General features: G+C 75.2%; 58 protein-coding genes and 1 pseudogene (1 of these 59 cut by a window edge). 28 read left to right on the top strand and 31 right to left on the bottom strand.

Going from position 1 to position 55,663, the window contains the following annotated elements; genetic code table 11:
- Together PGN05_RS06275 and PGN05_RS06270 are read right to left on the bottom strand one after the other, a co-directional pair.
- Nucleotides 1-466 carry the 5' portion of a M56 family metallopeptidase gene (locus tag PGN05_RS06275; protein WP_419751673.1) on the bottom strand. 461 nt of this gene lie to the left of the window's left edge, so only the first 466 of its 927 coding nucleotides appear in the window; its start codon is at nt 464-466; its stop codon lies beyond the left edge, outside the window.
- 1 nt (nt 467) lies between these two features.
- Nucleotides 468-836, bottom strand: coding sequence for a BlaI/MecI/CopY family transcriptional regulator (locus PGN05_RS06270; RefSeq protein ID WP_419751672.1), 369 nt, complete (start codon nt 834-836; stop codon nt 468-470).
- A 106-nt stretch (nt 837-942) separates the two neighbouring features.
- Here PGN05_RS06270 and PGN05_RS06265 point away from each other — a divergent pair, with 106 nt between their 5' ends.
- Genes PGN05_RS06265 through PGN05_RS06250 form a run of 4 tightly spaced genes read left to right on the top strand, consistent with a single transcriptional unit; the run spans nt 943 to nt 7,535 of the window.
- Complete coding sequence (locus tag PGN05_RS06265; RefSeq protein WP_419751671.1) at nt 943-2,484, top strand: cytochrome ubiquinol oxidase subunit I; 1,542 nt, start codon at nt 943-945, stop codon at nt 2,482-2,484.
- A 13-nt stretch (nt 2,485-2,497) separates the two neighbouring features.
- Entirely contained in the window at nt 2,498-3,505 is a 1,008-nt protein-coding gene (cydB, locus tag PGN05_RS06260) for a cytochrome d ubiquinol oxidase subunit II (RefSeq protein ID WP_419751670.1), read from the top strand.
- Nucleotides 3,502-6,978: a thiol reductant ABC exporter subunit CydC gene (cydC, locus tag PGN05_RS06255; RefSeq protein WP_419751669.1), complete on the top strand. Its 3,477-nt coding sequence runs from the start codon at nt 3,502-3,504 to the stop codon at nt 6,976-6,978. The genes cydB and cydC overlap by 4 nt, the downstream gene beginning before the upstream one ends.
- Nucleotides 6,975-7,535 carry a dihydrofolate reductase family protein gene (locus PGN05_RS06250; RefSeq protein ID WP_419751668.1) on the top strand — a complete coding sequence of 187 codons (561 nt, stop codon included), beginning with the start codon at nt 6,975-6,977 and terminating at the stop codon, nt 7,533-7,535. The genes cydC and PGN05_RS06250 overlap by 4 nt, the downstream gene beginning before the upstream one ends.
- Before the next feature lie 32 nt (nt 7,536-7,567).
- Here PGN05_RS06250 and PGN05_RS06245 read toward each other — a convergent pair whose 3' ends face one another.
- A complete protein-coding gene (locus PGN05_RS06245; RefSeq protein WP_419751667.1) occupies nt 7,568-7,840 on the bottom strand; it encodes a hypothetical protein in 273 nt (90 codons plus the stop codon).
- 65 nt (nt 7,841-7,905) lie between these two features.
- Nucleotides 7,906-8,559 carry a hypothetical protein gene (locus PGN05_RS06240; protein WP_419751666.1) on the bottom strand — a complete coding sequence of 218 codons (654 nt, stop codon included), beginning with the start codon at nt 8,557-8,559 and terminating at the stop codon, nt 7,906-7,908.
- Between the two features lie 18 nt (nt 8,560-8,577).
- Here PGN05_RS06240 and PGN05_RS06235 point away from each other — a divergent pair, with 18 nt between their 5' ends.
- Nucleotides 8,578-8,817, top strand: coding sequence for a hypothetical protein (locus PGN05_RS06235; RefSeq protein WP_419751665.1), 240 nt, complete (start codon nt 8,578-8,580; stop codon nt 8,815-8,817).
- Nucleotides 8,818-8,977: 160 nt separating this feature from the next.
- Here PGN05_RS06235 and eutC read toward each other — a convergent pair whose 3' ends face one another.
- Genes eutC through eat form a run of 3 tightly spaced genes read right to left on the bottom strand, consistent with a single transcriptional unit; the run spans nt 8,978 to nt 12,602 of the window.
- Nucleotides 8,978-9,733, bottom strand: a complete 756-nt coding sequence (gene eutC / locus PGN05_RS06230) for an ethanolamine ammonia-lyase subunit EutC (protein ID WP_419751664.1) — start codon at nt 9,731-9,733, stop codon at nt 8,978-8,980.
- Complete coding sequence (locus PGN05_RS06225) at nt 9,730-11,142, bottom strand: ethanolamine ammonia-lyase subunit EutB (RefSeq protein ID WP_419751663.1); 1,413 nt, start codon at nt 11,140-11,142, stop codon at nt 9,730-9,732. Before PGN05_RS06225 ends, eutC begins: the two co-directional genes overlap by 4 nt.
- Complete coding sequence (gene eat, locus PGN05_RS06220) at nt 11,139-12,602, bottom strand: ethanolamine permease (protein ID WP_419751662.1); 1,464 nt, start codon at nt 12,600-12,602, stop codon at nt 11,139-11,141. The genes PGN05_RS06225 and eat overlap by 4 nt, the downstream gene beginning before the upstream one ends.
- Nucleotides 12,603-12,799: 197 nt before the next feature.
- Here eat and PGN05_RS06215 point away from each other — a divergent pair, with 197 nt between their 5' ends.
- Nucleotides 12,800-13,528, top strand: coding sequence for a GAF and ANTAR domain-containing protein (locus PGN05_RS06215; protein ID WP_419751661.1), 729 nt, complete (start codon nt 12,800-12,802; stop codon nt 13,526-13,528).
- Between the two features lie 4 nt (nt 13,529-13,532).
- Here the strand turns inward: PGN05_RS06215 and PGN05_RS06210 are convergent, their stop codons facing one another.
- Nucleotides 13,533-14,432 (bottom strand): SDR family NAD(P)-dependent oxidoreductase, encoded by a 900-nt coding sequence (locus PGN05_RS06210; RefSeq protein ID WP_419751660.1) that lies wholly within the window; start codon nt 14,430-14,432, stop codon nt 13,533-13,535.
- Nucleotides 14,433-14,522: 90 nt separating this feature from the next.
- Complete coding sequence (locus tag PGN05_RS06205) at nt 14,523-14,924, bottom strand: hypothetical protein (RefSeq protein WP_419751659.1); 402 nt, start codon at nt 14,922-14,924, stop codon at nt 14,523-14,525.
- 99 nt (nt 14,925-15,023) lie between these two features.
- On the opposite strand from PGN05_RS06205, the gene PGN05_RS06200 reads away from it, so the two are divergent.
- From PGN05_RS06200 to PGN05_RS06190, 3 genes are all read left to right on the top strand, one after another.
- Nucleotides 15,024-15,644, top strand: a complete 621-nt coding sequence (locus tag PGN05_RS06200; RefSeq protein WP_419751658.1) for a hypothetical protein — start codon at nt 15,024-15,026, stop codon at nt 15,642-15,644.
- A gap of 47 nt (nt 15,645-15,691) precedes the next feature.
- Complete coding sequence (locus tag PGN05_RS06195; RefSeq protein ID WP_419751657.1) at nt 15,692-15,961, top strand: DUF2277 domain-containing protein; 270 nt, start codon at nt 15,692-15,694, stop codon at nt 15,959-15,961.
- A gap of 80 nt (nt 15,962-16,041) precedes the next feature.
- Nucleotides 16,042-16,578 carry a hypothetical protein gene (locus PGN05_RS06190; protein ID WP_419751656.1) on the top strand — a complete coding sequence of 179 codons (537 nt, stop codon included), beginning with the start codon at nt 16,042-16,044 and terminating at the stop codon, nt 16,576-16,578.
- 45 nt (nt 16,579-16,623) lie between these two features.
- Here the strand turns inward: PGN05_RS06190 and PGN05_RS06185 are convergent, their stop codons facing one another.
- On the bottom strand, nt 16,624-16,854 hold the full coding sequence (locus PGN05_RS06185) for a hypothetical protein (protein WP_419751655.1): 231 nt from the start codon (nt 16,852-16,854) through the stop codon (nt 16,624-16,626).
- Between the two features lie 81 nt (nt 16,855-16,935).
- On the opposite strand from PGN05_RS06185, the gene PGN05_RS06180 reads away from it, so the two are divergent.
- The 4 genes from PGN05_RS06180 (at nt 16,936) to PGN05_RS06165 (ending at nt 20,935) form a co-directional block, all read left to right on the top strand.
- Entirely contained in the window at nt 16,936-17,454 is a 519-nt protein-coding gene (locus PGN05_RS06180; protein WP_419751654.1) for a DUF6328 family protein, read from the top strand.
- 54 nt (nt 17,455-17,508) lie between these two features.
- Nucleotides 17,509-18,948, top strand: a complete 1,440-nt coding sequence (locus PGN05_RS06175; protein ID WP_419751653.1) for a hypothetical protein — start codon at nt 17,509-17,511, stop codon at nt 18,946-18,948.
- A 95-nt stretch (nt 18,949-19,043) separates the two neighbouring features.
- Entirely contained in the window at nt 19,044-20,090 is a 1,047-nt protein-coding gene (locus tag PGN05_RS06170; RefSeq protein ID WP_419751652.1) for an ATP-binding cassette domain-containing protein, read from the top strand.
- Nucleotides 20,087-20,935 (top strand): ABC transporter permease, encoded by an 849-nt coding sequence (locus PGN05_RS06165; RefSeq protein ID WP_419751651.1) that lies wholly within the window; start codon nt 20,087-20,089, stop codon nt 20,933-20,935. Before PGN05_RS06170 ends, PGN05_RS06165 begins: the two co-directional genes overlap by 4 nt.
- A 4-nt stretch (nt 20,936-20,939) precedes the next feature.
- Here the strand turns inward: PGN05_RS06165 and PGN05_RS06160 are convergent, their stop codons facing one another.
- From PGN05_RS06160 to PGN05_RS06135, 6 genes are all read right to left on the bottom strand, one after another.
- The gene (locus PGN05_RS06160; RefSeq protein WP_419751650.1) at nt 20,940-21,617 is read right to left on the bottom strand and encodes a glycosyltransferase; all 678 of its coding nucleotides are present in this window, start codon (nt 21,615-21,617) and stop codon (nt 20,940-20,942) included.
- Nucleotides 21,614-22,468 carry an NAD-dependent epimerase/dehydratase family protein gene (locus PGN05_RS06155; protein WP_419751649.1) on the bottom strand — a complete coding sequence of 285 codons (855 nt, stop codon included), beginning with the start codon at nt 22,466-22,468 and terminating at the stop codon, nt 21,614-21,616. Before PGN05_RS06155 ends, PGN05_RS06160 begins: the two co-directional genes overlap by 4 nt.
- Nucleotides 22,465-23,250, bottom strand: coding sequence for an aldolase (locus PGN05_RS06150; protein WP_419751648.1), 786 nt, complete (start codon nt 23,248-23,250; stop codon nt 22,465-22,467). Before PGN05_RS06150 ends, PGN05_RS06155 begins: the two co-directional genes overlap by 4 nt.
- A gap of 44 nt (nt 23,251-23,294) precedes the next feature.
- Nucleotides 23,295-24,353 carry an ABC transporter ATP-binding protein gene (locus PGN05_RS06145; protein ID WP_419751647.1) on the bottom strand — a complete coding sequence of 353 codons (1,059 nt, stop codon included), beginning with the start codon at nt 24,351-24,353 and terminating at the stop codon, nt 23,295-23,297.
- Nucleotides 24,350-25,828, bottom strand: coding sequence for an ABC transporter permease (locus PGN05_RS06140; protein ID WP_419751646.1), 1,479 nt, complete (start codon nt 25,826-25,828; stop codon nt 24,350-24,352). Before PGN05_RS06140 ends, PGN05_RS06145 begins: the two co-directional genes overlap by 4 nt.
- A gap of 119 nt (nt 25,829-25,947) precedes the next feature.
- On the bottom strand, nt 25,948-26,970 hold the full coding sequence (locus tag PGN05_RS06135) for an iron ABC transporter substrate-binding protein (RefSeq protein ID WP_419751645.1): 1,023 nt from the start codon (nt 26,968-26,970) through the stop codon (nt 25,948-25,950).
- Between the two features lie 84 nt (nt 26,971-27,054).
- Here PGN05_RS06135 and PGN05_RS06130 point away from each other — a divergent pair, with 84 nt between their 5' ends.
- A complete protein-coding gene (locus PGN05_RS06130) occupies nt 27,055-27,501 on the top strand; it encodes a GNAT family N-acetyltransferase (RefSeq protein ID WP_419751644.1) in 447 nt (148 codons plus the stop codon).
- Nucleotides 27,502-27,523: 22 nt separating this feature from the next.
- On the opposite strand, the gene PGN05_RS06125 is transcribed toward PGN05_RS06130, so the two are convergent.
- Nucleotides 27,524-28,465 carry a bacteriorhodopsin gene (locus PGN05_RS06125; protein ID WP_419751643.1) on the bottom strand — a complete coding sequence of 314 codons (942 nt, stop codon included), beginning with the start codon at nt 28,463-28,465 and terminating at the stop codon, nt 27,524-27,526.
- A 99-nt stretch (nt 28,466-28,564) separates the two neighbouring features.
- On the opposite strand from PGN05_RS06125, the gene PGN05_RS06120 reads away from it, so the two are divergent.
- Nucleotides 28,565-28,780 (top strand): hypothetical protein, encoded by a 216-nt coding sequence (locus tag PGN05_RS06120; RefSeq protein WP_419751642.1) that lies wholly within the window; start codon nt 28,565-28,567, stop codon nt 28,778-28,780.
- 460 nt (nt 28,781-29,240) lie between these two features.
- Here the strand turns inward: PGN05_RS06120 and PGN05_RS06115 are convergent, their stop codons facing one another.
- Together PGN05_RS06115 and PGN05_RS06110 are read right to left on the bottom strand one after the other, a co-directional pair.
- Nucleotides 29,241-29,837 (bottom strand): dihydrofolate reductase family protein, encoded by a 597-nt coding sequence (locus tag PGN05_RS06115; RefSeq protein ID WP_419751641.1) that lies wholly within the window; start codon nt 29,835-29,837, stop codon nt 29,241-29,243.
- Nucleotides 29,838-30,074: 237 nt separating this feature from the next.
- Nucleotides 30,075-30,440, bottom strand: coding sequence for a YciI family protein (locus PGN05_RS06110; RefSeq protein ID WP_419751640.1), 366 nt, complete (start codon nt 30,438-30,440; stop codon nt 30,075-30,077).
- 136 nt (nt 30,441-30,576) lie between these two features.
- Here PGN05_RS06110 and PGN05_RS06105 point away from each other — a divergent pair, with 136 nt between their 5' ends.
- Nucleotides 30,577-30,768 (top strand): hypothetical protein, encoded by a 192-nt coding sequence (locus tag PGN05_RS06105; RefSeq protein WP_419751639.1) that lies wholly within the window; start codon nt 30,577-30,579, stop codon nt 30,766-30,768.
- A gap of 71 nt (nt 30,769-30,839) precedes the next feature.
- On the opposite strand, the gene PGN05_RS06100 is transcribed toward PGN05_RS06105, so the two are convergent.
- Nucleotides 30,840-32,378, bottom strand: coding sequence for an alkaline phosphatase PhoX (locus PGN05_RS06100; RefSeq protein WP_419751638.1), 1,539 nt, complete (start codon nt 32,376-32,378; stop codon nt 30,840-30,842).
- A 192-nt stretch (nt 32,379-32,570) separates the two neighbouring features.
- Between PGN05_RS06100 and PGN05_RS06095 the strand changes: the two genes are divergently transcribed.
- Together PGN05_RS06095 and PGN05_RS06090 are read left to right on the top strand one after the other, a co-directional pair.
- A complete protein-coding gene (locus tag PGN05_RS06095; RefSeq protein ID WP_419751637.1) occupies nt 32,571-32,969 on the top strand; it encodes a hypothetical protein in 399 nt (132 codons plus the stop codon).
- A 58-nt stretch (nt 32,970-33,027) separates the two neighbouring features.
- A complete protein-coding gene (locus PGN05_RS06090; RefSeq protein WP_419751636.1) occupies nt 33,028-33,396 on the top strand; it encodes a hypothetical protein in 369 nt (122 codons plus the stop codon).
- Nucleotides 33,397-33,473: 77 nt separating this feature from the next.
- Here the strand turns inward: PGN05_RS06090 and PGN05_RS06085 are convergent, their stop codons facing one another.
- The 3 genes from PGN05_RS06085 to PGN05_RS06075 form a co-directional block, all read right to left on the bottom strand.
- Nucleotides 33,474-34,163, bottom strand: coding sequence for a maleylpyruvate isomerase family mycothiol-dependent enzyme (locus PGN05_RS06085; RefSeq protein WP_419751635.1), 690 nt, complete (start codon nt 34,161-34,163; stop codon nt 33,474-33,476).
- On the bottom strand, nt 34,160-34,987 hold the full coding sequence (locus PGN05_RS06080; RefSeq protein WP_419751634.1) for a fumarylacetoacetate hydrolase family protein: 828 nt from the start codon (nt 34,985-34,987) through the stop codon (nt 34,160-34,162). The genes PGN05_RS06085 and PGN05_RS06080 overlap by 4 nt, the downstream gene beginning before the upstream one ends.
- A gap of 113 nt (nt 34,988-35,100) precedes the next feature.
- Nucleotides 35,101-36,108, bottom strand: a complete 1,008-nt coding sequence (locus PGN05_RS06075) for a zinc-dependent alcohol dehydrogenase (protein WP_419751633.1) — start codon at nt 36,106-36,108, stop codon at nt 35,101-35,103.
- Between the two features lie 59 nt (nt 36,109-36,167).
- On the opposite strand from PGN05_RS06075, the gene PGN05_RS06070 reads away from it, so the two are divergent.
- Nucleotides 36,168-36,980, top strand: a complete 813-nt coding sequence (locus tag PGN05_RS06070; RefSeq protein WP_419751632.1) for an IclR family transcriptional regulator — start codon at nt 36,168-36,170, stop codon at nt 36,978-36,980.
- Nucleotides 36,981-37,000: 20 nt separating this feature from the next.
- Here the strand turns inward: PGN05_RS06070 and PGN05_RS06065 are convergent, their stop codons facing one another.
- From PGN05_RS06065 to PGN05_RS06040, 6 genes are read right to left on the bottom strand one after another with little or no spacing between them, the layout of a single operon-like run.
- Nucleotides 37,001-38,479: an NAD-dependent succinate-semialdehyde dehydrogenase gene (locus PGN05_RS06065; protein WP_419751631.1), complete on the bottom strand. Its 1,479-nt coding sequence runs from the start codon at nt 38,477-38,479 to the stop codon at nt 37,001-37,003.
- The gene (locus PGN05_RS06060) at nt 38,476-39,150 is read right to left on the bottom strand and encodes an RraA family protein (RefSeq protein WP_419751630.1); all 675 of its coding nucleotides are present in this window, start codon (nt 39,148-39,150) and stop codon (nt 38,476-38,478) included. The genes PGN05_RS06065 and PGN05_RS06060 overlap by 4 nt, the downstream gene beginning before the upstream one ends.
- Nucleotides 39,147-39,845, bottom strand: coding sequence for an RraA family protein (locus PGN05_RS06055; RefSeq protein WP_419751629.1), 699 nt, complete (start codon nt 39,843-39,845; stop codon nt 39,147-39,149). Before PGN05_RS06055 ends, PGN05_RS06060 begins: the two co-directional genes overlap by 4 nt.
- 29 nt (nt 39,846-39,874) lie before the next feature.
- On the bottom strand, nt 39,875-41,761 hold the full coding sequence (locus PGN05_RS06050) for an FAD-dependent monooxygenase (protein WP_419751628.1): 1,887 nt from the start codon (nt 41,759-41,761) through the stop codon (nt 39,875-39,877).
- On the bottom strand, nt 41,758-42,792 hold the full coding sequence (locus tag PGN05_RS06045; RefSeq protein ID WP_419751627.1) for a hypothetical protein: 1,035 nt from the start codon (nt 42,790-42,792) through the stop codon (nt 41,758-41,760). Before PGN05_RS06045 ends, PGN05_RS06050 begins: the two co-directional genes overlap by 4 nt.
- Before the next feature lie 31 nt (nt 42,793-42,823).
- A complete protein-coding gene (locus PGN05_RS06040; RefSeq protein ID WP_419751626.1) occupies nt 42,824-43,822 on the bottom strand; it encodes an amidohydrolase family protein in 999 nt (332 codons plus the stop codon).
- Nucleotides 43,823-44,143: 321 nt separating this feature from the next.
- On the opposite strand from PGN05_RS06040, the gene PGN05_RS06035 reads away from it, so the two are divergent.
- From PGN05_RS06035 to PGN05_RS06000, 8 genes are all read left to right on the top strand, one after another.
- On the top strand, nt 44,144-45,376 hold the full coding sequence (locus PGN05_RS06035) for a cytochrome P450 (RefSeq protein ID WP_419751625.1): 1,233 nt from the start codon (nt 44,144-44,146) through the stop codon (nt 45,374-45,376).
- On the top strand, nt 45,373-45,573 hold the full coding sequence (locus PGN05_RS06030; RefSeq protein WP_419751624.1) for a ferredoxin: 201 nt from the start codon (nt 45,373-45,375) through the stop codon (nt 45,571-45,573). The genes PGN05_RS06035 and PGN05_RS06030 overlap by 4 nt, the downstream gene beginning before the upstream one ends.
- 373 nt (nt 45,574-45,946) lie before the next feature.
- The gene (locus PGN05_RS06025; protein ID WP_419751623.1) at nt 45,947-47,740 is read left to right on the top strand and encodes an ABC transporter permease; all 1,794 of its coding nucleotides are present in this window, start codon (nt 45,947-45,949) and stop codon (nt 47,738-47,740) included.
- Between the two features lie 2 nt (nt 47,741-47,742).
- Nucleotides 47,743-48,855 (top strand): ABC transporter ATP-binding protein, encoded by a 1,113-nt coding sequence (locus PGN05_RS06020; protein ID WP_419751622.1) that lies wholly within the window; start codon nt 47,743-47,745, stop codon nt 48,853-48,855.
- Between the two features lie 13 nt (nt 48,856-48,868).
- Nucleotides 48,869-49,981, top strand: a complete 1,113-nt coding sequence (locus PGN05_RS06015; protein WP_419751621.1) for an ABC transporter substrate-binding protein — start codon at nt 48,869-48,871, stop codon at nt 49,979-49,981.
- 113 nt (nt 49,982-50,094) lie between these two features.
- Nucleotides 50,095-51,417, top strand: coding sequence for a Rieske 2Fe-2S domain-containing protein (locus tag PGN05_RS06010; RefSeq protein ID WP_419751620.1), 1,323 nt, complete (start codon nt 50,095-50,097; stop codon nt 51,415-51,417).
- A gap of 80 nt (nt 51,418-51,497) precedes the next feature.
- Entirely contained in the window at nt 51,498-51,845 is a 348-nt protein-coding gene (locus tag PGN05_RS06005; protein ID WP_419751619.1) for a hypothetical protein, read from the top strand.
- 58 nt (nt 51,846-51,903) lie between these two features.
- Nucleotides 51,904-53,529 carry a thiamine pyrophosphate-binding protein gene (locus PGN05_RS06000; RefSeq protein ID WP_419751618.1) on the top strand — a complete coding sequence of 542 codons (1,626 nt, stop codon included), beginning with the start codon at nt 51,904-51,906 and terminating at the stop codon, nt 53,527-53,529.
- A 4-nt stretch (nt 53,530-53,533) separates the two neighbouring features.
- Here PGN05_RS06000 and PGN05_RS05995 read toward each other — a convergent pair whose 3' ends face one another.
- Nucleotides 53,534-54,778 carry an MFS transporter gene (locus PGN05_RS05995; RefSeq protein WP_419751617.1) on the bottom strand — a complete coding sequence of 415 codons (1,245 nt, stop codon included), beginning with the start codon at nt 54,776-54,778 and terminating at the stop codon, nt 53,534-53,536.
- Nucleotides 54,775-55,266, bottom strand: coding sequence for a MarR family winged helix-turn-helix transcriptional regulator (locus PGN05_RS05990; protein ID WP_419751616.1), 492 nt, complete (start codon nt 55,264-55,266; stop codon nt 54,775-54,777). The genes PGN05_RS05995 and PGN05_RS05990 overlap by 4 nt, the downstream gene beginning before the upstream one ends.
- Before the next feature lie 192 nt (nt 55,267-55,458).
- Here PGN05_RS05990 and PGN05_RS05985 point away from each other — a divergent pair.
- A pseudogene (locus tag PGN05_RS05985) lies at nt 55,459-55,663 on the top strand (2-oxoglutarate ferredoxin oxidoreductase subunit alpha); the annotation flags it as partial.

Below are 55,663 nucleotides of genomic sequence, written 5' to 3'. Positions count from 1 at the left end.
GCGGCCGCGCGCCGGGGATGCAGAAGGCAACCGGGGCCGGGTGGTCGAGCAGCCGGGCGTCGGGCACCTGCGCGGGCTGCACGACGAGCTCGAGCAGCTCGCGGTGCCGGCGGCGGGTGCGCGCGGTGCGGACCCAGGACAGCAGCAGGACGCCGACCAGCTCGGAGGCGAGCACCGCGGCGAGGGTGAGCGTGATCCAGTGGTCGCCGCGCACCGGATCGTCCGCCGGGGCGCCGGCCAGCACCGCCCCCGCCGCCTCGGGCAGCGAGTGAGCCCACGGCGCCAGCCCGTGCGACAGCAGGGCGCCGATGATCGACAGGCCGCCGGCCAGGCCGATCGCCTGCCAGCAGACCAGCGCGACGAGCGGGTCGCGTCCCGGCCAGCCGGCCCGGGCCAGCAACGCCGGGACCGGCCAGGCGAGCAGCGCGGCGAGGACGGCGAGGGCGACCGCGGTGGCGGGCAGCAAGTCAGCGCGTCGCGTCGTCCGGCCCGGCCGCCCCGGCCAGCAGCTCGCGCAGCAGCCGAGCCTCGTCGGGGTCGACGCTGCCGACGAAGCGGGCCAGCACCGCCTGCCGGTCCCCGGCCGAGCCGAGGACCTCGTGCATCAGCTCCGCGGCGTGGTCCTCGCGGGTGGCCCGCGGGCGGAAACGCCGCGGCCGTGCGTCGTCGTGGACGACGAAGCCCTTCTGCTCCAGCCGGGTCAGCACGGTGTGCACGGTGGTCAGCGCGAGGCCCCGGTCGGCCAGGCCGTCGCGCAGCTCGGCCGCCGAGACCGCGCCGTCGGCGGACCACAGCCGCTCCATGACGGCCCGCTCCAGCTCACCCAACGACGCCACGGTCTCTCCCTGTCCTGCGACTCACACCCGCGTCTTCTACGTGTCGTAGAAGGACGTGTTCTACTTGTCGTAGAACATCGTACGTCGCCCAGTGAGGAGAGCGGCCGTGGACGTCCTGGACGTGGCGCGCTGGCAGTTCGGGATCACGACCGTCTACCACTTCCTGATGGTCCCGCTGACCATCGGCCTGGGGATCCTGGTCGCGGTCATGCACACCATGTGGGTGCGGACCGACAAGCCCGAGTGGCTGCGGATGACCCGCTTCTGGGGCCGGATCTACCTCATCAACTTCGTGCTGGGCGTGGCCACGGGCCTGGTCCAGGAGTTCCAGTTCGGCCTGGCCTGGAGCGAGTACAGCCGGTTCGTCGGCGACGTGTTCGGCTCCCTGCTGGCGCTCGAGGCCCTGCTGGCCTTCTTCCTCGAGTCGACCTTCCTGGGCCTGTGGATCTTCGGCTGGGGCCGGATCCCGAAGAAGCTGCACCTGGCCGCGCTGTGGGCCGCGGTGATCGGCTCGGTCGTGAGCGCGTACTTCATCATCGCGGCCAACTCGTGGATGCAGCACCCGGTCGGCGTGGAGGTGGACGACGCCACCGGCCGGCCGGTCCAGGTGGACTTCCTCGCCGTCCTCACCAACAACACCGCGCTGGCCGCGTTCAGCCACGCGATCGTCGCCGCGCTCGTGGTCGCCGGCGCGCTCCTGGTCGGCGTCGGGCTGTGGCACCTGCGCCGGCGGAAGCTGGCCGACGCACCGACCGCGGACGTCGACCACCGCGTGTGGCGGCGGTCGGTGCGGCTCGGTGGCTGGGTGTCGCTGGCCGCGTTCGTCCTCGTCGCCCTCACCGGCGACTGGCAGGGCAAGCTCATGTACCAGCAGCAGCCGCTGAAGATGAGCTCGGCGGAGGCGCTGTGCGAGACCGAGGCGCCGGCGTCCTTCTCGATCTTCGCCTGGGGCAAGCTCGGCTCCAACGAGTGCGACGACGTGCACTCGATCACCGTGCCCTACCTGCTCTCCTACCTCGCCCACGGCGACTTCTCGACCGCCGTCCCCGGTGTCAACGAGCTGCAGGAGGAGTACGCCGCGGTCTACGGCGAGACCTATCCCGACGACCCGTCGCGCTTCGGCGCCCTGGCCGGCGAGGAGGTCGACTACACGCCGCTGCTCGGGGTCACCTACTGGAGCTTCCGGCTCATGATCGGCATGGGCGGGGTGTCGGCCGCGGTCGCCGCCTACGCGCTGTGGGCGACGCGCGGGGGCCGGGTACCCACCTGGCGGATCGGCGTCTACGGATCGCTGCTCGCCGTCGCCGCGCCGTTCGTCGCCAACGCCACCGGCTGGATCTTCACCGAGATGGGCCGCCAGCCCTTCGTCGTCCACCCGAACCCCGACGTCCCGGTCGACGAGCAGGTGTGGTTCTTCACCGCCCAGGCGGTCTCCCCCGGCATCAGCGCCGCCGAGGTCTGGACGTCGCTGTCCGTGCTGACCCTCGTCTACGGCGCGCTGGCCGTCGTCGAGCTGTGGCTGGTCACCCGCTTCGTCCGCCGCGGCGTGACCACCGGGGACGGTGCACCGACCCCCGGCGCACCACCCGAGGGCACCCCGGACGACGACGCGCGCCGGGACGACGACGTCCTCTCCTTCGCCTACTGAGCTGGAGCACACCATGGACCTGCAGACGCTCTGGTTCGCCGCCGTCGCGGTGCTCTGGACCGGCTTCCTGCTGCTGGAGGGCTTCGACTTCGGCGTCGCCGCGCTGCTGCCGGTGCTCGGCCGCGGCCCGGCCGACCGCCACCTCATGCTCCGCACGATCGGGCCCCTGTGGGACGGCAACGAGGTCTGGCTGATCACCGCCGTGGGCGCGGTGTTCGCCGCCTTCCCCGGCTGGTACGCGACCTGGCTACCCGCCCTCTACCTGCCGTTCGTGCTCGTGCTCCTCGGCCTCATCGTCCGGGCGGTCGCCTTCGAGTGGCGGCACTCGCACTCCACGGCGGCCTGGGACGCGACGTGGACCCGCGTCATCACCGCCGGCTCGCTGATCGCCGCGGCCGGGATCGGCGCGGCCCTGGCCGCGACGACCCTGGGCCTGCCGATCGACGCCGACGGCCACCGGGTCGGCGGCCCCCTCGCCGGGCTGGGCTGGCCCGCCCTGCTGGGCGCGGTCGCGGTCGTGGCCTTCTCCCTGGTGCACGGCGCGGTGTTCCTGGCCCTGAAGACCGACGGGCCGGTGCGCCTGGCCGCCCGCGCGTTCGCGCTCCGCTGGGCGCCGGTGGCGGCGCTGCCCCTGCTGGCCTGGGCCGGCGCCGTGCACCTGCGGTCCGGGACGCCGGTCACCGCGGCGCTGTGGTTGGTCGCGGCGCTGGCCGTGGTCGTCGCGTGGGCCCGGCTGCGGGTCGGGCGGGAGGGCCAGGCGTTCGCCGCGTGGGGCGCGATGCTGGTGGCCGCGGCCGCCACCGTCTTCGGCGCGGCCTACCCGGTCGTCGTCCCCTCGACCCTGGACCCGGCGTTCGACGTGACGGTGGCCGACGCCTCGGTCAGCGACTACACGCTCACCGTCATGACGTGGGCCGCCGGGATCGGGCTGCCCGTCGTCCTCGGCTACCAGGCGTGGACCTACTGGGTGTTCCGCAGGCGGCTCACCGCCGAGCCGGCGCACGCCGAGGCCGCCGCGTGACCCCGAACGGCGGTTCTCGCGGAAACCGACGGGACGACGGTTTTCGCGAGAAGCGACGGGAGCGGGGGCCGCTGGCGGCGCTGGCCGGCGTTCCGGGGCTGACCGGCGCGCTGGTCCGCCAGGTCGCCGCCGCGCTCGCCGGCACCGCGGGACTGGTGCTCCTCGCCGCGGGCCTGGCGCACGCCGTCGCCCGGTCGGCGGGCCAGGCCGAGGGGGCGGTGGCCGGCCCGCTGCTGCTGGCCGTGGCCGGCGTCGCGCTGCGGGCGGCCGCCGGCTCGGTCGGCGACCTGCTGGCCGACCGCGACGCCCGCCGCGCCGAGGAGGAGCTGCGCACCCGGCTGACCGCCCGGCTGGCCGCCTCGCCGGCCGCCGTGGAGGCGGCCGGCGGACCGGGGCCCGCGGCGGTGCTGGCCACCACCCGGCTCGCCGACCTCGGCCCCGCCCTCGCGACCCACCTCCCGGCGCTGGCCCAGACCCTGGTCGTGCCGCCGGTGCTGCTGCTCGCGCTGGCGTGGACCGACCTGCTCTCGGCGGCCCTGGTCGCCGTCACCCTCCCGCTGGTGCCGCTGTTCATGGTCCTGGTCGGGCTGACCACGCGGGACGGCACCGCGGCCGCCGCCCGCGCGCTGGACCGCATCGCCGGCCACGTGGCCGAGCTGGTGCGCGGGCTGCCGGTGCTGGTCGGCCTGGGCCGGGCGGCGGAGCAGGCCGCCGCGCTCGCCGAGCTGGGCGAGACCGCGCGCCGGCGCACGCTGGCGACGCTGCGACTCGCCTTCCTCTCCTCCCTGGTGCTCGAGCTGCTGGCGACCCTGTCGGTCGCGCTGGTCGCGGTGACGGTCGGCCTGCGGCTGGTGCACGGCGACCTGGCGCTCGCGCTCGGGCTGACCGCGCTGCTGCTCGCGCCGGAGGCGTTCGCCCCGCTGCGCGCCCTCGGCGCCGCGCACCACGCGAGCGAGGACGCCGCGCTGGCCGCCGCGGAGGCCCGCGCGGTGCTGGCGGCACCGAGCGGCGCTCCGCTCGCCGTCCCCGGCCCGGACGACGACCCGCGCGGAGCCGACGTCGCCGTCCGCGGCCTGACCGTGCGGTTCCCGGGCCGCGCCGTGCCCGCGCTGCCGCCGCTGGATCTGGACCTGCGCCCCGGCGAGCTGGTCGTCCTGCGAGGCGCCAGCGGCTCGGGCAAGTCCACCCTGCTGGCCGCGCTCACCGGCCTCCTCCCGCCCGCGGCCGACGTCGGGGGAACGGTCACCGGCGTCGCGGTCGGCGGGGTCGCGTCCGTGCCGCAGCACCCGCGGACCACCGGCGCGACGGTCGCCGACGAGCTGCGGCGGCACGCCGACTCGGCGCCCGGCGTGGACGCGGTCGTCGGCGAGGCGTTCGTCGTCGAGGCGCTGGCACGGGTCGGCGCCGCGGACCTCGCCGGGCGCGCCTGCCCGACCCTCTCCCCCGGTGAGCTGCAGCGGGTGGCCCTGGCCCGCGCCCTGGTGCGGATGCGCCGCGGTGCCCGCCTGCTCCTGCTCGACGAGCCCACCGCGCACCTGGACGGCGACGCCGCGGCGCGCGTCGCCGCGGTGCTGGCCGACCTGCGCGGCACGGTGACGGTCCTGCTGGTCACTCACGACCCCGCGCTGGCCGCCCTCGCCGACCGCACCGTCGTCCTCGCCGGGAGCGCGGCGGCCCCCCGCTCGGCGCCGAGATCGGCGATCTCGGCGCCATCGGCGCCCCATGGCGGCGAGATCGCCGATCTCGGCGGGCCGGGCCCCGATCCCGGACAGCCGGGCCCCGGTCCCGGCGCCGCGGCCACCCCCGCGCACCGCTGGCCCCGCCGGGCGCTGGTCCGCGCCCTCGCGGCCGGCACCGCGTCGGCCGGGGCCGGTGTCGCGCTGACCGCGGTCTCCGGCTGGCTGATCGTGCGCGCCGCGGAGATGCCACCGGTGCTCACCCTGCTGGTGGCGATCGTCGGCGTGCGCGCGTTCGGGCTCGGTCGGGCCGGTCTGCGCTGGGCAGAGCGGATGGCCGCGCACGACGCCGCGCTGCGGATGGCGGCCGACCTGCGGGTGCGCGTGTGGCAGGCGCTGGCCCGGCAGGGCATCGCGGCCGACCGGACGCCGGGGTCCGCGCTCGCCCGCGTCGTCGGCGACGTCGGCCTGGTGCAGGACCTCTCGGTGCGGGTGGTCCCGCCGGCGTTCGCGGGCATCGCGGTTCCCGCGGCCACGGTCGGCGCCCTGGCGCTGGTCTCCCCCGCCGCCGCCGCAGCGGCCGGGGTCGTGCTGCTCGTCACCGTCGCGCTCGTCCTCGCCGCGCACCGCCGGGTGGACGCCGGCGCCGCGCGGTCCGAGGCGGCGCTGCGGATCTCCGCCCTGCGGGACACCGCGACCGCCCTGGAGGGCGCGGCCGACCTGCGGGCGCACGGGCTGGCGGCGCGGACCGCGGCCGACCTCGCCGCCCTCGCGCACCGCCGGTCGGCGGCCGCGGGAACCGGCACCCGCGCCCGCGCGCTGGGCACCGGCCTCGTCGTGCTGGGCACGGGAGTGGCCGCGGTGGCCGCGGCGGCGACCGGGACGGCCACCGGCACCACCGGCCCGGCGATCGCCGTCCTGGCCCTGGCGCCGCTGGCCCTGGCCGAGCCGCTGTCCGGGCTGGTCGGGGCGCTGCAGCGGCGCGGCGCGCTCGCCGACGCCCGCGCCCGCCTCGACGCCGTCCTCACCGCGCCCGGGCCCGCCGACCCCGCCGCGCCGGAGCCGGCCCCGGCCCGGGTCCGGGGGCTGGCCACGGCGGACCTCACCGCCGGCTGGCCCGGCGGCCCGGACGTGCTGCGGGGGATCACCGCGCAGGCGCGGGCCGACGGCGGCTGGCTGGTCGTGCGCGGGCCGTCGGGGTCGGGCAAGTCGACGTTCCTCGCCGTGCTCATGGCCGCGCTGCGGCCCCGCGCGGGCTCCTACACGCTGGGCGACGTCCCGACCGGCTCCCTCAGCGGCGACGGCGTGCGGGCAGGGATGGCCTGGCTACCGCAGGAGGCGCACGTGTTCGCCTCCTCGATCCGCGCCAACCTCGCGGTCGCCGCTCCGCGCGGCGAGCTGGCCGGCGCCCGGGGCGAGGCCCGGATGCGGGCCGCGCTCGACGCCGCGGGCCTGGGCCCGCTGCTCGCCGCCCTCCCCGACGGGCTGGACACCCCGGTCGGCGCGGGCGGGACGGCGCTGTCGGGCGGGGAGCGGCGCCGGCTGGCCGCGGCCCGGGCGCTGCTCGCCGACCGCGACGTCGTGCTGCTGGACGAGCCGACCGCGCACCTCGACCCGCCCACCGCCGCCGCGCTCGTGCGGGACCTCCGCGCGACGCTGGCCGGCCGGGTGGTCGTGTGCGTGACCCACGACGACGCCGTGGCGCGGCCCGGCGATCCCGTCGTCCGCCTGGGAACCGGGTCCGTCGCACCGGCCGCGCGGGACTTGTCGGTACCGGCGGGCAGGCTGCCCGCATGACTGCGTCCTTCACCGGTTCGGTCTTCCTCGGCATGAGCGTCGACGGGTTCATCGCCCGCCTCGACGGCGACCTCTCCTGGCTCACCGGCGGCGCCGAGTCCGGCGGCCCGCCCGACGACGGCGCCGGCGGCGACTTCGGCTTCTCCGCGTTCGTCTCGGGCATCGACGCGCTGGTCATGGGCCGCGCCACCTACGAGGTCATCGCGCCGATGGACGAGTGGCCCTACCAGGGCAAGCCGGTGCACGTGGTCAGCACGACACTGGAGCCCAGCGCGGACGCCCGCATCACCGTGCACCGCTCGTTCGACGACGTCGTCGCGGCGCTCACCGCCGCCGGGTACCGCCGGGTGTACGTGGACGGCGGCCGCACGGTGCACACGTTCCTCACCGCCGGGCTGATCGGTGACCTCACGCTGTCCCGCGTGCCGGTGCTCATCGGCGAGGGGCACACGCCGTTCGGTGCGCTGCCGGCCGACGTCGCGCTCGAGCACGAACGCACCGAGGTCTTTCCCGGCGGCATGGTGCAGACCACCTACCGGGTGCGCCCGCCGGCCTGACGGCCGGCACCACCCGGCGGGGAGGTCCCCGGTCAGGCCGCGGCGTGCTCCGGGCGGGCGCGCACGATCTCGTAGCCGGGGAACTCCGGGAGGACCGGGTCGACGACGAGCGGGACCCCGGCCGGGGAGCCGAGGCGCCCGCAGCCGGCCACTGCACTGCGCTCGTCCGGCGGCATCTGCGCGAGCATCCGCTCGTACAGCTCCGGGCGGATGCGGATCTCCCGCGGCGGCGCGGCCCCGGGGGCGAAGGCGATGGCGACGACGTCTCCGGCGATGTCCGGCCGGACCCAGTGGACGCTGCTCATGGCGGCCTCTCTGCACGGGTTCCTCCCGCGCACTGGTTCAACGCCGGGCGGACCCGGTCTGTGCCCTACCCGCCGGAGGGGTGGCTCGCACCTGCGTCCGGCACTCCGACCGGGATCTCCGGGCCGAGCCGGGCGCCCTGCAGCAGCCGCAGGTCGTCGCCGGACCAGAAGCTGCCGGGGTCGTAGGAGTTGCGCGGCCGGCCGCCGTCGAGCAGGCCCATCGCCGTGTAGGTCGCGGCCACCAGCTCGGCGCAGTACACCGTCTCCGCCGACGTCCCGCGCCGCAGCCGGCCGTTGAGCCACCCCGCGGCCAGCCCGCGGGTGGTGGGGAACGGCCGACCGTCGAGCCGGGCGACGGCGCGCAGGACGGCGTCCTCCATCTCGGGGGTCACCCCGCCGTCGTCGGCCGGGCCGACCAGCTGGCGCAGCCAGGCCCGCTGGCCGTACCGGTGTGCCCAGGTGCGGACGGCGTCGGCGAGGTCGTGCAGCTGGACGCCGCGCTGGTGCTGACCGGTCCAGACGTCGGGCAGCGACCGGCCGAGCTCGGCGTGCCAGAGCAGCGGCGGGAGGTCCTCCAGCACGACCGCCATGCCGACGTGGTTGACCGGCGCGTTGGTCAGCGCGCGGATCGCCCGGTCGGCCACCGAGGCGCCGCGGAAGACCCACACGTCGCCGGTGCGGGTCAGCTCGACCGCCTCGTCCAGGCTCAGCTCGGGCACGGCGCTACGTTACGGATCATGCGCGCCTGGAAGCTGCTCGGACTGGCCGGCCTCGCCGGCGTCGCGGCGACCGGCGCCGTGCTCGCCCGCAACGAGCGGCAGCGCCGGGCACACACCCCCGAGGAGATCCGGGCCCGGCTGCGCGAGCGGCACGCGGCGCTGGCCGACGTGCCGGAACCGGCGCCCGTGCCCGTGCCCGTCGAGGAGCTCGCGGGCGGACGGCGGCACGCGCTGGCCCGGCTGCTCCGCCGACGCTGACCTCCAGCTCACGGAGGGCGACCGCCACACCGGAACCCGTCCGGCCGCCTTCCCGGCGCGCTCCGGCCGGTCGACACTGCACGACGCCCGCCGGTGTCGCCGGGCGCTGTCTGGGTCATCCGCTCGGCGACGCCGACGCGGTCGCCTGCCCTCGGTGGGGCTACCCGGCACCGGCGGGCAGCGCCGGCCCCTCGTCCTTGAGCGCCACGCCCGAGGCGCCCAGCTGCCGGGCGGCCGACAGCAGCGCGGCGACCGTGTCGGCGGCCTGCGCGTAGGACAGCCCGTGCGGCGGGCGGACGTTGGACACGCAGTTGCGCTCGGAGTCCGCTCGCCCGGGCCGCGGGTCCCAGGTGAGGTAGACGCCCAGGGAGTCGGCCGACGACAGCCCCGGCCGCTCCCCGACGAGGACGACGACGGCCCGCGCGCCGAGGGCGGCCCCCACCGCGTCGCCGAGCGCCACCCGCGCTTGCGAGGCCAGCACGAGCGGGGCGACGCGCCAGCCGGGCAGCCGCTCGAGCAGCGCCGTGGCCAGGCCGGCGGCGTGCTCGTGCACCGCGCGCGGCGAGAGCCCGTCGGCGATCACCAGGGCCAGATCGGCGTCGGTCCGCGGCAGCGTCGTGCCCTCCGCCAGCTGCCGGCCCAGGTCGGGGCGCTGCAGGTAGGTGGCGCGGTCGGGCGCCGCCGAGTGCACCTCGAGGACCTCGGCGCCGGGCAGGGACGCCCGCACCACCGCCGGGTCCAGGGGCTGGTGCACCGCGTCCCGCGCCGCGGCGTGGGCGGCGCGGAACTCCAGCTCGCGGGCGGTGGGCAGCGCGTCCCCGGCCCGACCCAGCGCCACCCGCGCGCGGGTGGCCGCCCGCAGCACCGACCACGGGTCGTCGCCCGGCGGCAGCGGCTGGTCCAGCGCCGAGGTCATGCCGACGCCGCCGCGAGCAGGGCCCGGGCCGCGGGCGCGTCGGCGGACAGCTCCCGCACCCGGCCGGCGTCGTCGAGCAGGTCCATCCGCGCCAGCCACTCCTCGAACTCGGGCGCGGGACGCAGGTCGAGCACCGAGCGGGTGGAGAGCACGTCGGAGAACGACAGCGACTGGTAGTGCAGCATCACGTCGTCCGACCCCGGGACGGCGATGAGGAACGTGCAGCCGGCCGCCCCGAGCAGCAGCATCAGCGCGTCCATGTCGTCGCCGTCCACCTCGGCGTGGTTCGTGTAGCAGACGTCGACACCCATGGGCAGGCCCAGCAGCTTGCCGCAGAAGTGGTCCTCCAGTCCGGCGCGCAGCACCTGCTTGCCGTCGTACAGGTACTCCGGGCCGATGAAGCCGACGACGGTGTTGACCAGCAGCGGCTCGAAGTGCCGGGCCACGGCGTAGGCGCGGGTCTCCAGCGTCTGCTGGTCGACCGGCCGCCCGCCGATCCCCCGGTGCGCGTCGGCCGAGAGGGCCGCCCCCTGCCCGGTCTCGAAGTACGTCACGTTCGACCCGACGGTGCCGCGGCCCAGCTCCAGCGCGCCGGCGCGCGCCTCGGCGAGCAGGTCGAGGGTCACCCCGAAGCCGCGGTTGGCCGCCTGGGTGCCGGCCACCGACTGGAACACCAGGTCGACCGGCGCGCCCTGCTCCAGCGCCCGCAGCGTGGTGGTGACGTGGGCCAGCACGCAGGACTGGGTGGGGATCGCGTACCGGGTGATCACCGCGTCGACCAGTTCGAGCAGCGCGACGGTGCGCGCCGGGGAGTCGGTGGCCGGGTTGATCCCGATGACGGCGTCCCCGCAGCCCTGCAGCAGCCCGTCGACGATGGAGGCGGTCACGCCGAGCGGGTCGTCGGTCGGGTGGTTGGGCTGCAGCCGCGAGGCCAGCCGGCCCGGCAGGCCCAGGGTGCTGCGCAGCCCGGTGACCACCCGCGTCCGCCGCCCGACCGCGACCAGGTCGGCGTTGCGCATCAGCTTGGACACCGCCGCGACCATCTCCGGGGTCAGCCCGCGGGCCAGGCCGCTGATCGCCGCCTCGTCGCCCGCGGCCGTCCAGGCGAGCAGCCGGTCGCGGAACTCCCCCACCGTCAGCGACGCGACCGGGGCGAAGGCGGCGCGGTCGTGCGTGTCCAGGACCAGCCGGGTGACGTCGTCCTCGTCGTAGCCGACCACCTGCTCCTCGAGGAAGGTGGCCAGCGGGACGTCGGCGAGCACCGTCTGCGCCGCGACCCTCTCGGCGGCCGACTCCGCGGCGCAGCCGGCCAGCACGTCACCCGACCGGGCCGGGGTGGCCTTGGCCAGCAGCTCCACCAGGGTCGGGAACTCGTAGGCGTGCCCGGCGACGGTGCCGCGACGTCTCATCGGACGTCCTCCGCTGCCTCGGCCAGCAGCTCGAACTCCTCCTCCGGCGCCGAGGCGACCAGGTGGTGGCGGCTGTAGAGCGCGAAGTACGCGAGGAACACGGCGTAGGCGCCGAGGGTCCAGAGCGCGGCGGTGACGTCGACGAGGAAGGTGGCGACGACGGCGGCGGCCGCCAGCACGAGCGCGACGCCGGTGGTGACCACGCCGCCCGGCGTCCGGTAGGGCCGGGCCAGGCCCGGCTCGCGGCGGCGCAGCACGATGTGGCTGACCATCATCAGCACGTAGGACACCGTCGCCCCGAAGACGGCCATGTTGAGCAGCATCGCGCCCTGGCCGGTCAGCGACAGCGCGAAGCCGATCGCGCCGGGCACCAGCAGCGCCAGCATCGGCGCCTTCCGGCCGTTCGTCACCGACAGCGCCCGGGGCAGGTAGCCCGCCCGCGAGAGGGCGAAGGTCTGCCGCGAGTAGGCGTAGATGATCGAGAAGAAGCTGGCCACGAGCCCGAACAGGCCGGCGTAGTTGACCACCCGGGTGATGCCGTCCGGCGCCGCGGAACCGGCGAGCGCGTCGACCGGCGGGTTGCCCGACCCGGCGATCGCCGAGGACCCGGCCGCCCCGGGGGTGAACACCAGCATGAGGACGGCGAGCACGACGAGGACGCCCATCGCGGCGACGATCCCCCGCGGCATCGAGCGGGCCGGGTCGCGGGCCTCCTCGGCTGCCAGCGGCACGCTCTCGACGGCGAGGAAGAACCAGATGGCGAACGGGAACGCCGCCCAGATCCCGAGGATCCCGTACGGGAGGAAGGACGAGGCCCCGGCCGCGTCGGTCGGCGCGATGTCGAGCAGGTTCCCGGCGTCGAACTGCGGAACGGCGCCGACGAGGAAGACGGCCAGGCCGACCAGCGCGACGACCGTGACGACGAACATGGCCTTGAGCGCCTCGCCGACGCCCATCAGGTGGATGCCGATGAACAGCGCGTAGGCGGCCAGGTAGACCCACCAGCCGTCGGTGATCCCGAACAGCCCGAGGGACTCGACGTAGGCGCCGATGAAGGTGGCGATGGCGGCCGGGGCGATCGCGTACTCGATGAGCACCGCGACGCCCGTGGCGTACCCGCCCCACGGCCCCAGCGCGCGGCGGGCGAAGGTGTACCCGCCGCCGGCGGTCGGCAGCGCCGAGCCCAGCTCGGCCAGGCCGAAGACCATGGCGGTGTACATGACGGCCATGAGGACGACGGCGATGAGCAGCCCGCCGAACCCGCCCTCGGCCAGCCCGAAGTTCCAGCCGGCGTAGTCGCCGGAGATGACGGCCGACACCCCGAGCCCGGCGAGGAGCAGCCAGCCGGCGCTGCCGCTGCGCAGCTGCCGCTTGGAGAGGTACCCCTCGTCGACGCGCTCGGCCTCGACCCCGGCACGGTGGTGGGCGGGGGTGGGGCGGGTGCCCGGCTCAGCGGTCACGGCAGACCTCCCGGTCGGCCCCCGGATCACGGGTGGGGTCAGCGTTCTCGCCGCTCCCGGCCAGGTCAACCCGGAGGAGGCGAACGGAACGCCGTGGTGACACCCGCGACACGACCCGGCTCGAGCCGGTCGGGTGCGGGATACTCGGTGGCGCACGGCCGGGTGGCGTGCGCTGGACTCGGGAGGACGCAGGACCGGTGGGCACGCTCGACAGGGAACCGCCGCGCGCGGACGCCGACCTCGTCGCCACCCTGGCGGCCGGCGGCGACCTCAACCACTTCCTCGGCGACCTGGTGCGACTGGCCGCCCGGCACACGCCGAGCGCGCAGGCGTGCGGCCTCACCCTCGCCCGCTCCTCGGGCGCGGTGACGGTGAGCGCCACCGGGCCGCTCGCGCAGCGGGCCGACGAGCACCAGTACGAGGTGGACGACGGCCCCTGCCTCGAGGCGCTGCGGGCGGGCGTCGTCGTCCGCGTCGAGGACATGGCCGCCGAGCAGCGGTGGGGCCGGTTCCCCGAGCTGGCCGTGGGCCTCGGCGTCCGCTCCTCGCTCTCGCTGCCCCTGGTCGTCGAGGACCGCCCGCAGGGGGCGCTCAACCTCTACTCCACCGAGCCGCGCGCCTTCGCCGCCGACGACGAGACGACCGCCGCACGCTGGGCCGAGCACGCCTCGGGTGCCCTCGCGGTGGCGCTGCGCATCGCCGACGGCGACGACCGCGCCGACCAGCTGCTCGGCGGCCTGGACACCCGCACCACGATCGGCCAGGCGGTCGGGCTGCTCATGTCTCAGGAGCGGTGCACCGCCGAGCAGGCCTTCGACCTGCTCAGGCTCGCCTCGCAGCGGCGCAACGTGAAGCTGCGCGACGTGGCGGCCACGCTGGTCGCCGCCTTCGAGGCCGGCCTCCCGGAGCGGCCCGCCCGCTGGTGAGGGGTCAGAGCCCGCGCCAGCGACCGTCCCGGGCGTTGCCACTGGGCCGCGAGCCGAAGACGTTGCCCTCCGACGGCGACGCGCCGTCCCCGGCCAGCGCGAACCACCGGAACAGCGGCCCGACGAGCGCGTCGTAGACCGCCGGCAGCAGCCGGAAGCCGGCGATGACCACCGGGTTGGCCACGCCGGACTGCACCAGCCGCCGCGGCCGGTCCAGCCGCGCCACGACCGACCGGGCCACCCGGTCGGCGGAGTACACCGGCGGTGGCGGACGACCGGTGCTGCCGGCCCACGTGGCGGCCTGGTAGTAGATCGGCGTGTTGACCCCGCCCGGCGCGACCGCGGAGACGTCCACGCCGGGGGCGTCGCGCACCTCCTGCTGCAGGGTGCGCACCAGCCCGAGCTGGCCCCACTTGGCCGCCGCGTAGGTGCCCATGAGCGGCGCGGTGACCGAGGCCAGCAGCGAGCTGACGACCACCAGGTGGCCCCGGCCCTGCCGGCGGAACACCGGCAGGGCGGCGCGCGCGACGTTGGCGGTGCCGTGCAGGCTGGTGTCGACGACGGCCTCGAACGCCTCGCGCGGAACGTCCTCGATCCGCCCGTAGGCCATCGTCTGCGCCGAGTGCGCGACCGCGTCCAGCCGGCCGAACTGTGCGACGGCGGTGTCCACCACCCGCTGCACCGCGTCGGCGTCGGTCACGTCGGCCGGGCAGACCACGACCTCCGCGGCGCCGCGCTCCCGCGCCTCGGCGGCGACCTCCTCCAGGGACTCGCGGCCGCGCGCGACCAGCACCAGCTGGGCGCCCCGGCCGGCGAGCGCGTGCACGGTGGCCCGGCCGATCCCGCTGGAGGCGCCGGTGACCAGCACGGTCAGGGGGCGGGACGGCGTGGCGGACGGCGGCATGCGGCTCCTCGGACTGGGACCGAGGGCGGGCACGGCGTTCCGACCGCCTCGGCTCGGCGACGTCCGCGGTCTACCCCCGCGGCCGCGCCGTCACGCGCTCTCCTCGGGGAGGACGCCGAACAGCCAGCCGGGACCGGCCACCGCCGTCCCGGCCGGCAGCCGCGCGCGCAGCCCGCGGTCGGCGGTGACGACGAGCACCGGCGCCCCCTCCGCGGCCAGTCGCGCGGCGCGGTCGGCGAGGGCGTCGTCCCCGCTGCCGGCCGCGCGCACCACCGTGACGCCGTCGGGCCCGCGGACGTCCCGCGCCGCGCCCTCGACCACCACCACGAGCTCGACGCACCGCAGCGTCCCGCCGCCGGGTGCCGCCACCACCGACCCGGCCAGCGGAGCCAGCCGGCACAGCAGCCGGGTGGTCGCACCGGCCCGGTCCCGCCACCAGCCGTCCGGGCGGGACCCGAGCACGTTCGCGGTGTCGACGAGCACGACGGTCATCGCGCGCCTCCTCCGGTTCCGTTCGCCCGACCGGGGGACGGGCCGTTTGCGCTGGTCACCGTCGGGCACCCGGGGCGACCCACCCCCGAGGAGGTTCCCATGGCCAGCAGCGACCGCACCGCCCACGACCACGACGGGACGCGCGAGGGCGCCTCGGCGACCCGCGGCGCCGCCCTGGACGCGGTGGCCGCCCAGCGGTCGGACTTCGGCGGCATCAAGTGGGGCGCGGCGTTCTTCGGCTGGCTGTCGGCCAACGGGCTGGCCGTCCTCTTGGTCGCGCTGCTGTCCGCGGCCGGCGTCGCCCTCGGCCTGACCCAGGGCCTGTCCGACGCGGACGACGTCGCCGCGCAGGCGTCCACCATCGGGCTCTCCGGCGCCGTCGCCCTGCTGGTCGTGCTGTTCCTCGCCTACCTCGCCGGCGGGTACGTGGCCGGGCGGATGGCGCGGTTCAACGGCGTCCGTCAGGGGCTGGCGGTCTGGCTGGTGGGGCTGGTCGTCGTCGTCGCGCTGTCGGTCGCCGGCTACCTGCTGGGCCGGCAGTACAACGTGCTCGAGGCCCTCGACCTGCCCCGGATCCCCGTCGACGAGGGCACCGCCACCACCGCGGGCCTCGTCACGCTGCTGGCGATGGTCCTGATGACGCTGGTCGGCGCGCTCCTCGGCGGCCGGCTCGGCACCCGCTACCACCGCCGCATCGACCGCGCCGGCTTCGGGCGCTGACCCCGCGGGGGCTGCCCGACGTCGGTGTCCGCTCCTACGCTGCCGCCATGTGCCGCAACATCCGGCCCCTGGCCAACTTCGAGCCCCCGGTGACCGACGACGAGATCGAGGCCGCCGCGCTGCAGTACGTGCGGAAGATCAGCGGGGTCACGCGCCCGTCGCGGGCCAACGCGGAGGCCTTCGACCGGGCCGTCGCCGAGGTCGCGGAGGCCTCGTCCCGGCTGCTGGCCGCGCTGGTCAGCTCCGCGCCGCCCAAGGACCGCGAGGTGGAGGCGGCCAAGGCGCGGCAGCGTGCCGCGGCCCGCTACGCGAGCTGAGTTGGGCACAACCGGGTTCGCCTCCCGGGGCCACGGGTAGTCCCGCGGGGTCCACGTCCCCTCCTCCCGGGAGTTCCCCCATGGCCCGCAACACCCTGTCCCGCTCCCTGCACGACGTCGGCCTCGCCGCCTGGTTCGGCGGCACGCTGGCGAACGCCGTCGCCCTGAACCCCGCGGCCGGCGAGGCCGGCGGCCGCGACACCGGTCGGGTCGCCAACGCCGGCTGGGACCGGTGGACGCCGGTCAACGCCGCGGCGATCGGTGCCCACGTGGTCGGCAGCGTCGGCCAACTGCTCGGCAACCGTGGTCGGGTGGCCCGCCAGCAGGGCGTGGCCGGGATGAGCGTGCTGAAGACGGCGCTCACCGTCGCCGCCCTCGGCGTGACGGCCTACAGCAGGTCGCTGGGCATCGTCGTGTCCGGCGCGGGCGCTGTGCCGGCGCGGTCGGGCACCAAGCCGGCCAAGCGGACCAAGGCCGAGGTGGCCGCCGCCCAGGAGCAGCTCGACCGGCTGCAGTGGGTCATCCCCGCCCTCACCGGTGCGCTCGTGGCCGTCAGCTCCTACGCCGGCGAGCAGCAGCGGCCGGGCGAGGTCGCCCGCGGCATCGCGCAGCACTGATCGCCCGCCGCCCGCCGACCGCCGACTGCGTCGACCGGGTCGCGGTCAGCGGTCGTGGCGGCTGACGTCGGCCGGGTCCGGCGTCCGGAACGGCGGGTCCGCGGGCAGGTCCGTCTCGTCGGCCGCGCCCTCGTCGGTCTCCGGTGACCGGTCGGGTTCCTCGCCCCCGATCCCGAACCCCTCGGCCGGCGGGGGCGCGCCCGCCCCGGGGTCAGCGGCGGGGATCCCGTCGTCAGCGCGACCGAGGTTGGGCTCCATCGGGGTCCACATCGACATGCGCGGCGCATACCCGGGCCCGATTGGTGGCACTACTCCGCTCCGGGTGAACGATGGGTGAACGGCGAGGGTGGTGGGGGCATGACCTATGTCCAGGCGTCGCGCCGCCAGGGCGGCTCGGATGGTGAGAGCCGCAAGGAGCGGATCGACCGGGAGCTCATCGAGCTGCTCAACGAGCTGCGGGTGGCGCTGCCGGGGGTGCAGTTCCTGTTCGCCTTCCTGCTGGTGGTGCCGTTCCAGCAGCGCGGCGCGGACCTGACCGAGTTCCAGCGGGACGTCTACTTCGTGACGCTGCTGGCCGCGGCCGTCGCCACCGGGCTGCTCATCGCGCCGGCCGCCCAGCACCGCGTGCTGTTCCGGCAGCACGACAAGGAGAACCTGCTGCGGCGCAGCCACCGGTCGGCGTTCGCCGGGCTGCTGGTGCTGGCCCTCGCCATCTGCTCGGCCGTGCTGCTCGTGACCGACGTGGTCTTCGACCTGACCCAGGCGTGGATCACCACCGCGGCCGTGGCCGCGCTGCTGGCCTGGTGGTGGATCGCCGTTCCGCTCTGGCAGCGCGGGCACAAGCGCCAGGACGACCCGGAGAACGACCGAGACTGACAGTCGACTGCGCCGCGCGGACGCGGGGGGCAAGGGTCGCCTAACCTGCTCGGCGTGAGTGCGACGGCGGCCCGGGTACCGACGCCGACGTCCGCACCCCCGCCGACGCGAGCGCGCTGGCTCCCGATCGAGCTGCTGCCCGCTGTCGTCGTCGCCGTCCTGGGCACCGTGCTGCTGCTCCCCGGGCACGGGCTCTGGTTCGACGAGCTGTTCACCGCCGAGGTCGGCCGGCAGCCGCTGCGGGAGATCCTGGCCGCGATCGTCGAGGGCCGTGGGACGACGAGTTACCTGGTCGACGTCCCGCCGTCGTACAACGCGCCCTACTACGTCGTCGTGCACGCCTGGGTGTCGCTGCCCGGACTCGGCGGGGACACCTCGCTGCGGGAGCTGTCGCTGCTGGCCACGGCCGGCGGGCTCACGCTGGTCACCCGGGCGGTCACCCGGCTGGCCGGCCGCCCCACCGGGGTGCTGGCCGGGGTGCTGCTGGCGGCGAACCCGCTGCTGCTGGAGCAGGCGGTGGAGGCCCGGCCGTACGGGCTGGCCGTGCTCGCCACCGGCGGGGCGCTGCTCGGCCTGGTCCGCTGGCTGGAGGAGGCGCCGCGCGGGCTGGTGCTGTTCGGTCTGGCCGGTGCCGGCATGGGCCTGGCGCACTGGTACGCCGTCACGGTCCTGGCCGCGTTCGTCGTCGCGGCCCTGCTCCTGCGCGGCCGCCGGGCGCTCCCCGTCGTCCTCACCGGCGCGGCCGCCGTGCTCCCTCCCGCCGCGCTGATCGGCGTCAACTTGCTCAACGGCACGGGCGCCCGCAACGCCGAGCACCTCCGCGACACCGGCGGCACGCTGGCCGAGCTGGCCGTGGAGGCGTGGGCCGGCGGGCGCACCCCGCTGCTCTACCTGACCGTCGGCCTGGCGGTGCTCGGCGCGCTGCGCGGCGTCGGGGTGCGGGTCGTCGGCGGCTGCTGGCTGCTCGTCCCCCTGGTCCTGCTGCTGGTGGCCGAGCTGGTGCGCCCGGTGTTCCTCCCCCGGTACCTGCTGGCCGGCCTGCTCGGCCTTGGGGTCCTCGCGGCGGCCGGCGCGCTCGCCCTGCCCCGCGGCGCCCGCAGCCCCGTCGCCGCGCTGCTGGTCGCCTGCTCGCTGCTGGCCGCCGCCCCACTGGCCGACCGTGAGCCCCGCGAGCGCGCCGACGAGGCGGTCGCGCTCCTCGCCGCGCGGCACACGGCCGGCGAGCCGGTGGTGGCGGCCGACCAGCGCTCGGCCACGGGCCTGGACCACTACGTCCGGACGGCGGCGCCGCAGCTGCGCGCCGACGTCGTCCTCCCGCCGGACGACGCGCCCGCGACCGCCGACCGGGTGTGGCTGGTCCGCCGCATCGTCGACGGCGAGCCGGTGCCCACCGACGACGACGGGATCCTCGCCGATGCCGGCCTGCGGATCGTCGACGAGCACGCCTTCCCCGCGACCAAGACCGACCTCGTCGTGCAGCTCTGGGCCCGCTGACCGGCCCACCGATGACTTCGCGGGCGCCCCCGCGTCCTCCTGTCAGACCCCCGCGGCATCGTGGGGGCGCCGACCGAGAAGGCGAGGTGGGGTCCGTGGCGGCGTACGTCGGAGACGCGGTGCCGGCCCAGCGGCAGGGCCCGGACGACGGGAGTCGCGGCGAGCTGGCCATCGAGACCGAAGGGCTGGTCAAGCACTTCGGCACCACCCGCGCGGTCGACGGCGTCGACCTGCGCATCCCCCGCGGCGGCGTGCACGGCTTCCTCGGTCCCAACGGCGCCGGGAAGACGACGACGATCCGCGTGCTGGCCACCCTCCTGCGGCCCGACGCCGGCACCGCGCGGGTGTTCGGCCACGACGTCGTCACCGAGGCCGACGCGGTGCGCGCGCGGGTCAGCCTCACCGGCCAGTTCGCCAGCCTGGACGAGGACCTGAGCGGGGCGGAGAACCTGCAGCTGCTGGCCCGCCTCCTCGGCTACTCCCGGCCCGCGGCGCGGCAGCGCACCGAGCAGCTGCTCGCCGCCTTCGGCCTCGGCGAGGCCGCCGGCAAGCAGGTCAAGCACTACTCGGGCGGCATGCGGCGGCGCATCGACATCGCGGCCAGCATCGTCGTGCGCCCCGACCTGATCTTCCTCGACGAGCCCACCACGGGCCTCGACCCGCGCAGCCGCAACCAGGTGTGGGACGTCGTGCGGGCCCTGGTCCGCGGCGGCACCACCGTCCTGCTGACCACCCAGTACCTCGACGAGGCCGACCAGCTGGCCGACCGCATCTCGGTCATCGACTCCGGCCGGGTGATCGCCGAGGGGACGCCGGGTGAGCTCAAGGCGTCGGTGGGCACCGGCACCCTGCACGTGCGGGTCCGCGATCCGCAGTTCCGCGGGGCGGCCCGGGCGCTGCTCGAGCGGGTGCTGGCCGTGCCGGTCCGCGAGGAGAGCGACCCGGCCGCCCTGACCGCCCGGGTGGACGACGCCAGCCCGGTGGCCCGTGCGCTCACCGCCCTGGAGGACGCCGAGGTCGGCCTGGCCCAGTTCGCGCTGGGCCAGCCGAGCCTCGACGAGGTGTTCCTCGCGCTCACCGGCCACCCGGCCGAGTCCACCGGGCCCCGCCCCACCGACCCCGACGAGGAGAGCCAGACGTGACCACGACCGAGAGCCGGCACGTCCTGCTGGACGCACCCGACAGCGCGGCGGTGCACGAGGCGCTGATCGCCGGCGAGCGGCCGCGCCCGCAGGGCCCCTGGGCGGCGTCGGCGACCTTCGGCTGGCGCACCCTGCTCAAGATCAAGCACGTGCCCGAGCAGCTGTTCGACGTCACCGCCTTCCCGGTGATGATGACGCTGATCTTCACGTTCCTCTTCGGCGGCGCCCTGGCCGGCACCGTCGACGCCTACATCCAGTTCTTCCTGCCGGGCATCCTCGTGCAGAGCATCCTCATGATCACGATGTACACCGGCGTCGCCCTCAACACCGACATCGAGAAGGGCGTCTTCGACCGCATCCGCTCGCTGCCGGTGTGGCGGCCCAGCGCGCTGGTCGGGGCGCTGCTCGGCGACGTCGTCCGGTTCACCCTCGCCTCGGCCGTGGTGGTCACCCTCGGGGTCGTGCTGGGCTTCCGGCCGCGGGCCGGGCTGCCCGGGGTGCTGGCCGCGATCGGGCTGCTGCTCGTCTTCGCCTTCGCGCTCGGCTGGATCTGGACGTTCCTGGCGCTCGAGCTGCGCACCCCCAACGCGGTGATGGGCTGGAGCATGCTGGTGATCACGCCGCTCACCTTCGGCAGCAACATCTTCGTCGACCCCTCGACGATGCCGGGCTGGCTGCAGTCCTTCGTCGACGTCAACCCGATCAGCCACCTGGTCACCGGCGTGCGCGGGCTGATGCACGGCGAGGCGGCGGCCGTCGACGTCCTGCTCGTCCTCGGCTGGGCGGCCGCGCTGGTCGCCGTCCTCGGCCCGCTGACGATGCGCCGCTACGGCAACCGCAGCTGAGCTCTCAGCGGCGGTGCCGCAGGGCCCAGCCGAGGGAGCGGGCCGACTGGCGCAGCCGGGCCCGCGCCGTCCAGGCCGAGCGGCCCTCGGACCGGCGGTCGCGGGCGACCGGCACGCTGGTCACCGGGCGGCGGGCCAGGCCCACGGCGAGCACGACGCTGGGCGCCTGCGCGGCCAGGACGGCGGCCCGCACCCGCGGCCCCATGGCGAGGAAGGCGCCCGCGTCCGGCGGCAGCCCGGTCAGCCGGGCGGCGAGCACCCGGTGCGCGGTTCCGGTGAGCCGGCGCAGGCGCGACTCGTAGGCGCCGCGGCGGCCGGCGAACACCGCCTCCACGTCGTCCTCCGCCAGCCGGTCGAGCAGCCGCGGCACCGCCTCGGGCGGGTCCTGGAGGTCGGCGTCCAGGCACACCCAGACGTCGGCGTCCGGCTCGGCGGCCAGCCCGTGGACCAGCGCGGCGTGCTGGCCGCCGTTGACCGTCAGCCCGGTGACCGCGATCCGCGGATCGGCCGCGCTGAGGTCCACGGCGACCCGCGCGCTGTCGTCGGGCGAGGCGTCGATGACCAGCCGCAGCCGCCAGTCCCGGCCCTCTAGCGCGGCGGCCAGACGCTGCGCGAGCGGCACCAGCGTGGCGGCGCTGCGGTAGACCGGGACGACGACCGCCACCCGCGGGCCGGCGCTCATGCGCCGGCGGCCCAGGTGCGGGCCAGGCCCTCGGCGAGGTCGACGGTGGGCGCCCAGCCGAGCAGCCGCGCGGCCAGCGCGGGGTCGCTGACCCAGTCGGCGGTGTCCCAGTCCCGGCCGGGGTGCGCGCCGGGCGCGGTGGCGATCGGGCGCCCGGTGACCCGCTCGGCGGTGGCGATCAGCTCCTCGGTCGCCGTCTGCACGCCGGTGCCGATGTTGAGCACCTGCCCGGCCGGCAGGTCCGCGGCCAGTGCGGCGCGGACGCAGGCGTCCACGACGTCGCCCACCCACACCCAGTCGCGCCGGCTGACGGAGCCGGGCAGCGCGACGACGGCGCCGGTGCGGGCCGCGTCGAGCACGACCGGCACCAGCCGGGTGGGGTGGTCGCCCGGTCCGTAGACCTGGAAGGCCCGCAGCACCGCCGCCCGCACGCCGCGCTCGGCGGCGGCCGCCTGCAGCAGGAGCGAGCCCGCGGCCTTGGTCGCCCCGAAGAAGCCGCGCGGGTGCAGCGGCGCCTCCTCGGTCAGCGGACGCGGGTCGGCCGCGTACTCGGTCGAGGATCCCAGTCGGACGACGGCGCGGCAGCGGTCGGGCAGCGCATCGACCAGCCACGGGCTCGTGTTGACCGCGACCGTGGCCGCCCGGTCCGCGGGGGTCGCCTTCGCCCGCCCGGCGGCGAGGGAGAAGACCACGTCCGGATCGGCGGCGCGCACCGCCGCCGTCGCCGCGACGGGGTCGGCGAGGTCGACGTCGGCCCGGGTGAGCGCGACGACGTCCCAGCCGTCGGACCGCAGCCGCGCGACCAGGTGCCGGCCGACGAAACCCCCGGCGCCGGTGACCGCGGCCCTCACGCCGGTTGCGCCTCCGGAACGCCGCCGACCGCCGAGACGAACGCCGCACGCCGGGCCTCGACGTCGTCCCGGCCGGCCAGGCGCAGCCCGTCGAGCGTCGCCAGCAGCCGGGGGACCTCGACGAACGGGTCGCGGCCGGCCATGTCGGCGGTGAACGAGCGGCGCAGGAAGGTGAAGTCCGCGCCCAGCCGCACCAGCTCGGCGGCCAGCAGCTCGGCGGCCACGGGGAAGCCACCCTCGGGCAGGGTCAGGCCGCCGACGCCGAACGGCTGGGACACCACCGCGCGGACGGCGTCGACCGTGCCGTCGACCAGCGGGGTGAACAGCTGCGTCGCGCCGCGGTCGATGCGCAGGTCGTTGAGCCCCACGTACACCCGGGACAGCGGCCGGCGGGCCAGCTGCGCGGTCTGCTGCACCGCGTCCTCGGTCTCCACGAGGATGCCCAGCCCGCAGCGGCCGGCGACCAGGTCGAGCGTGCGGTCGACCTCCTCGCCGCTGCGCACCATCGGCAGCAGCACCTCGTCGGCGCCCCGGGCCACCGCGTCGTCGACCTCCGCGGCCGTCCAGGGCCCGAAGCCGTTGACCCGGCACAGCAGCCGGCCCGGGGTGGCCGCCCGCATGCGCGAGAGGTCCTCGGGGGTGTCGGTGTTGATCTGGGTGCCCTCGCCGCGCTGCCGGCGGTGCTTCCCCCTCCGCTCCCAGTCGACGACGATCCCGGCCGCTCCGGCGGCCACCACGTCGGCGCCCCAGGCGGGGTCGACCGTGAAGAGGAAGAGATCCACGGCGGTGAGCTTAGGCACACCTAAGCCGTCGTGGGGTGGTCAGGTCACGCGAGGGCCGGCTCGTCGGCCGCGCCGGCCGGGAACGGCAGGGCCGCGCCGTTGACCCGGACCGACACGTCCTGCCCGGCGGCCGGGAGGTCCCAGCCCTCCAGACGGGCGCTGAACTCCTCGCCGGACGGCAGCTCCAGGCGAACCCGGGCGTCGTGGCCGAAGAAGTCCACGGCCCGCACGCGGGCGGTGGGGCCGTCGCCGCCGGGGAGGCCGAGCCGCAGCTGCTCCGGGCGCAGCAGCACCCGTGCCGGGCCGTCGGGGCAGGGCCGCTCGAGCGGCAGGACGCCGAGCACCGAGTGGGCCGCCCCGCCCCGCACGTCGGCGTCCAGGACGACCGACTCCCCGACGAACATCGCGACGTCGAGGTCGCGGGGACTGCGGTACAGGGTGCGGGGGTCGGCCAGCTGCACCAGCCGGCCACCGCGCAGGACGGCGACCTGGTCGGCCATCGACAGCGCCTCGGCCTGGTCGTGGGTGACCAGCACCGCCGTCGCCCCGGTCGCGGCCAGCGCCTCGGCCACCGCCTGCCGGGTCTCCTCGCGCAGTGAGGCGTCGAGGGAGGAGAACGGCTCGTCCAGCAGCACGAGCGAGGGCTCCGGCGCCAGCGCGCGGGCGAGGGCCACCCGCTGCTGCTGCCCGCCGGACAGCTGGTGCGGCGAGCGCTGGGCGAGCGCCGGGTCCAGGCCGACCAGCGCCAACAGCCCGCCGACCCGGGTCGTGTCGCGGCGCAGCCGCCGCGGCAGGCCGAAGGCCACGTTGCCGGCGACGGTCAGGTGCGGGAACAGCCCGCCCTCCTGCGGCACGAACCCGATGGAGCGGCGGCGGGCGGGCACCGAGCGACCCGGCCCGGCCACCAGCCGGCCGCCGACCTCGATCGCGCCGGAGTCGGGGTCGTCGAAGCCGGCGATCAGCCTCAGCAGCGTCGTCTTCCCGCAGCCTGATGGCCCGAGCAGCGCGGTGAAGCCCGCCTCGGGGACGTGCAGGTCCACCCCGGTGAGGACCGGGGTGGCGCCGTAGGACTTCGTCACGGCGGTGACGGTCAGCGAACTCATGGGGTCAGACCTCTGCGGGCGTCGCGGGAGAGCAGCACGGTAGCCGGTGCCGAGAGCAGCACCATGACGACGGCGTAGGGCGCGGCCGCCCCGTACTCGAGGGCGCTGCTGGCCGACCAGAACGCGGTCGCCAGCGTCGTCGTCCCGGTGGGGGCCAGCAGCAGCGTGGCGGTCAGCTCGGTGACGACGGCGAGGAAGACCAGCGCGGCGCCGGCGCCGATGCCGGGGGCGAGCAGCGGCAGGGTGACCCGGCGCAGCCGGTCGGCGGCGGTGGCGCCCAGCGAGGCGGCGACGTCGTCGTAGAGCCGGGGCGACTGCTCGACCGCGGCGCGCACGGTGACGATCGCCCGGGGCAGGAAGAGGATCGCGTACGCGGCCAGCAGCACCGGCACGGTCTGGTAGATCCACGGCGTCACGTTGATGGCGATGGTGACCAGGGCCAGCGCGATGACGATCGCCGGCACCGAGCTGCCCAGGTAGGTGCTGCGCTCCAGCAGCGTGGCCACCCGCCCACGGGCGCGGACGGCGAGCCAGCCGGTGGGCAGCGCCATCGCGGTGGTGACGACGGCGGCGACCGCGGCCAGGCCGAGCGTCGTCCCGGTGGTGGTGGCCAGCGCGGCGGCGTCCAGGCCGGTGGACGAGCCGCGGACCAGCCAGGTCGCCAGGCTGCCGAGCGGCACCGCCAGCGACAGGCCGACGAGCGCGGCGAGCGCCAGCAGGGCCGGGACACCGAGCGCGCCGAGCCGCAGCGGCCGGCCGGGACGGGCCACCCCGGCGCCGGTGCGGGCGTAGCCGCGCCGGCCCCGAAGCCGCACCTCGGCGAGGAGCAGCAGCAGGCACAGCAGGACGAGGACGCCGGCCAGCATCGTGGCGCCCGGCCCGTTGAACGTCGCCCGGTACTGGTCGTAGATGGCGGTGGTGAAGGTGGCGTAGCGCAGCATCTGCAGGGCGCCGAACTCGGCGAGCACGTGCAGCGCGATGAGCAGGCCGCCGCCGAGCAGGGCCACCCGCAGCTGCGGCACCTGCACCCGCAAGAACACCGCCCAGCTGGACAGGCCCAGCCCGCGGGCGGTCTCCTCCAGGGCCGGGTCCAACCCGCGGAAGGCGGCCACCACCGGCAGGTAGACGAACGGGAAGTAGGACAGCGTCACGACCAGCAGCGCGCCGCCGTAGCCGTCGACGCCGGGCAGCAGCGAGATCCAGGCGAAGCTGTTGACGAAGGCGGGAACGGCCAGCGGGGCGACGAGCAGCACGTGCCAGACCCGCCGTCCGGGCAGGGCGGTGCGCTCCACCAGCCAGGCCGCCCCCACGCCGAGGACGGCGCACAGCAGCACCGTGCCGCCGACCAGGCGAGCGGTGTTCCAGAGCAGCTCCCCCACCCGCGGCCGCAGGACGAGCTCCCGGATCCCGCTCCAGCCGACGTCGAGGGTGTAGCCGGCGATGTAGCCCAGCGGCAGCAGCGCGAGGGCGGCCACCGCGGCCGCCAGCAGGAGGGTGACCGGGGTGCGGCGCAGCCCGGTGCGCGCGCGGGACCGCCCCGGGACGGGCGGCCGGACCGCCGTCCCGGGCTCGGCGGAGCCGGACGCGGGCGCGCTCAGAGCAGCCCCACCTCCTGCATGAGCTCGGTGACGCGCTGCTGGTCGAGGGAGCCGGGGTCGACGTCCGGCGCCTGCAGGTCGGCCAGCGGCGGCAGGACGTCGGCGGAGGCCACCCCCGTGCCGACGGCGTACTCGAGCGCGGTGCTCTCGGCCAGCCGCTCCTGGGCCGCGGGGCTGGTCAGGTAGGCGACCAGCTGCTGGGCCTCCTCCGGCTGGTCGCTGGAGGCCAGCACCCCGGCGCCGGAGACGCTGACGAACGCGCCCGGGTCCTGGTTGCGGAACAGGTGCAGGCGGGCGTCGTCGCCCTTCAGCGCGTTCTCGGCCTGGTCGCGGTACCAGTAGTAGTGGTACATGATCCCGGCGTCGATCTCGCCCTCGTCGGCGGCGACCATCACCGCGGTGTTGCTCTGGTAGACCCCGGCGTTGCGCTCCAGCCCCTCCAGCCAGGCCCGGGTCTCCTCCTCCCCGCGCAGCGCGAGGACGGCGCTGACGATCGCCTGGAAATCCGGCCCGCCGGCGGCGATGCCGACGCGCCCCTCCCACTCCGGCCGGGCGAGGTCGAGGATCGACGCGGGCAGCTCCGCCTCGGGCAGCACCTCGGGGTTGTAGACCAGCACGGTCGAGCGGGCGGCGAAGCCGGTCCAGTTGCCCGACCCCGGCCGGAACTGCTCGTCCACCTGGTCGAGCGTGGACTGCTCCAGCGGGGCCAGCAGGCCCTCCCGGTCGAGGATGTCGATCGACGGGCTGTTCTCGGTGAGGAAGACGTCGGCCGGGGAGGCGTCGCCCTCCTGCACGATCTGGTTGGCCAGCTCGGCGTCGTTGGCGTCCCGGAACTCCAGCTCGATGCCGGTCTCGTCGGTGAACCCCTCGAGCATGGTGCGGACCAGGCTCTCGTGCTGCGCGCTGTAGACGGTCAGCGCCTCCGCGCCGGACGCCTCGCCGGAACCGCACCCGGCCAGCAGGCCGGCGACGGTCAGGGCGGAGAGAGCCGTGGCGGACGTCCGCCCGAGCCTGGTCACACGCACTCCTGAAGATAGGCAAGCCATACCTGACGAGCAGGTGTACCACGGACCGGTGGCGGGGCGTCGGCTACAACTGCTGGCATGCCCTCCCCTCCGCCCCGCCTGCGCACGGCCCGCTTCGCCGAGCTCACCCCGTTCGAGGTCTACGGCCTGTGCCGGCTGCGGGTCGACGTCTTCGTGGTCGAGCAGCAGTGCCCCTATCCCGAGCTGGACGGCCGGGACGTCGAGCCGGGCACCGTGCACCTGTGGCTCGAGGACGACGGGGAGGTCGCGGCCACCATCCGGGTGCTCGACGACGGCGCGACGCGGGCCATCGGCCGGGTGGCCACCGGGGCCGGGCACCGCGGTCGCGGGCTGGCCGCGCGGCTGATGGAGGCCGGCATCGGGCTGTGCGAGGGGTTCCCGATCACCCTCGGCGCGCAGGCCCACCTGGAGGGCTGGTACGAGCGCTTCGGCTTCCGCCGCAGCGGCCCGGGCTACGTCGAGGACGGCATCCCGCACGTGCCGATGCGCCGTCCGGCCTCCTGAGCGGACAGCCCTTCCCGGCGGCTCAGCCGCCGTCGGGAACGGCGCGGGACCGCTCCCCGCGCCGGGGGAACTCGCGCAGCCGGTCCAGGACCGCGGGGGCGACCCGGCCGAGCTCGGGCAGCACGCCGTCGCTCTTGTGCACGTGGCTGGACCACACCGGCTCGGGGTGGGTGTCGCGGCCCGCGGCGACGTCCTCGGCGGTCCGCAGCTTGGCGACCTTGTGCACGAGGACGCCGAAGCCGATCTTGGCGACGACGTCCGCGGCCGAGTAGCCGACCTGCATGGCGGTGAACCAGGCCGGCGTCACGTCGACGAACACCGGCACGGAGTAGACCAGCGGGTAGATGCCGAAGCTGCCGAGCAGCACGATCGTGGCGTTGCGGAGGCTGGCCGCCGCCTCGGCGCCCATCGTGGGCAGCGATCGCCGGACCGCGCCGATGAGGGCCACGTACAGGTAGGCGAAGAAGGCGGTGCTGACCAGCCCCCACACCACGAGGGCGACGGTGTCGCGGCCCTGGTCGACGACCTGGGCGCCGACGTAGCCGGTGACGATCATGAGGAAGGCGGCCGCCATCGTGCTGAAGCGCAGCCGGCGGGCGGCGGCACCGGCGATCGAGCACACCGCGAGCAGTTCGACGGTCAGCAGCGGGACCGTGACCGACCAGTCGATGAACCGGGTGCTCTCCGTCGTCCGCGCCTCCTCGTTGGGCAGGTAGACGCCGTCCTGGAGGCGGAACCCGGAGTCCCAGTCGAGGTACAGCAGCAGGTAGGCCGCCGTGGCCACCGCGGCCAGGCAGACGGCGGCGTGGGACGAGGGCCGGTAGCGCGCGGAGACCTCGTCCTTGCTGATCCACGAGAAGAGGAGGTAGGCCAGCAGCGCGAACCCGGCGCCCAGGATGGCCAGCTGCCCCACGTCGTAGAGGCCGGGCGACAGGGACTGCAGCTCGGGCACGGACGAGTTCACGGCGGCTCCAGGGAGGGCGGGAGGGTCTCCCCCGGCTACCCCCGGCGACGGAAGCCCCAACCGTTGTCCCGCCCGGCCTCGCGGGTGCAGGCTCGGGCCGTGACGATCCGGTGGCTCACCGACGACGACCGAGCGGAGCGGGCGCGGATCGCGCGCGAGCAGCTCGAACGGGATGAGCTGTTGCTGACGTTCGCCCGCTGGCTGAGTGATCGCGCGGGGCACGACGGGCCGGTCACCGTGCCGGAGCTGCGTCCGGAGACCGAGGCCCACCTGATCCGGCTGCTGCGGGACGGAACGGCTCCGCCGACCGCTTGATCACCATTCCGGCGGCGACCGGCCGGAGGGGCGTGATGTCCCTGAACGAGCACCACGTGACCGTCCTGACCTCCTCCGAGCCCGTCGCCGACACAGATCCCGAACAGTGGGCGCCCAGGCGCACCGGTCCGGTCAGGCGGCTCGCGAAGCGGCTGCTCCTGGAGAGCCCGGTAGCGCTGGAGCGGCCTCCGGGGACGCCGGCTGACCTCGAGCCCGCCCTGAGGAACCGGCGCCGGCGAGATCAGCACGCGTCAGCGGCCCCTCGGTCGCTCGCTGGGTCGACCATGAGCGCGAGTTGATCACGTGTCGGTGTCGCCCCGCGGTGGGCCGCTCAGGAACACCGGCCGACTCGCCGTGGACGAGGCCCACGGGCGCCGCTTGACCAGCTCACCGCGCGCCGGGATCCGGGGCCTCCGACTGGCGAGGCAAACCAGGCGACGCTGAGCGCGGTCGAGCGGACTCACCGACGGACGGCGTAGCGGAGCAGGACGTTCTCGGATCCTTCGAGGCGACGGGCGTCGAGCAGGACCAGGTCGGTGGGCCGGTCGAACGTCGGTGTGCCGCCGGGGAGCGCCCGGGGCCCCACCATGAGGTGGATCTCGTCGACCACCCCCTGCGCGAGCAGCCCGTTCCACATCGTCCGGCTCGCGAAGACCAGGATGTCGCCGGCCCCGCGCTCCTTCTCGGCGGTGACCCGGGTGGCCGCGGCGGCGCGCGGCACGACGGTGGTCACGCCGTGCCACGGGTTGTCGGCCGGAACGACGAGCCCGTCGCTGACGACGATCTTCGGCAGCGGGTCGTAGAGCCGGCTGAGCTCCCGGTTGTCGTCGCTGAGGGCACGGTTCGCCGGGTCGTGCGGGGCGTCGGCGATGTGCGGCCAGTAGGAGCTGAAGCCCTCGAACGAGCGCCGGCCGAGCAGCACGGTGCCGGCGGCGCGGATCCGCTCGAGGTTGTAGGCGTCGAACGCGGCGTCCATGTTCAGGGCCATGACGTCGCCGCCCGGACCCTCGAACGAGCCGTCGACGGACACGATGTTGCTGACGACCACGGTGCGCACGGGATCCTCCTCCGGTCGGGGCACCGGGTGGGCCCTCCACGACAGAGTCGAAGCTGGTCCGGCTTTCTCGACACCAGCTCACCGCACGTGGGCCCGCGAGAGGGTCACAGCCTCACGTCGTCGTGCGAGGGCTGCCCGCACGGCCCGGGACAGCGGCTGCCGTACCGGTGGACCGCGCACTCCGTGCGTCGGGCCCTGCCGCGACCGGCCGGCCGCTCGTCGCCGGTCCCGACGCCGTCAGGCCGGGACCTCCTGGAAGGCGCGGACCTCGATCCGGCCCCCGAGCGCCTTGGATGCCTTCGCGGCCCAGGCGACGGCAGCCTCCCGGTCCGCCGCCTCGACCACCCACATGCCCCCGAGGTACTCCGGCGCCTGCGTGAACGGCCCGTCGGCGAGGGCGAGGTCGTCGCCGGTGTGGTCGACGGTGACCGCCGTCGACGGCGGGTGCAGTCCACCCGCGAAGACGAGAGCGCCGGACTCCGCCAGCTCCTTGAGGAAGGCACCGGCCACTGCCAGCGTGGCCTCCAGCTCGGCGGGATCCATCGACGCCATCGTCGGCTCCTCGGCCGAGTCGTGCGGCAAGGACAGCAGGTACTGCGTCACGGTCGTCCTCCGAGGTCGTCGCGGCGGCCCGGCTGGCCGCGCTCACGAGGAACGGACCCCATCCGCCGCCGGATCTCATCGGTCGAGGCCGGCGCCGAGCTTGCTCGAGTGAGTGTGCAAACGGATCATGGCCGGCGTGACGAGCCCGCAGGCATCGGTCGATGGGCCTGGGGTCGTGCTGGGCGTGGTGGGCACCGGAGGTGCCGTCACCGCGCTCGTCCAGGACGAGTGGCTCTGGGCGGCCGTCATCTTCCTGGGGTCGATCGCGGCCGAGCTGATCCTGGTGCTGGCACGACGACGGCGAGGACGACGCGCTCGGGCCCGGTGACCACGCGCGTCCCCGAGTGGGTGTCGGGGGCGGGCGCCGGGCTCGCGCCCGGGCACCCGCCCCCCGCCGGCTCAGCGGTGGTGCTTGAACGGACCGGTGATCGCGAAGACGTAGCCCGGGGTGGCCGGGTCGGCGCCCTCGTCGGGGCCCGCGCTGCCCTCACCCTCGCTGGCGGACGGGTTGCTGCCGTCGCCCTGGATGTTGGCGAACAGGATCCGCCGGTCCGGCGAGAAGTTCGGGCCGGTGAACTCCGACTGCGCGGCGGTCTCGTTGCGGGCGAAGAAGAACGCCTCCCCGCGGTCGGTGGCCCCGACCAGGTGCTGGGCGCCCTCGCCGTCCTCGGCGATCATCACGCCGCCGAACGGGGAGACGGTGATGTTGTCGGGGCCGTCCGGGTCGCTGTCCTGGTCGTCGCGCGTGTAGGCGAAGCGCAGCGTCAGCTCGATGGTCATCCGCTTGGCGTCGAGGAACCACACCTGGCCGTCGTGCGCGACGGCACTCTCCTCGTCGGCGTCGTCCGCGGCGGTCCGGGCGAAGGAGGCGGTGAAGTACGCCCCGCCGTCGGCCCACCACATGCCCTCGAGCTTCTGGCTGCGGGTGACCTGACCCTCGCCGAACTGCGCGCGGGTGGAGGTCTCCCGCGCGTCCCGGTCGGGCACCTCCACCCACTCCACGGCGTACGTGGTGCCGATCTCCTCGGCGACGGAGAGGTCGGGGACGTACCGGCCGCGGTCGAACGCCTTCATCGCCTCGAGCGTGCCGGCGTCGTCCGCGAGGTCGCGCAGCCGGTCCTTGCCCGGCCGGAAGTCCTTGGGCGGGGTCCAGCGGTAGAGGAGGCCGTAGGGGTCGCTGGCGTCCTCGGTCAGGTAGAAGTGGCCGCGGCGCGGGTCGACGACCACCGCCTCGTGCGGGTACCGGCCCAGCGCCTTGATCGGCTTCGGATCCCGGTTGAGGTCCTTGTCGTAGGGGTCGACCTCGAAGACGTAGCCGTGGTCGAGGGTCAGCGCGCCGTAGGTGCCCTCGTCGCCCGCGCGGTCCTCGGTCTCCTCGCAGGTCAGCCAGGTGTCCCAGGGAGTGGCACCACCGGCGCAGTTGTTGACGGTGCCGGCCAGGCTGACGTACTCGGTGACCCGGTTGCCGTCCCGGTCCACCACGACGTTCGTCGTCCCGCCGCCGGCACCCTTGTCGTAGACGAGGCCGTCGATCAGCGGGACGGGGTTCTCCTCGTCGCTGCCGACCTCGTGGTTGGTGACGAGGACGGCGCCACCACGGCGCAGCGGGAAGCTGGCGCTGCCGTCCGGGTCGGCGGGGGTCGGCGAACCGTCCTCCATGATCGTCACGCCGGTCTCAGCGATGATCGTGTAGGAGAAGCCCGCCGGGAGCGCGAGGATGCCCGCGGGGTCCGGCACCAGCGGGCCGTACCCGAGCTGGCCGTCCCCGCCGCCGCGGCCGTTGCCAGGACCGCCGCCGTCCGCGGCGGCGGTCCCGGCGCCGAAGAGGGTGTCGACGCTGCCGACGAGGGCGATGCCCAGGCCGCCGACGGCGCCGCGCTCGAGGAAGCGGCGGCGGGAGACGCCGGAGGTCTCGGGGAGCTGGGGGGTGGTGGTCACGCGCGGTCCTTCACTGTTGGTGGCCGTAGGACGGGGCCCACGCTCAGCAGCGGACATGACCTGGCGGTCAACGGGCAGCCAACAGCGGCCGTCCGCCCACCGCACCGCCGGGGAACGCCACGGCGAGTCGCCCGACACGCCCGCTGGGTCCCGGGCCGATCACGGAACGTGATGAGAAGAGAATGTCGCACCGTGGAATCCGCGCACCTGCTCCGGACGACGGCCGACCGGCTGGAGGCCCTCGCCGGTCGCACCACGGGCGGCGACTGGCGGACCCGCGGGCTGCTGGCGTCCCGGCCCGAGGTGGTCGCGCACCTGCCCGACGGGCGGACCCAGCACGTCGCCGAGGCACGGGCCGGCACCGGTGCGTGGATCGCCGCGCTGTCCCCGGCGCTCGCCGGTCCCCTCGCGGCCTGGCTGCGCGCGGCTGCGGACGCCGATCCGGTGGACCCGGCTGCGATCGCGGTCGCCGAGGCCCTGCTCGACCGGCTGCCGGCGGGACGAGCGCACGCGGAGAGGCCCGGACCCCCCGTGAACCCGGGCCTCTCCGCAGCTGCCGACCACTGTACGAGACGGGATCGTTCTGTATGACGCCGGACCCCTACCCACTCGACACCGGATCGAACGGGCGCGCGCCGGAGCGCCGACGGTGAGCACCGCCCGGCGCGGATACGCGCACGCCGCGCTGCTGGCCCTCCCCCGGGACGCCGACGACCGGGCGCCCGGCGGCGCGGTGACGCTCGCGCTGTGCGGCAGCTGGGACCACGAGCCGCCCTGTCCCCTGGCGGCCCACCGGACGGCCGCCGTCCGGACCGGGGACCGGCTGGCCGTGCGGGTCGTGTTCGCCGCGGTCCCCGACGACGAGGCGCGGGTGCGGGAGGTGGTGCACGGCGCGCTGGCCGGCGGGCACTGCACCGGGCCGAACGGCGTCGACACCGCCTGGCGACTGCTGGACGACGGCCCGTCAGAGCTGCGGCCGGACGAGCGGGCGCTCGCCGACCGCCTGGGCGGGGGCTGAGCCGCCGGCCAGGTCCGGGGCCGAGCCGCCGGTCCGGCCGGGGGCTGAGCCGCGGGCCCGGCCGGGGCCCGGGGTGCTCACAGCCAGGCCGGCACCTCAGGGATCCCGCCGTCGGCCTCGAGGCCCTCCCCGCGCGTGCGCCCGGTCAGCCAGCCGGTCACCGCCGGGAGCGGGCCGGAGACCGCGACCGCGCCGGTCCCCCACTCGCGATCGCCGGCGAACACCACCACGTCGGGCACCTGGTCGCGGCGGTCCCACATGCGGAAGACGTCGTCGACCATCGCCGCCTGGACCTCCTCGGCGACGTCGGCGAACCCGACACCCGCGTCCAGGTCGACGGCGTGCACGTAGACCTCGCGGCAGCGCATCCAGGTCACCTCGGACGCGGGCACCTCCCGCCCCTGCGCCGTCCGCACCGTCGCCGACCAGGCCTCGTCGGGCAGCCCGTGCACCGCGTCGGCCAGCCGGCCGGTGGCGGCCAGCACCTCGGCCCGGAGCTCCGCGGCCGGCAGCGCCGCGGCCTCCGCGATGCCCCGGTCGCGGGCATCGGTGGAGGGGTACATCGGGGTCTCCACCCCGGTCCGCGCCCACGCGAGCAGGTTGCACAGCGCGTCGGCGTTGCGGGCGACGTGCCCCAGCACCGTCCGGCGGTCCCAGCCCGGCAGCAGCGACGGGGCGTCGAACTCCTCGTCGGTGAGCCGGCCGAGCGCCGTCCCGAACAGCCGCTCGCCGTCGGCCCACCAGTCCAGCGTCTCCGGCTTCGTCATGCCCGCTTCTCCTCGACACAGACGTTGCGGCACTCGCCCAGGCCGCTGATGGACGTGGTGAGCACCGAACCCGGCGCCAGGTAGCGCGGGGGCTTCCGCGCGTGGCCGACCCCTCCCGGCGTGCCGGTCGCGATGACGTCACCGGGCTGGAGGGTCAGGATCGTCGACAGGTACGCCACCGCGGCCACCGGCCCGAACACGAGGTCGGCGGTGTTGGCCGACTGCACCGTCTCGCCGTCCACGGTGCAGGTCAGGTCCAGCCCCTCGCCGGCCTCGTCGGGCGTGACCAGCTCCGGCCCGAACGGGGTGGTCGCCTCGAAGGTCTTGCCCTGCAGCCACTGCAGCGTGCGGTTCTGCCAGTCCCGCGCGGTGACGTCGTTGAGCACCGAGTACCCGGCGATCGCCTCGGCCGCGGTCGCCTCGTCCGCGTGCCGCACCGGCCGGCCGATGACGACGGCCAGCTCGGCCTCCCAGTCCACCGCCTGGGACGCGGCCGGCAGCACGACGTCGTCGTGGGCGCCGACCAGCGCCTCGGCGAACTTGGCGAACACGGTCGGGTACTGCGGGCGCTCGCGGCCCATCTCCGCGATGTGCGCCGCGTAGTTCACGCCGACGCAGATGATCTTGCCCGGGCGGGGCACCACGGGGGCGAGGTCGAGACCCGCGCGGTCGTGCGCCGGCCCGTCGGCGGCCTCGGCCACGCTCCGCCAGTCCGGCTCGGTGAGGAGCTCGCCGACGTCGGCGTGGCCGGTCTCGACGGCGCGGTCGCCGTCCAGCCGGACGGCGCGGGTGCCGTCGGTCGTGCGGATGGTGGCCAGGCGCATCGGAACTCCACTCGGGTGCGGAACGGGGACGGTCGGCCCCGACGCTAGGGGGCGGACGCGGGTGGCACGACAGGGGCCGGTCGGGTTCTGCTCGCCAGAACTGACCGGCGAGGTCAGGCGCGGCCGGTCAGGAACAGCCGCAGCTCCGGCCGCCCGGCCGTGACCAGTTCGTCGAAGGCGGCCGCCCCCTCGGCCAGCGGGCGGGGTGGCGGGCCGGCCGGCAGCCCCGCGCGCCCGTCGGCCAGCCAGGAGGCGGCCAGCCGGAAGTCGTCGGAGGTCTCGGCCATGGCACCGCGCAGGGTCACCTCCCGGCGGATGACGTCGCGGAAGGCCAGCGGGGTGTCGTCGGAGTGCAGCCCCACGAGCACGACCGTGCCGCCGCGCCGGGTGCAGCCGACCGCGAGCCGGCGCGTCGCCTCGGTCCCGACCGCCTCGAACACCACGTCCACCGGCTGCTCGCGGAACGCCTCCGTCGCCTCCTCCGGCGTGGCGAGCACCCGGTCGGCGCCGGCGGCAGCGGCGGCGGCCCGGCGGGCGGCGTCGGGCTCCAGGACGGCGACCGACCCGATGCCCAGCAACCGCGCGGCCTGCAGCACGAAGTACCCGATCGCCCCGGCCCCGATGACCAGCGCCGTGCCGACCGGCCCGTCCCGCAGCGCCAGGCGGACGTCGTGCACCGCCTGGGCCAGCGGCTCGGTGGTGGCCGCGACGGCGAGCGGAACGGACTCCGGGAAGGCGACCAGCCGGTCCGCGGGCACCGCGACCCGCTCGGCGTAGGCGCCGGGTCGATGGACGCCGATGATCTGCCCGGCCGGGCACAGGTTGTCCGCACCGGACCGGCAGAACCGGCACCTGCCGCAGACGGTCGAGGGGTTGACCGCGACCGGCCGGCCCAGCCACCGCTGGTCGGGCCCGACCGCGGCCACGACCCGGCCCGCGAACTCGTGGCCACGGACGTCGCCGGGCCGGGCGGTGTCCATCTCGCCCGTGTAGGCGGTGACGTCCGAGCCGCAGATGCCGACCGCCGCGACCTCGACCACCACCGAACCCGCGGCCGGCCGGGGGTCGTCGACGTCCTCCACGGCGAGGTCGAACGGACCGCGGTGCACCAACGCCTTCACTGACGAGATCCTCCCGAAACTGTTCCCTCTGCGGGCATGCCGTGAGTTAGAGTTCCGGCATGGTGAACGCGACGCCCGCGCCGGAGGCTGCAGCCGTCGCGGATCCCACCGCTGGGCCGGGCCTGACCTCGGTGGACAACGCGCTCTGGCTGCTCCAGCTCATCGGCGAGCGCCAGGCCCTCCGGGTCGCGGAGGCCGCCGACCTGCTCGGCGTCGCCCGGTCCACCGCGCACCGCCTGCTCAGCGCCCTGCGGCGGCGGGACTTCGTCATGCAGGACCGGCCCAACGGCGCCTACCGCCCGGGCCCGGCCCTCAACGCGATCGGCCTGGCCGCCATCAGCCGCATCGACATCCGCCGGGTGGCCCGGCCCGTGCTGGAGGAGCTGCGCGAGCAGACCCACGAGACCGCGAGCCTCGCGGTGCTCGAGGGCGCCACCGTCCGGTTCGTCGACTGCGTGGAGAGCCTCCGGTCGGTCCGGGTGGGCAACCGCACCGGCATCGTCCGGCCCGCGCACGCTGCCGCCGTCGGCAAGGCGATCCTGGCCGAGCTGCCCCTCTCCGAGATCGAGCGCCGGTATCCGCAGGAGGAGCTGCCCCGCCACACGCCGGCCGCGCTGGGCGACCGGTCGGCCCTGCTGGCCGAGCTGCAGGAGATCCGAGGCCAGGGGTACGCCCTGAACTGGGAGGAGAGCGCCGACGGTGTCTCCGCCGTCGCGGTGGCCCTGCACGACACCACCGGGACGCCGGTGGCGTCGATCGGCATCGCGGCGCCGAGCAGCCGCATGGGGAACCTGCAGGGCGTGCGGCAGCTGGCCCCCGCCGTCATCGAGGCGGCCCAGCGGGTGCAGGAGCGGCTGCGCACCACGCCCTGAGCCCGCCGGGCGCCCCGGGGTCACGCCTCGCTCACCAGCTTGGCGAACAGGTAGTCCTCGATCCCCTCGCTGCCGCCCTCGGACCCGTACCCGCTCTCCTTGACCCCGCCGAACGGGGTCTCCGGCGCGGTCAGCATGCAGTGGTTGACCGCCAACATCCCCGCCTCGATCGACTCCGAGACGGCGTAGGCGGTGTCGCGCGAGGAGGTGAAGGCGTACGACGCCAGCCCGTAGGGCAGCTCGTTGGCCCGGCGCAGCCCCTCGTCCAGGTCGGTGAACGGCACGGTGAGCGCCACCGGCCCGAACGGCTCCTCGCTCATGGCCCGCGCGGACCGGTCGACGCCGGCCAGCAGCGTCGGCTGCCAGAAGTAGCCCTCCCCGTCGCCGGGCGCGCCACCGGTGACCACCTCGGCGCCGCGGTCGACCGCGTCGCTGACCAGCGCCTCGATCGCCGGCAGCCGCCGGTCGTGGGCCAGCGGGCCGAGGGTGGTCTCGGGGTCGAGCCCGGAGCCCATCCGCAGCCGCTCGATGCGCGCGGCCAGCCGGGCGGTGAAGTCCTCGAAGACGCGCTCCTGCACGAAGAAGCGGGTGGGCGCGATGCAGATCTGCCCGGCGTTGCGGAACTTCGCCGCGGCGGCCAGCGTGGCCGCCCGGTCCAGGTCGGCGTCGTCGAAGACGAGCACCGGCGCGTGCCCGCCCAGCTCCAGCGTCACCCGCTTGACCCCCTCGGCGGCCAGCGCGGCGATCTGCCGCCCGACGGCCGTGGAGCCGGTGAAGGTGACCTTGCGGATGGCCGGGGACCGGATCAGGTGGGTGGAGACCGTGGCGGGGTCGCCGAACACCACGGACAGGACGCCGGGTGGCAGGCCGGCGTCCACCAGCGCGCGGGCCAGCGCCAGCCCGGTCGCGGGCGTCTCCTCCGCCGGCTTGATGACCATCGTGCAGCCGGTGGCCAGCGCGGCGCCGATCTTGCGCGCCGGGATGGTGATGGGGAAGTTCCACGGCGTGAAGGCGGCCACCGGCCCGACCGGCTGGCGCAGCACCAGGTTGCGCAGGCCGGGGCGGCGCGACGGGACGATCCGGCCGTAGACCCGCCGGCCCTCCTCGGCGAACCAGTCCAGGATGTCCGCGGCGCCGTGGACCTCCTGGGTCGCCTCGGCCACCGGCTTGCCCTGCTCCAGCGTCGTCACCCGGCCGATCTGATCGGCCCGCTCGCGCAGCAGTTCCGCCGCCCGGCGCAGGATCCCGTACCGGTCGTGGGCCGGGGTGTCCCGCCACCGCGGGAACGCCTGGGCGGCAGCGGTCGCCGCCTCGTCGAGGTCGGCGGCCGTGGCGACCGGCAGCTCCGCGAGGACCGCACCGGTCGCCGGGTCGACGACGGGCCGGACGTCGCGGTCGCCGCGGCCGGTCCAGCGGCCGGCCACCAGCAGGGACAGCTCCGGGTAGCCCGCGTCCGCGCCGCCGCGCACCCGCGGGACGGCGCCGACGTCGGTGGTCACGCCCCGGCCTCGTGGCGCTGCAGCAGGTGGTAGCCGTGCCGGCCGCGGGCCTCGGCGAGGCTGGTGCCCGAGAGGACGTCGGCCACGATGGCCTCCTCCCGCGCGGCGATCCCCGCACAGACCTCCAGCACCTGCTCCTCGGCGTCCCGCGGCACGGCGACCACGCCGTCGGCGTCGCCGAGCAGCAGGTCGCCGGCCGCGACGTGCACGCCGCCGACGGAGACCGGCCGGCCGACGTCGGACACCTCGACCCGGTCCTTGCCGGTGCGCATGAACCGCCCGCGGCTGTAGATCGGGTACCCGGCGCCGAGAGCCCGGGAGACGTCCCGGCACACCCCGTCGATGACCGTGCCGCCGACGCCCCGGTGGTGCGCCATCGCGGTGAGGATGTCGCCCCAGACCGTGCAGTCGGTGCGGCCGGCGTTGTCGAGGACGACGACCTCACCGGGGGCGACGTCGTCGAGGTAGTCGCCGACGGTGCCGGGCGGCGAGCCCGCGGTCACGTAGCGGACCGGAAAGGCCCGGCCGCACAGCCGCGCCCCGTCGAACAGCGGCGCGATGCCGAGCATCGAGCCGGGCCGGCCCAGCCGGTCGAGGGCGTCGGAGACCGTCGCAGCCGAGTAGGCGGCCAGCGGGTGCGCCGGCGCGGTGCTGCTGTCTGCCGCACTCATGCGGATGCCTCCTCGGCGGTGGGGAACCTGCTGTCGTGCATGACCTCGGTGACCGGCTGACCGCTGCGCACCGCCTCGGCCATGCCCTCCTCGCGGGCGGCGATCCGCTCGGCCAGCGCGACCACCCGGCCGACCTCCTGGGCGGGCACGAACACCACGCCGTTGCGGTCGGCGAGGACGACGTCGCCCGGGTGCACCGTGACGCCGGCGAACGGCACCGGCTCCTCCATCGCCAGCTGCACGATCCGCCCGCGGGCACTCACCGGGACCACGGCCCGCCCGAACACGGGGAACCCGTGCTCCTCGCTCTCGGCGATGTCGCGGCAGGCGCCGTCGATCACCACCCCGCCGATCCCGCGCCGGGTGGCCGACAGGGTGAGGATGCCGCCGAAGCAGGAGACGTCGAGGCGCCCGCCGTTGGCGATGACCAGGACGTCGCCCTCCCCCGCCGCCTCGATCGCCGCGGCGGCGATGTGCTGCGCGGGCCGGCCGGACTCGCGGGGTCCGGCGGTGACCGTGCGGGCCCGCCCGACGACGGGCACGCGGACGTCCCACAGCGGCCGGACGCCGGTCGTCGCGCCGTCCAGACCGAGGGTGTCCAGCGCGTCGGAGACCGCGCAGGTGTCCAGCCGGCGCAGCCGCGCCAGGGTCTCGTCGGCAGGGTCCGGCGCGGTCGCGGCCTGCGGGTGCTCCATGGGGTGCCTGCTCTCTCGGGGTTCCGGGGTCATCGGCGCAGCCGCGCGGCGGCCTGCCGGATGCGTTCGAGGTGGGGCTCGGCCGGATCGCCGCCGTCCGTCGCGGTGCCGCGCAGCACGGTGGTCAGCGCCGCGGTGAGCCCGGCGGAGGGGTCGGCCGGCGCCTCGGGAGTGCGCCAGGCGACCTTCCGGTCGGGACGCACCAGCACCGCGCCGGTGTCGCCGACCTCGCGGACCGCCGTCCAGGCCTCCTCGCCGGCGGACACGACCGCGACCGCGACCGGGCAGCCGGTGGCCCCGGCCGCCGCGGCGGCCGCCTGCTGCCAGGCCGGCGCCGCCGCCGGCCCGACGACGAGGGTCAGGGCGTCGGTGTGCACCAGGTCGAGGGTGGACACCGGGCCGCTCCCGCCGCGCACCCCGCGCAGCCAGACGTGCGGGAGGTGGTGCCCGGGCCGGGTGGTCGGCCGGTAGGCCGTCGGGGACGTGGCGCCGGGCGGCGGCGGGGTGCCGTCGGGGACCAGCGCCCCGGCCTCGTAGCAGAACCCGGCCTCGACGCCGAGCTGGCTGTAGTCGTTGGCGTTCTCGGCCACCGCCTCGGCGACCAGTGCCCGGCGCTTGTCGCCGTCGGGCCCCTCGGCGGCGAGGACGCCGATCTGCGCCCAGCCCTCCTCCTCGCTCGTCCCCGGGCCGAGCCCCAGCGCGGCGCCGATGGGCGCGTGCCGGCCGGCGTTCTCCAGGGCGTGTGCGGTGTAGGCGGCCGCGATCGGCCGCCGCTCGCTCTCGTAGGTGTCCAGCAGGGCCTCGTCGGCCCAGCCGTGCAGGACCGCGGCCAGCTTCCAGGCGAGGTTGTGCACGTCCTGCACCGCGCAGTTGAGGCCCAGGCCGCCGGTGGGCGGGTGCCGGTGCGCCGCGTCGCCGACGAGGAACGCCGACCCGGCCCGGAAGCGCCGTGCGACGACCCCCTCGTACTGCCAGTGGCTCACCGCGTTCAGCGTGATCGGGTGGTCGGGCGCGACCCCCAGCATCTCGCGGGCGCGGGCCAGCAGCTCCGCGTCGTCCGCGGCCGGCGGCTGCCCGGGGCGCGGGGTCACCGCCACCAGCCACTCCGGCGACTCGCGCCCGTACCGGTGCGGGCCCAGGGCCTGCAGCGCCCCGACCGGGCGCCCCTCGTTCCAAGGCTGGAGGAAGTGGGCGAGCAGCGCGTCGGGCTCCGACCACTGCGACAGGTCGGCGCTGACGTAGCAGCTGACCACGTCGCGGATCGCCCGCGGGCCCTCCAGCTCGACGCCGAGCAGCTCCGCGCTGACCCGGCCGCCGTCCGCGGCGACCAGGTAGCGGGCCCGCACCCGGCGCTGCTCGCCGGTGCTCCGGTCCAGGACGGTCGCGGTCACCCCGCCGGAGCCGGACTGCTCGATCCCGGTGACCTCCTGGGAGGCGCGGATCCGGCCGGGACAGGCGGCGTCGGCGTGCCGCCACAGCAGCGGGTCGAGCCGGAGCTGCGGGAGGTTGGAGAACTGCTTCGGGCTGGCCTCGGCGTAGCGGGCGGCGTCCGCGCCCCCGCCCCACGCGGGCACCTCGCCCAGCTTCAGCCCGTGCAGCGGCGTCGGCCCGGCGACCGACGTGTACCAGACGACCTTCCGCCACCGGTCGTCCTCGGGGGCCAGCGCGTAGATGTCGTCGGCCACCCCCATCTCCGCGAAGACCTCCATGGTCCGCACGTTGAGCAGGTGCGCCCGGGGGAAGCGGGACTCGAAGGTGCGCCGCTCCAGCAGCAGGACCTCGACCCCGTGCTGGGCCAGCAGCAGGGCCGCGGAGAGCCCGGCCGGTCCGCCGCCCACGACGAGGACCGGCACCTCCTCGGGCCACTCGTCGGGTGCGAGGGCCGGCAGGAGGGCCGGTCGGGTCGCCGCCGTCATGCCGGGGACGCCGCGCTGTCCTGCCAGGCGACGAAGCCCATCCCGCACCCGGTGCCGGCCTCGGAGCGGTAACAGGGCTGGTACTCGACGACCCGCGCCTCGAGCGGCGACTCGGCCAGCGCACCGGCCACGACGGTCCAGTTGCGCAGCTCCGACGTCCCCGAGCGCAGGACGTCGTCCGGCAGGCTCCGCAGGTGCTCGGCGTCCTTGGCGACCAGGGCCTCGAGGAACCGGCGGTCGAGCTCCTCGTCGATGACGAAGTGCGACAGCCCCCCGGAGGCCACGAGCCCGACCCGCAGGTCGCCGGGGAAGCTGCGGATCGCCGCGCCGAGTGCCACGCCGAAGTCGTAGCAGCGCTGCGCGCTCGGCGGATTGGGCTCCCAGAAGGTGTTGACGAAGACCGGCACGACCGCCGGGATGTCCGCCCCGCCGCCGAGGACCTGCTGGAGCACGAAGCCCCAGCCGTGCGGGATGCCGTGGTCCCGGTACTTGCCGGCCGGCAGCTCCCGGGAGGCCCCGGGGTCGAAGCCGGCGCGGCTGGTCTGCTTGATCAGGTGCAGCGCCAGCTCCCCGTGGCACCGGCGGGTGGTGCTCTCCGCCGGCACGTTGGCCACCTCGGCGATCGCCAGGCCGGGCGGCATGGCGTCGAGGTCCTCCTGGGTGAACGGCTCGTGCTGGACCGTGTCGCCCCAGTAGACGGCGAACTGCGGGAGCAGCTCGTCGGTGAACGTCTCCTTGTGGTCGCTGCTGACCACGACGAGGACGTCGAGCTCGGCGTCGGCGGTGATCCGGCCGAGCTCGTCGATGGCCGCCCGGCTGGCCGCGTGCCGCTTCTGCCACAGCTCCGGGTCGCACTCGGCGGCGAACGCCGCGTCGCGCAGGTCCCGCAGCTGCTCGAACGTGTAGTCGCCGCCGCGGAACGCCAGCGCCGGGTTGCGGTGGTCGGCGCGCGCCCGCTGCCCCCACTCCTCGGGCGGAGTGCTCAGCTGCGGGGCGTGCGAGGTGCCGATCCCCAGTCGGATCTGTGCCATGGCGGTGCCCTCCTCGGTCGCGCGGAGCCGGTCAGATGCGGAACAGCTCGCGGGCGGTGGTCTCGAACAGCTGCTTGCGCTCGCCGTCGTCGAGCCAGTCGATGTCGTCGATGAGCAGGTGGATGTCGTCGACCCAGCGGCCTGTCTCGGGGTTCCGCATCGACCCGGTGCCCGGCTTCTCGCTGCCGAACAGGCAGCGGTCGACGCCGACCGCGCGCAGCAGCAGCTCGATGGAGTCCTGGCTGTAGAGGCAGGTGTCGAAGTAGAGCTTGCGCAGCTGCTCGCGGAACGTCGTCCCCTGGCGCAGCGCCCCGGGCTCGAAGCGCCCGCGCTGGTAGGGGATCGCCCCGCCGCCGTGCGACACGATGATCTTCAGGTCGGGGAAGTCGGTGAACACCTGGGACTGCAGGAGCCCGACGACAGCGAGCGTCTCCTCCTGGATGAAGTGCAGCGAGTAGCTCTCCCGGGCCGGCGGCCGGCAGCCGGCGGAGTGGATCAGCGCGGGGACGTCGAGCTCGCTGAGCACCTCGTACACCGGGTACCAGAACCGGTCACCCAGGGCCGGAGGCACTGCGCTGCCCTCGTAGGGGTCGGGGTTCAGGAGGGCGCCGACGAAGCCGTGCTCGGTCACGCAGCGGCGCAGCTCGGCGGTCCACTGCTCGGGCGTCAGCTCCATGCTCTGCGGCATGCCGGCGAGGCCCCGGAAGCGCTCCGGCTCCAGCCGGCAGGTCCGCGCGATGACGTCGTTGGTCTCCTCGGCGTACCACTGCACGAGCTTGCCCTGCTCGCTGTGCATCATCTGGTACGGCCGCGGCGAGATCACCTGGATGTCCACGCCGGCCTCGTCCAGGTGCTGCAGGTGCGACTGGCCGCCGAAGCTCTTGTTGGGCTCGCTCAGCGCCGCGCGCAGGGTGTCGTCGGTGACCCCCGCCGTGCCGCGCCCGTGCGCGCCGCGGTGCGCGAGGAGGTTGGCCTTGTAGGCGTACAGCGACTCGGGGGCACTCACGTGGCCGTGGACGTCGATCTTCATGGGGCCTCCTCGCGAGCGGTGGGCCGCTCGGCGCCGCGCGGCGTCCGGGGCCACGCGCTCGTGGTCTCGTCGGGACAGGGCCGTACGCACGGTGTGCCCGCGACCCGGCCCTGTGACGGCCGACACTAGTGCAGCGTTCGGCGGAGAGGACAAGACTCGGGCAGGAATTCTGCTGGCCGGACTCTGCGCTCCGGAGCTCAATCACCCGCTGAGGCGACCGGCCGGCGTTCGGCATACCGGAATCCTGTCGCCGTCCATTGCGTGACGTCGGACACGCACCGGTAGTTTGCCCGGGAGCCCCACCCGTTCCCGGAGGTCCCGATGTCTGCGCTGTCCCCCCTCGTCGAACTCGAACCGGAGGCACTGCGCTGCCCGGCCGGCGTCTACGAGCGACTGCGCGACGAGGGGGTGCACTACGCCCCGGAGATCGACGCCTTCGTCGTCGCGCGGCACGACGACGTGGTCCGCGTCCTGCGGGACGGGCGCACCTTCTCCTCGCGCAACACCGTCGGCCGGATCCTCCCGCCCGCCGACCCGGCCAACCCGAAGCAGCCACTGAGCCCGCTGCTGCTGCTGTCGGACGCGCCGGAGCACACCACCCGGCGCTCGATCGTCAACCGCGCCTTCACCCCCTCGAAGATCGCCGCCTGGGAGCCGCAGGTCCGGCAGATCGCCGAGGAGCACGTGGACCGCCTGCGCGAGCTGGCGGACGTCGACCTCGTCCGCGACCTGGCCGCACTGCTGCCGGTCCGGGTGATCAGCATGGTGCTCGGGGTGCCGCTGGAGGACGTGGCGAAGTTCCGCGAGTGGTCGGAGGAGATCACCGCGTCGGTGGGCAACCACGGCGGCGACCCGGTGCGCCGCGAGCAGGTGCAGGACGCGTTCTCCGGCTACATCAGCCGACTGCTCGACCAGTGGGACGGCACCGTCGACACCAGCGTGCTGTCCCAGATCGCCGCGGTCGAGCGGGCCGGCGAGCTCACCCGCCGGCAGTGCGTGAGCTTCGTCGTGGAGCTCATCGTCGCCGGCAACATCACGACCACCCACCACATCGCCAGCAGCATCGCCCTGCTCGGCAGCACGCCCGGCCTGGTCGAGCAGCTGCGCGCCGACCCCGCGCTCGTGCAGAACTTCATCGAGGAGTCGCTGCGGCTGGAGGCGCCCATCCAGGGCTTCTACCGGCTCGCCATGGCCGACGCCGAGGTCGGCGGGGTGACGATCCCGGAGGGGTCGCGGGTGTTCGTCCTCTACGGCTCGGCCAACCGCGACGAGCAGGCGTGGGCCGAGTGCCCGCACCTGCGCCTGGACCGGCCCAACGCCGCCGCCCACCTGGCCTTCGGCAAGGGTGCGCACGCCTGCCTCGGCTCGTCCCTGGCCCGACTGGAGGGCCGCGTCGTCATCGAGGTGCTGCTCGACCGGCTCGCGGACCTCGAGCTGCTGGCCGCCCCCGAGGACCTGCCCTACCTCAAGAGCTTCGTCAACCACGGCCCGGTGAGCCTGCCGGCCCGGCTCCGCTTCCGGGAGCCCGTCCCCGCGCACGAGGTCGCCCCGTGACCGCTCGGATCTCCGTCGACCCCGACGTCTGCGAGCTGCACGGCCAGTGCGTGCTGGCCGCACCCGAGCTGTTCTGGTTCGACGACGACGGCAACCTGCAGCACCGCGAGGAGGCGGGCGCCGACTCGCTCGCGGCCGCCCAGGACGCGGTCTTCCTCTGCCCGACCCAGGCCATCACGGTGACCCCGGGGGCCTGAGGCGGGGACCGGACCGGGAGCCCCTCCGGGCGACCCCGGACCGGCGACCGGGGACCGGCCGGCGGCGCAACATAGCGCACCGGCCGGTCCTCGTCATGCCCCGACGCCGGATCGTGACGACACCGTTGGGCAACGTTATTCCCGGATGCGGAACTCGGTCCGCGACTATTCCCCTATCCCGGAGTGGCTGACTACCTTCGCACCCACCCGAGTGTGGTGATCGAGACCACATCTGTGTGAACGCTCACCCACAGCCGACGCCCCAGGGAGACCCATGCCACCCGCCGGCTCGACGGCGGTCCGACCGGACCGGACTGACCCGCCCAGCGCGTTCCGCCGCCTGACGGCGGGCGGGCCCCGACGGATCCTGTCGTTGGTCGCCCTGCTGCTGCTCAGCGTCGCCGTCGCCGTGCTGTTCGTGTACCCGACCGTGATGGTCGTGGTGGGCGCCTTCCGCACCTCGTCCCCGGGCTTCCCCGGCGAGTGGTCCGGGCAGGCCTTCGTCGACGCCTACACCTCCGGCGAGACCTACGAGCTGCTGTGGAACTCGGCGGCCTACGCCCTGGCGACGACGACGCTCTCGCTGACCCTCGCGGTCTTCTTCGCCTGGATGGTCACCCAGACCAACACCCCGGGGCGCCGCCTGGTGACGCCGCTGATGGTCGCGCTGATCACGCTCCCGTTCCTCTTCTTCGGCATCAGCTGGGCGATGCTCGGCAACGAGCGGGTCGGCCTGCTCAACCAGCTCCTCCGGACGTTCATCCCCGTCGAGGAGGGGCCGATCAACATCCGGTCCTGGGGCGGCATCATCAGCGTGAGCACGCTGAAGATCACCGCGATCAACTACATGCTCATGCTCGGGATCTTCCGCACCCTGGACCCCGCGCTGCGCGAGGCCTCCCTCATCGCCGGGGTCAGCCGCCGGCGCACCTTCTTCCGCATCGAGCTGCCGGTGCTCGCGCCGGTGCTCCTCGCCCTGGGGCTCATGGGCTTCGTACGCGGCCTGGAGTCCTTCGACGTCCCGCTGCTGCTCGGCGGCCCGGCCGGCATCCAGGTCTTCTCCACCCAGATCTACGACTACCTGACGACGAGCTTCCCGCCGTCCTACGCGCAGGCCAGCGCGCTCGCCGTGCTGGTCATGGTGATCATGCTCGTGCTGGTGCTGCTGATGTGGCGGTTCATCGGCAAGCGCGAGTTCACCACCGTCGGCGGCAAGGGCCAGCGGATCGAGCTGGTCGACCTGGGCCGGTGGAAGTACGCCTGCACCGCGGCGGTGGTCGTCTACGCCCTGGTCGCGCTCGCCTTCCCGCTGGTCCAGCTGGTGCTGGGCTCGCTGCAGCCGGAGTTCGGCGTCCTGTCGGCGTCCCTGACGCTGGAGCACTACCGGGCGATCTTCGACTCGCCGCTGGTCGTCCAGGCGCTGCAGAACACCGCGTTCATCGTGGTGGTCGGCGGCTTCCTGGCGGTGCTCCTGGCCGTCGTCGTCGCCTACATCGTGCAGCGCTCGCAGTCGAAGTTCCGCTGGTTCCTCGAGGGCGCCACCTGGCTGCCGTGGGGCCTGCCCGGCATCGTGCTGGCGCTCGGCATGCTGTGGGCCTACCTGTCGGTGCCGTTCCTGCGCGGGCTGTTCGCGACCACCTGGATCGTGATGCTCGGCCTCATCGTGGTGTCCACGCCGATCGCCGTCCGGCTGGCCAACGCCGCCATCGCGCAGGTGCACCGGCAGCTGGAGGAGGCCGCCCGCATCCACGGGGCGTCCCAGACGCGCGCCGCGGTGGGCATCGTGCTGCGGCTGATCCTGCCCAGCCTGCTCGCCGGGTGGCTGATCGTCGGCGTGATCATGGCCGGCGACCTGGCCATCCCGGTCATGCTCTCCGGTCCGCAGAGCCAGACCGTCCCGGTCGTCCTGCTCCAGCTGCTCGACTCCGGGCAGTCGTCCCAGGCCGCCGCGGTCTTCTGCGTGATGCTCGGCGCGATGGCCCTGGTCCTGGCCCTCGGCTCCGTGCTCCGGATCGTGGGCACCCGGCTGGTCACCCGCGGAGCCCCCACGCCGGCTGCCGCCACCCCCGCCGAGACCGCCCAGGCGGCGATCCCGGTCCCCGTCGCCGCCGAGCCGGACCTCCCTCCGGTCCTGGTCCCCACCCGTCCCGCCTCCGGAGGAGAGTGACGATGTCGCAGATCGACCTGAAGGGCCTGACCAAGGAGTTCGACGGCGGCGTCCGCGCCGTCGACGAGCTCGACCTCCAGATCGCCGACGGGGAGTTCGTCAGCCTGCTGGGCCCCAGCGGCTGCGGCAAGACGACGACGCTGCGCTGCATCGCCGGGCTGGAGCGCCCGACCGGCGGCGAGATCCTCTTCGACGGGACGCCGATCGTCTCCCTCGAGCGCGGGGTGTTCGTGCCGCCGGAGAAGCGGCACATGGGGATGGTCTTCCAGAGCTACGCGCTCTGGCCGCACATGACCGCCTTCGCCAACGTGGCCTACCCGCTCAACCGCAGCAAGGACGTCGACAAGGCCGAGGTGAACCGCCGGGTCGAGGAGATGCTGGCCACCGTTGGGCTCAGCGAGATCGCCGGGCGCCTGCCCAGCAAGCTCAGCGGCGGCCAGCAGCAGCGGGTCGCCCTGGCCCGCGCGCTGGTCAACCAGCCGAGGGTGGTGCTCTTCGACGAGCCGTTCTCCAACCTCGACAGCATCCTGCGCTCGCAGATGCGCCGCGAGGTGCGCAGCCTGCACGAGCGGCTGGGCACCACCTCGGTCTACGTGACCCACGACCGGACCGAGGCGATGGCGCTGTCGGACCGCGTGGTGGTCATGAAGCTCGGCGTCATCCAGCAGATCGGGACGCCGCGCGAGATCTACACCAAGCCGGCCAACCGCTTCGTCGCCGACTTCATCGGCTTCGACAACATCCTCAAGGCCGAGGTCGTCGAGGCCGCCGCCGGCCGGCCGCTGCTGCGGCTGGGCGGCGACGGGCCGCTGCTGCGCTTCACCACCGTGACCGATCACCAGCCCGGCACCGTGGTCGAGGTCGCCGCCCGCGCCAACGCCTTCCACCTCGTGCCGCAGTCCGCGGCCGACGAGCAGTGCTTCGCCGCTCAGGTGGAGGGCGTCACCTACCTCGGCGACGACGTCGAGTACCGCGTCCGGGTCGGCCAGAACGGCCTCATCGCCCGGATCCCGGACGCAGAGGTCAGGAGCGCCGGCCCGGCTGCTTCCCCCGCCGCCGGGGACACGATCCACCTGCGGATCGCCCCCGACGAGCTCATCGAGATCAACGGTTGATGGAGGAGAGTGCATGAGTGGCATGAGGCGACACCCGGTGCGGGCGGTTGCGGCGGCGGCAGGCCTCTGCCTGCTCCTCGCGTCCTGCGGTGGGAGCGACAGCGACGCGGCCGCTGGTGGCGGGGGTGGCGGCGGCGGAGGCGGCTCCGCCGAGGGCGGCGAGTCGATGGACGACCTGTACCAGGCCGCCCAGGAGGCCGGCGAGGACACCGTCGTCGTCTACGGGATCAAGACCGGCACGGCCTGCTACGACCAGTTCTCGCAGGAGTACTCCGGCATCACCGTCCAGACCCAGTACATGGTCGGTGAGACGCAGGCCCGCCTGCAGCAGGAGCACGTCAGCGGCCAGAACGTCGGCGACGTCCTCCGGACCGGCAACACCTCGATGCTGGCGCTCATCCGCGACGGCATCCTCACCGAGTACGTCCCCGCGGACGTCGAGGGCATCTCCGAGGCGGCCTACGGGCCGGAGAACGCGATGATCAACGACAGCCAGCGGCTGTCGGGGATCGCGTACAACTCGGCGAACGTCCCCGACGCCGAGGCGCCGAAGAGCTGGGACGACCTGGTCGACCCGCAGTTCAAGGGCCGGATCGTCATGCCCGACCCCACGGTCCCCGGCGCCGGCCTGAGCATCCTGCAGTCGCTGATGGACACCGGCGTCGTCGACGACGAGTGGCTGGAGGCCCTCGCGGCCAACGAGCCGGCGTTCATCCAGGGCGTGCAACCGGCCATCGAGGCGCTCAAGACCGGCGAGTACGACGTCATGCTCGGCGGGCTGGACCAGATCACCGGTCCGGCTCTCGAGGAGGGCACCGACCTGCGCTACGTGTTCCCGGTGGAGGGCGCCACGCCGCTCACCAAGCACTACACCGGGGTCATCACGAACGCGCCGCACCCGAACGCCGCCCGGCTGCTGACCAGCTGGCTGGTCAGTGAGGACGGCCAGACCTGCCTCGCGACCGAGGAGAACGAGATGCCGGTCCGTGAGGGCGTCGCCCCTCCGGAGGGCATCCCGGCGCTGGACGAGCTGCCGAACGTCGCCGAGCAGAAGCCGGCGTCCTTCGACGAGCTCGACGCCCAGACGGAGCTGCTGACGAAGTTCAAGGAGATCTTCGCCGGCTGACCCGGCGGCGGAGGCCCGGGCCACCGGTCCGGGCCTCCGCCCCTGCCCCTCCCCTGGCCGGCGACCGCCGACACCCAGGACCCGGTTCCACGAACTGAGAGACGGTGAGTGCAGTGCTGCGTCCCGAGGACAACATGCTGCTGACCCAGGTGGGGCGCGGGACCCCCATGGGTGAGCTGTTCCGCCGCTTCTGGCTGCCGGCCATCGCCAGCGCCGACATCGAGGAGCGCGACGGCGCCCCCGTCCGGTGCCGGATCCTGGGCGAGGACCTGATCGCCTTCCGCGACACCGACGGCCGCGTCGGCCTGGTGAGCACCTGGTGCCCGCACCGCCGGGCCAACCTGTTCTTCGGCCGCAACGAGGAGAACGGCCTGCGCTGCGTCTACCACGGGTGGAAGTTCGACGTGGGCGGCACGTGCGTCGACCTGCCGTCGGAGCCGCCGACGTCGAACTTCAAGAACAAGGTGAAGATCTCCGCCTACCCGACCATCGAGAAGGGTGGCCTGGTCTGGACCTACATGGGCCCCCCGGAGCTGCAGCCGGAGTTCCCGCACTACGAGTGGGCCGAGGTCCCCGACAACCACCGGGTCATCAACTCCAGCCTGGTGGAGTGCAACTGGCTGCAGACTCTCGAGGGCGACATCGACACCGCCCACGTCTCCTTCCTGCACCGGCCGCTGGAGCAGGGCAAGGCGCTGAAGTGGGCCCGCTTCGTGCCCAACTTCGGTGAGTACGTCGCCAAGGACAAGGCGCCGTCCCTGACGGTCAAGGAGACCGACTACGGCTTCGTCTACGGCGGCCGGCGGGTCGGCGGCGAGGACGACTACTACTGGCGCTTCTCCCACTGGCTGATGCCCTCGACCTCGGAGACCCCGGGGTCGGTGGAGCGGCCGGGGCGGATCGTCGTCCCGATCGACGACTTCCACACCACGTCGTTCGCCTTCGTGTGGCACCCGCACCGGGCCCTGTCGGCCGAGGAGGCGATCGCCAACGACCGCACGGTGCACCAGCCGCTGGCGCCCTTCGAGCTGCCCGACGGCTACATCATCGACACCCGCCGGTCGTCGCTGGTCAAGGAGAACGACTTCCTGATCGACCGCAAGGTCCAGAAGACCAAGCGGTTCAGCGGCATCTACGGCACGCCGCCCGAGGAGGACCGGGCGATGACCGAGACGATGGAGCCGGTGCTCGACCGCAGCAAGGAGCACCTGGGCACCAGCGACGTCGCCATCATCGCCATGCGCCGCCGGCTGCTGCGGGTCGCCAAGGACCTGCAGAAGGGCATCGAGCCGCCGCTGGCCTCGCGGCCGGGGTCCTTCCGGACCCGCGGCTTCGACGTCGTCTCGACGCACGGGGACTTCAACACCGCCGTCGAGGAGTGCGCCGAGGAGATCATGCCGCCGCGGGCCGAGGCGCCCGCGACCGAGCCGGTCTGACCCACGGCCCGGGCCGGGGCACGGCCCCGGCCCGGGCCGCACCGCGGAGGAGGAGAACCGGAGTGCCCCAGGAGGAGCGAGTGGACAGCGCGGAACGGTTCGACGGAGCGGAGCCCCCGCCGACCCCCATCGAGGAGGCCGACCCCTGGCGGGTCGTCGACGTCCAGGCCCTGGACGCGGTCACGGTGTCGGCCGTCATCGGCCAGGTCGAGGTGTCGCCGCAGGCCGACCAGCTGGCCTACCGGGAGTCGGAGATCGACGCCCTGTGGACGCTGGCCGACATGGCGGTGAAGGACGGCCGGCCCGGCGCGCAGGAGTGGCTCGAGCTGCTCTGGGAGGCCCACGACCACGTCGGCGACGGCAACCACGGCCAGGCCCTCGCGGCCCTGCAGCAGCTGCGGGACTCCCTCGGCGCGCAGACCGTCTGAGGACGGCGCGGGCGGTTTCCACGCCCGTGGATCGACCAGGACCGACAGAGGAGCAGTAGTGGGCACACCGCCGCGGCCGGTCGTCACGGCCCTGCTGGACGTCGTCCGGGACTGGGGCGCCACCCGGCTGTTCACCTGCCCGGGCAGCACCGAGGCCGCCGTGCTGGACGCGCTGGTCGACCGGCGGGACGTCGAGCTGGTGCTCACCACGCACGAGGCGGTCGCCGTCTCGATGGCCGACGGCCTGGCCCGCGCGACCCGGCGTCCCAGCGTCGCCTACCTGCACGCCAACGTCGGCCTCACCAACGGGCTGGCCAACCTGGTCGCCGCCCAGCTGGCCTACTCCCCCGTCGTCGTCCTCAACGGGATGAAGCCGGCGGTCGTGCAGTCGCGGCGCGGGTTCACGACCGCTCCGCAGATGCGCGAGCTCGTCGCGCAGTACGTGAAGTCCGACTGGCAGTCCCTGCGCACCGAGTCGGTTCCCGAGGACGTCAACCGCGCGTTCCGGACGGCGGTCACCGAGCCGGCCGGGCCGGTCTGGGTCGGCCTGAGCCAGGACCTCCTGGAGAGCACCGCCGAGGTGCCCGTGCCCGACGTCGCGGCGTTCCGGTTCGACTCGCGCACGGCGCCGTCCGCGGGGGCCGTCCAGCACGCCGCCGCCCTGCTGACCTCGGCCGAGCGGCCGGTGCTGGTCGCGGGCACCGAGGTGGGCCGCGCGGACGCGGTCGGGGGCCTGGTCCGGCTCAGCGAGCTGCTGGGCGCGCCGGTGCTGCACGAGGACCGCCGCGGCTTCGAGCGACCGGGGTTCCCGACCGACCACCCGCACTTCCGCGGCCAGTACGACGTCGGGCACCCGCTGGTGCAGGAGGCCGACCTCCTCGTCGTGCTCGGCGCGCGGATGTTCAACGAGTTCGAGCGGTCGTCGCACCCGCCCGTGCCGCCGGGCCTGCCGGTCGTGCACAGCCACCCCGACGCCCGCCACGTGGCCAGCACCTACGGGGTGGCGGTCGGCCTGGTCGGCGACCAGGGGCTGGTGCTGCAGGCGCTGCTCGCGGCGCTGCCGGACGCCCCGCCGCGGATCGTGCCGTCGCTGCCGCCCGCGCCGGCGCGCCCGGCCCGCCCGGCCGGCGACGGGCTGCGTCCCGCCGACGTCGTCGGGGTGCTCACCGAGGCGCTGCGCGGCACGGCGCTGGTGGGCGACGCGACCACGGCCGGGGGCATCCTGCAGCAGGCGGCCTGCCAGACCGGTCCCGACGACTACTTCGGGTCGACGTCCGGCTCCCTCGGCTGGGGCATGGGCGCCGCGCTGGGCATCGCGATGGGGATGCCGGGCCGGCGGGTGGCGGCGGTCTGCGGCGACGGGGTGTTCCAGTTCGGGCTGCCGGCCCTGTGGTCGGCCGCCCGCAGCGGGCTGCCGGTGACCTACGTGGTGCTCAACAACCGCCGCTACGCCGCGGTCGGCGCCGCGCTGCGCCGGTTCGGCGGCCGGGCGGTCGAGGAGGCCACCTTCCCCGGGGTCGACATCGCCGGGCCGCGCATCGCGGAGATCAGCACCGCGTTCGGGGTGCCGGGCGAGCGGGTCGACACCCTCCCGGCCCTGCGCGACAGCCTCGACCGCGCCGCCCGGGCGGACACGCCCACCCTGATCGAGGTGATGACCGACTCCGCGGACTTCGGTCCCTGACCGGTCAGTCGGGCACTGGCACCGCCCGGGGTGGACGCCGGAGCAGGAGGGTGCCGAGTGCGGCGGCCAGCAGGCAGGTGACCGCCCCGACCGCCAGCGCGGCGCGGCCGCCGACGTGCTCGGCGACCGCCCCGACGATCGGCCCGCCGATCGGGGTGGACCCGATGAAGGCCACCGACCACAGGGCCATGACCCGGCCGCGCATGGTCGGCGCCGCGGCCAGCTGCAGCGTGCTGCTGCCCGCGGACAGGAAGCTGATGCTCGCCGTCCCCACGAGCACGAGGGCCGCGACGGCGACGGGGAGGGACGGCGCCGCGGCCGTTCCCGCCATGGCGGCGCCGAACGCGAGGGCGGAGAGCACCATCGCCCGGATGCCGGTGCGACCCCGGGCGGCGACCACCAGCCCCCCGAGGACCGCGCCGACGCCCATGGCCCCGGTCATGAGGCCGTAGGCGCGCGCGTCCCCGGCGAAGGTCTGCTCGGCGACCACGGGCAGCACCACCTGGAACTCGTAGGCCAGGCAGCCCACCAGCGCCATCATCAGCAGGGGGACGGCGAGCTCGCGGGTGCGGGCGACGTAGCGCAGCCCGTCGCGCAGCTGACCGGGGGCCCGTCCGGTCGGGGGTGTCGGCCGCAGCGCCGACCGGTCCAGCCTCGTGAGCGAGAGGGCGACGACCGCGAAGCTGACCGCGTTGAGGACGAAGCAGATCCCGGTGCTGCCCGCGGCGATCACGAGGCCGGCCAGGGCCGGCCCGACCGCGCGGGCGGCGTTGACCAGGACGGAGTTGAGCGTCACCGCGTTGCGCACGCGGTCGGGATCGACCATCTCCAGGGTGAAGGCCTGCCGGGCGGGGTTGTCGAAGCACTGCCCCAGCCCGAGGAGGAAGGCCAGGCCGAACACGTGCCAGAGGGCGACTCCGCCGGTGAGGGTGAGGACGCCGAGGACCAGCGCGAGGGCGCCCATCGCCGACTGGACGGCGATCAGCAGCCGGCGCTTGTCCGTGCGGTCGGCGACCACACCGCCGTAGGGCCCGAGCACCAGCACCGGGACCGTCTGGAGTGCCGCGAGGACGCCGAGCGCCGTGCCGGAGCCGGTCAGTTGGAGCACCAGCCAGGCCTGCGCGACGGTCTGCATCCAGGTGCCGGTGTAGGAGACGGCCTGCCCGGCGAGGTAGCGGCGGTAGTTGCGGCTGTCGAGGGAGGCGAACACCCTGCGGACGAACGCGGACGCCGCCCCGCCGCCGGTCACCGGTCCTGCTCGCTCCGGCCGCAGCCGCCGGTCCGCCGCTGGTGCAGGTGGTCGGCCAGCCCCTCCAGGAGCGGCAGCGCGGCCTCGAGCCGCCGCGCGTCCTCGGCCTCCAGCCCCTCCAGGTACCCGGCGATCGCCCGGGCCCGCTCGTGCTGCAACCGGGCGACCAGCTGCTCGCCGGCCGGCGTGGCCGCCACCAGGACGGCCCGCCCGTCGCGGGCGTCCGGCACCCGCTGGATCAGCCCGTCGTCGTCCAGCCGGGCGACGACCCGCGACAGCATCGTCGGGTTGACCCCCTCGCGCTCGGCCAGGTCACCGATCCGCTGCTCGCCGAAGCGGACGAGGCCGAAGAGCACCGACACCTGGGTCCGGGTGAGCCCACCGGCTCCCTCGCGGGAGAGGAACCGGTCGATCCGCGCGATCGCTCCCCGCAGCCGCACCGCCGCACCCGCGGCTGGCGGGGCGGCAGAATTGTTGCTTCTCGGCACGCAATCACCCTAGCGACAGATCTCTTCGCCGCCTAGCATCCCGTGCAGAGGAATCCTCTCGCCGGTCCATAGCGCCCAGCGATACAGGGCGGTAGCTTTCCGCAGGTCCGGGCAGCGGCGCCCGCGTCCTGTCGCCGCCGGCACCAGCCCGAGGAGGTCGTCTCTCGCGACGGCCCGGCCGGAAGGAGTCAGGTGACCACCACCTCCCCCCACGTCCCGACGGAGACCGCGGCCGGCTCGGCTCCCGGCGGCCTGGTCAAGAGCGTCGTGGAGCTGGACCGCGTCGTCATCCGGTTGGCGGGTGATTCCGGTGATGGCATGCAGTTGACCGGGAACCGGTTCACCAGTGAGACGGCGAGCTTCGGCAACGACCTGTCCACGCTGCCCAACTTCCCGG

Source organism: Geodermatophilus sp. CPCC 206100, assembly GCF_048569675.1.
Classification (GTDB): Bacteria; Actinomycetota; Actinomycetes; order Mycobacteriales; family Geodermatophilaceae; genus Geodermatophilus.
Note: the sequence above shows the minus strand (reverse complement) of the source record. Positions and strands in the feature narration are given on the sequence as shown.

Coding starts and splice junctions, on each gene's coding strand:
- cydB (WP_419751670.1), top strand. CDS start 2,498: ATGGACCTGCAGACGCTCTGGTTCGCCGCCGTCGCGGTGCTCTGGACC.
- PGN05_RS06250 (WP_419751668.1), top strand. CDS start 6,975: ATGACTGCGTCCTTCACCGGTTCGGTCTTCCTCGGCATGAGCGTCGAC.
- PGN05_RS06245 (WP_419751667.1), bottom strand. CDS start 7,840: ATGAGCAGCGTCCACTGGGTCCGGCCGGACATCGCCGGAGACGTCGTC.
- PGN05_RS06235 (WP_419751665.1), top strand. CDS start 8,578: ATGCGCGCCTGGAAGCTGCTCGGACTGGCCGGCCTCGCCGGCGTCGCG.
- eutC (WP_419751664.1), bottom strand. CDS start 9,733: ATGACCTCGGCGCTGGACCAGCCGCTGCCGCCGGGCGACGACCCGTGG.
- PGN05_RS06225 (WP_419751663.1), bottom strand. CDS start 11,142: ATGAGACGTCGCGGCACCGTCGCCGGGCACGCCTACGAGTTCCCGACC.
- PGN05_RS06210 (WP_419751660.1), bottom strand. CDS start 14,432: ATGCCGCCGTCCGCCACGCCGTCCCGCCCCCTGACCGTGCTGGTCACC.
- PGN05_RS06205 (WP_419751659.1), bottom strand. CDS start 14,924: ATGACCGTCGTGCTCGTCGACACCGCGAACGTGCTCGGGTCCCGCCCG.
- PGN05_RS06200 (WP_419751658.1), top strand. CDS start 15,024: ATGGCCAGCAGCGACCGCACCGCCCACGACCACGACGGGACGCGCGAG.
- PGN05_RS06195 (WP_419751657.1), top strand. CDS start 15,692: ATGTGCCGCAACATCCGGCCCCTGGCCAACTTCGAGCCCCCGGTGACC.
- PGN05_RS06190 (WP_419751656.1), top strand. CDS start 16,042: ATGGCCCGCAACACCCTGTCCCGCTCCCTGCACGACGTCGGCCTCGCC.
- PGN05_RS06185 (WP_419751655.1), bottom strand. CDS start 16,854: ATGTCGATGTGGACCCCGATGGAGCCCAACCTCGGTCGCGCTGACGAC.
- PGN05_RS06180 (WP_419751654.1), top strand. CDS start 16,936: ATGACCTATGTCCAGGCGTCGCGCCGCCAGGGCGGCTCGGATGGTGAG.
- PGN05_RS06160 (WP_419751650.1), bottom strand. CDS start 21,617: ATGAGCGCCGGCCCGCGGGTGGCGGTCGTCGTCCCGGTCTACCGCAGC.
- PGN05_RS06145 (WP_419751647.1), bottom strand. CDS start 24,353: ATGAGTTCGCTGACCGTCACCGCCGTGACGAAGTCCTACGGCGCCACC.
- PGN05_RS06130 (WP_419751644.1), top strand. CDS start 27,055: ATGCCCTCCCCTCCGCCCCGCCTGCGCACGGCCCGCTTCGCCGAGCTC.
- PGN05_RS06085 (WP_419751635.1), bottom strand. CDS start 34,163: ATGACGAAGCCGGAGACGCTGGACTGGTGGGCCGACGGCGAGCGGCTG.
- PGN05_RS06080 (WP_419751634.1), bottom strand. CDS start 34,987: ATGCGCCTGGCCACCATCCGCACGACCGACGGCACCCGCGCCGTCCGG.
- PGN05_RS06070 (WP_419751632.1), top strand. CDS start 36,168: ATGGTGAACGCGACGCCCGCGCCGGAGGCTGCAGCCGTCGCGGATCCC.
- PGN05_RS06060 (WP_419751630.1), bottom strand. CDS start 39,150: ATGAGTGCGGCAGACAGCAGCACCGCGCCGGCGCACCCGCTGGCCGCC.
- PGN05_RS06055 (WP_419751629.1), bottom strand. CDS start 39,845: ATGGAGCACCCGCAGGCCGCGACCGCGCCGGACCCTGCCGACGAGACC.
- PGN05_RS06050 (WP_419751628.1), bottom strand. CDS start 41,761: ATGACGGCGGCGACCCGACCGGCCCTCCTGCCGGCCCTCGCACCCGAC.
- PGN05_RS06045 (WP_419751627.1), bottom strand. CDS start 42,792: ATGGCACAGATCCGACTGGGGATCGGCACCTCGCACGCCCCGCAGCTG.
- PGN05_RS06040 (WP_419751626.1), bottom strand. CDS start 43,822: ATGAAGATCGACGTCCACGGCCACGTGAGTGCCCCCGAGTCGCTGTAC.
- PGN05_RS06035 (WP_419751625.1), top strand. CDS start 44,144: ATGTCTGCGCTGTCCCCCCTCGTCGAACTCGAACCGGAGGCACTGCGC.
- PGN05_RS06020 (WP_419751622.1), top strand. CDS start 47,743: ATGTCGCAGATCGACCTGAAGGGCCTGACCAAGGAGTTCGACGGCGGC.
- PGN05_RS06015 (WP_419751621.1), top strand. CDS start 48,869: ATGAGTGGCATGAGGCGACACCCGGTGCGGGCGGTTGCGGCGGCGGCA.